Below are 56,444 nucleotides of genomic sequence, written 5' to 3'. Positions count from 1 at the left end.
ATCGAGGCCGTCCTGGACCTCGACAAGATGAGGGCCGATGTCGCCGTGCTTGAGGAGCAGGCCGCGGCGCCGTCCCTGTGGGACGACCCGGCGAACGCGCAGAAGATCACCAGCAAGCTGTCCTTTCTCCAGGGCCAGCTGCGCCGGGCCGAGGAACTGCGCGGCCGCGTCGACGACCTCGAGGTGCTCTTCGAGCTCGCCGAGGCCGAGGGCGACGAGGAGACCCGCGCCGAGGCCGAGCGCGAGCTGACCGACGTCCGCAGGGCGGTGGACGAGCTGGAGGTCCGCACGCTGCTGTCCGGCGAGTACGACGCCCGTGAGGCCCTGGTGAGCATCCGCGCCGAGGCCGGCGGGGTGGACGCCGCCGACTTCGCCGAGAAGCTCCAGCGGATGTACCTGCGCTGGGCCGAGCGCCACGGCTACAAGACCGAGCTGTACGAGACCTCGTACGCCGAAGAGGCCGGCATCAAGTCGACCACCTTCGCCGTCCAGGTGCCCTACGCCTACGGCACGCTCTCGGTGGAGCAGGGCACGCACCGCCTGGTGCGCATCTCGCCGTTCGACAACCAGGGCCGCCGCCAGACCTCGTTCGCGGGCGTCGAGGTGCTGCCGGTCGTCGAGCAGACCGACCACATCGAGATCGACGAGAGCGACCTGCGGGTGGACGTCTACCGTTCCTCCGGCCCCGGCGGTCAGGGCGTCAACACCACGGACTCCGCGGTCCGCCTGACCCACCTGCCCACCGGCATCGTCGTCTCCTGCCAGAACGAGCGCTCGCAGATCCAGAACAAGGCCTCCGCCATGAACGTCCTCCAGGCGAAGCTGCTGGAGCGGCGCCGCCAGGAGGAGCAGGCCAAGATGGACGCCCTCAAGGGCGACGGCGGCAACTCCTGGGGCAACCAGATGCGTTCGTACGTCCTGCACCCGTACCAGATGGTCAAGGACCTGCGGACGGAGTTCGAGGTCGGCAACCCGCAGGGCGTGCTGGACGGCGATATCGACGGCTTCCTGGAGGCCGGCATCCGCTGGCGCAAGCAGCAGGCGAAGTAACCGCCGACGCAAGCGGACAAACACCCGCGAAACCTTCCGGCAACTGCCTCCCTCGGGGAGGCAGTTGCCTTTTGTCATGGCGGTTAGGTCACAGTCGTACGTCCATGTATCGCCCAACTCGTGGCAATTCAGGCATCGCGCCTTTATTCGGCCTTGACGATGTTCCGAGAACTGGGAAGGCTGAGCGCGGCATGCGTGTGTCATGGGGCGCGTGCAGGAACGGGGAGGCGAACGGTCCGCAGGCGCTGCGCGGCCGTGGTGTGCACAACCCCATCGGTCGTTGCCCCGTGCGGCGGTGCTCCATTGACGAGTTCAGCTACTGGGGGTAGCAGTACATGACGAAGAAGACGCGGCTGCGCGTTGCGCGCATTGCGGCCGGTGCGGTGATCGCGGCCGGTGCGTCGCTCACCGCGGCCGGCGCGGCATCGGCCACTGAGACCGAACACGGCCAGTCTGCGGGCAAGGTCTGCAATCCGTTGGACGTGCTCGAGCTGTTCTGCCACGAGACCAGCGGTGGCACCTCCACCGGTGGCGAGTCGACCGGCGGGGAGTCCACCGGTGGCGACACCACCGGCGGTGAGATCGGCAGCCAGACCGGTGGTGAGTCCACCGGCGGCGAGATCGGCAGCCAGACCGGCGGCGAGTCCACCAGTGGTCAGACCACGGGCGGCGAGACCACGGGTGGCGAGACCACCGGCGGTCAGACCACCGGCGGCCAGACCACGGGTGGCGAGACCACCGGTGGCCAGGACTCCGGTGGCCAGACCACTGGCGGCGAGACCACTGGTGGCCACAACTCCGGTGGTCAGACCACGGGTGGCGAGACCACCGGCGGCCAGGACTCCGGCGGCCAGACCGGTGGCAGCAGCACCGGCGGTCACTCGGGCGGCAGCAGCACCGGTGGTCACTCGGGCGGCAGCAGCACCGGTGGTAGCCACTCCGGCGGCGGCAGCACCGGCGGCGACAGCACCGGTACCGGCACCGACAACGAGGGCTCCAAGCCGATCGAGCAGCCCGGCCAGGGCAAGGAGCAGGTCGTCGACACTCCGGGCCAGGCCAAGCAGCAGGCCAAGGGTGGTCAGCAGCTGGCGGAGACCGGTTCGTCCGGCACCACCTTCCTGCTCATCGGTGCGGCCACGATGATCGCCGGCGGCGTGGGCTTCCGGGTCCTGCCCCGCCTGATCAACAAGAACGGCGGCGGCGCGGCGGCTGCCTGACGCTGACGCGACGCACGACGAGGGGCCCGGGACGGCATGACCGTCCCGGGCCCCTCGGGCGTACGGCTGAGGCGTGCGCGGATCCGAACACGCTGGGCGGCGGCGCCGTCACGCCATGGCGCCGCGGTCGAGCGCGGGACCGTCACACGGCCTGGTGGAGCAGCGCCGCGACCGCGATCAGGGCGATCAGCAGGGCCGCCAGCACCACGGGATTGAGCTGGCCGAAAATGCCTGCTTGCCGCTGGAGGCGTTCCCTACTGGCCCGGCACACGGGGCAGCGGCCCTCGCTCACAGGGGCCGCGCAGTTGGCGCACACCAATCGGTCGTACGTCATGCGACCTCCTTACTCACTGCACCAACGCACCGGGAAGCGCGTCGGTTCCCTCTACCACTGTGCCAGCTCCGCAGCCGGACGGCGCGCCCCACGGACGGCTACCACTCTCAGGCACCTTCCGTCCGACCGGATCCCGCCGTCCCCTCCGCGCCCGCTCGCCCGGAATTGTGCTCGTTTTGTCCCATAGGCGCCGTGAAGAAACGCACCAACCCCCCTCAGCGACTTCGCCCCCACCCGAGGTTCGCGTATGGTCACGCTCACCGACGGGAGCCGTGATCGGCAACCCGTGCCCCTACCCAGGTCGACCGTGGTGCATCTGTGATCCGATTCGACAACGTCTCCAAGACCTACCCGAAGCAGAACCGCCCCGCCCTCCGGGACGTCTCCCTGGAGATCGAGCGCGGCGAGTTCGTCTTCCTGGTGGGCTCCTCGGGCTCCGGTAAGTCCACCTTCCTGCGACTGCTCCTGCGCGAGGAGCGCGCCAGCCATGGCGCCGTCCACGTACTGGGGAAGGACCTGGCCAAGCTCTCCAACTGGAAGGTGCCGCAGATGCGGCGCCAGGTGGGCACGGTCTTCCAGGACTTCCGACTGCTCCCCAACAAGACGGTGGGACAGAACGTCGCCTTCGCCCTGGAAGTCATCGGCAAGCCGCGCGGCCAGATCCGCAAGACGGTGCCCGAAGTCCTCGAACTCGTCGGCCTCGGCGGCAAGGAGGAACGCATGCCGGGCGAGCTGTCCGGTGGTGAGCAGCAGCGCGTCGCCATCGCGCGGGCCTTCGTCAACCGCCCGTTGCTGCTCATCGCCGACGAGCCCACCGGCAACCTCGACCCGCAGACCTCCGTCGGCATCATGAAGCTGCTGGACCGGATCAACCGCACCGGGACGACGGTGGTCATGGCCACCCATGACCAGCAGATCGTCGACCAGATGCGCAAGCGGGTCATGGAACTCGAGAAGGGCCGGCTCGTACGCGACCAGTCGCGCGGCGTGTACGGCTACCAGCACTGAAAGGACGCCATGCGCGCCCAGTTCGTCCTGTCGGAGATTGGTGTCGGTCTCCGCCGAAATCTCACGATGACCTTCGCCGTCATCGTCTCCGTAGCCCTCTCGCTCGGCCTGTTCGGCGCCTCGCTGCTGATGCGCGACCAGGTGAGCACGATGAAGGGCTACTGGTACGACAAGGTCAACGTCTCCATCTTCTTCTGCAACAAGAACGACGCCGAAACGGCCGCCAACTGCGCCAAGGGCGCGGCGACCGAGCAGCAGAAGAACGACATCCTCGCCGAACTGCACCGGCTGCCGCTGGTGCAGAACGTGGAGCACGAGACCAGCGACCAGGCGTACAAGCACTACAAGGAGCAGTTCGGCGACACCCCCGTGGCCGGTCTGGTGACGCCCGACCAGCTGCCGGAGTCCTTCCGGGTCAAGCTCAAGGACCCGACGAAGTTCGACGTCATCAAGTCGGCGTTCTCCGAGCGGCCCGGCGTCGAGCAGGTGCAGGACCAACGGGACACCGTCGAGCCGCTGTTCCGTCTGCTGGACGGCATGCGGTACGCGGCCCTGGGTGTCATGGGCCTGATGCTGGTCGTGGCGCTGATGCTGATCGTCAACACCGTGCGGGTCTCGGCCTTCAGCCGCCGCCGGGAGACGGGCATCATGCGGCTGGTCGGTGCGTCCAGTTTCTACATCCAGCTGCCGTTCATCATGGAGGCCGCCATCGCCGGCCTCATCGGTGCGGTGTTCGCCTGCGTGCTGCTGGTCGGCGGCAAGTACTTCATGATCAACCAGTGGTTGGCCAAGCAGATCCAGGTGGTCAACTTCATCGGCTGGGACTCGGTCCTGGCGGTGCTGCCACTGGTCCTGCTCATCGGCCTGTTGATGCCCGCGCTCGCCGCGTTCTTCGCGCTGCGCAAGTACCTCAAGGTGTGAGCTTCGCCAAGGGCGCCGTACGGGCAACTCCCCGTACGGCGCCCTTGCGTCGCCTAGACTCACCGGCATGTCGGGCCCGTGTGCGTACGACCGGCCCCGCCGCATCCGCCGCGGGGCGGCCCTGACGTTGTTCCTCGCCGGGGTGCTCGCCGCGGGCGCGGCCACCGGCACCTGGGACGACCCCGGTGACGTCGCGGAGCCCGCCGCCCGCAGCCGGCCCGCCGGTGGCGCGGTCGCCGGCCGGGCCACCGCCGACGGGGCCGCGCGGGCCGCGGCGCGGGCCGCCGCGGACGGCAAGTCCGGTGCCGAGGCCGCCGCCGAGGTCGTCAGCCGCAGCGGCGACCGTTGGTCGACGGTCTACACCCACGGCGAATTCGAGGACTTCCAGGCCCAGTTGGGTGGCGCCTACGTCGGCGTCGGGCTGTGGGTGCGGCAGGACGACGGCGGCGCGGTCACGGTCTCCCGGGTCCAGCCCGGTGGCCCCGCCGCCCGCGCCGGCATCGCCGTCGGCGACCGCCTCGACGCCGTCGACGGCCGGCCCGCCCGTGGCCGCCCGGTCACCGAGACCGTGGCCCGGTTGCGCGGCGACGGCCCCCGGGGCTCCGGCGCCGCCGCCGGCACCCCGGTCCGGCTGGACCTGCACCGCGGCGGCCGCAGTTGGAGCGTGACCCTGCACCGCACCCGTCTGCGCACCCCCAACGTCACCGTGGACCGCCCGGCCGGCGCGGACGGGCCGACCCGCATCAAGATCAGCGCGTTCGCCAAGGGCACCGGCGCCGCGGTCCGCCGCGCGGTGCGCGCCGCCGATCCGCGCGACGGGCTGCTGCTGGACCTGCGCGGCAACACCGGTGGCCTGGTCACCGAGGCGGTCGCCACCGCCTCCGTCTTCCTGGACGGGGGGCTGGTCGCCACCTACGACGTGCACGGCAGCCAGCGCGCCCTGTACGCCGAGGGCGCCGGTGACACCCGGATCCCCCTGGTCGTGCTGGTGGACGGGGGCACGATGAGCGCCGCCGAGCTGCTGTCCGGCGCCCTCCAGGACCGTGGCCGGGCGGTCGTGGTGGGGTCCCCGACGTTCGGCAAGGGCTCCATCCAGATGCCCAGCGAGCTGCCGGACGGCTCGGTCGCCGAGCTGACCGTCGGGCACTACCGGACCCCGGCCGGCCGGGCCGTGGACGGTGCCGGGATCACCCCGGACCTGATCGTCGAGGACCATGCGGAAAAACGGGCCCGCACAGTATTGAGTGGCCTCGGCACCGGTGCGTAGTGCGAAAATGGCCGCACTATGGCTACCAAGGGCAAGGGCAAAGAGAAGAACGACGGGCGCAAGCTCGTCGCGCAGCACAAGAAGGCGCGGCACGACTACCACATTTTGGACACCTACGAGTGTGGTCTGGTGTTGACCGGCACCGAGGTGAAGTCGCTGCGTCAGGGCCGGGCGTCGCTGGTGGACGGATTCGTCCAGATCGACCGCGGCGAGGCGTGGCTGCACAACGTGCACATTCCGGAATACGCGCAGGGCACCTGGACGAATCACAGTGCCCGGCGGAAGCGGAAGCTGCTGCTGCACCGCGTCGAGATCGACAAGCTGGAGGCCAAGTCCCAGGACTCGGGTCACACGATCGTGCCGCTGTCGCTGTACTTCAAGGACGGTCGGGCCAAGGTCGAGATCGCGCTGGCCAAGGGCAAGAAGGAGTGGGACAAGCGGCAGACGCTGCGCGAGCAGCAGGACCGCCGCGAGGCGGAGCGGACGATGTCGGCGATCCGGCGCCGGCAGCGGGCCTGAGGTACCGGCGGCCGGAGGGGCGTCCGCGACGGCCGCCGGGAATGTGCTGGCACCCGCGCGTGTTGGTCACGTACGATGGGGGCACACCCCGCGAGGGTGTGGCACCACCTTGAAAAGAAAACATGGGGATGATCGGTTTCGACAGCGGATGTCGAAGCAGGGGAAGCGAGTCGAGGAAGCGGCAATGATCTCGTTAACCATATGCCGAAACCAATAATCGCCAACACCAAGCGCGATTCCTTCGCCCTCGCTGCCTAAGTAGCGACCTGCGAAGTGTCAGCCCGGGGCCGTTCCCGTCCCGGATCCTGGCATCAGCTAGGGGACTTCACTTCTGAGCCCGGTCACGGGGTCCAGAAGGACATTTAACAGTGACTGAGCCCGTCGGAGACTTGTCCGCGTGATCTCCGGGGCTGAGAAAATCGAAGCGGACTGCACTCGGAGAAGCCCTGATTCTGCACCGTTGGACGCGGGTTCGATTCCCGCCATCTCCACAATTCCCATGTGAATGACAGCCTCGCTGTTCCGGAAACGGAGCGGCGGGGCTTTCGTTTTGCCCGCACGGCGCAGGCCACGGCCCGGCCCTCAGGACCGCCGGGCCGTGATCGCGGTGGCCGTCGCGGTGATCGTCAGGGCCAGCGCCGCGGCGACGGCCGGTACCCCGTACCCGGCGGTCGGCGACGGCAGGTGTTCGGCGGCCCAGCCGCCGGCCGCCGAGCCGGTGGCGATCCCGGTCAGCAGCGCGGTCACGGCCAGCGCCATCCCCTCGTTCAGCCGGCCCGCCGGGATGCGGGACTGGACCAGGCCCATGCCGGTGACCATCGCCGGAGCGGTGGCGGTGCCGGCCGTCAGCAGGGCGGCGGCGAGCAGCAGTGGTGCGCCGCTCGCGGCGGCCGCCAGCGGCAGGGTGAGCAGCGCGGCCATCGCGGCGACGCAGCCCAGGAACCGCCGCCCGGGCCGGGTCGCCGGGGGCAGTAGCCCGAGCAGCAGTCCGGTCGCGCCGGAGCCGGCCGCCTGGAGGGCGAGCAGGCCGCCGGCCGCCGGACGGAAGCCGTGCGCGTCCGCGTAGGCGACGGTGACGACTTCGAGGGAGCCGAACACCGCGCCGGTGGCCAGGAAGGTGAGCAGGAGCGGGGGCAGGCCGCGGGAGCGCAGCGGGGCGGGCGTCCTCCCGGCCGTGGGCCGGGCGGGGGTGCGGTCGGGGGCGACGGGGGGTTCGGTGCGGCGCTGGGCCGCGAAGAGCAGGACGCCGGTGAGCAGCAGGGTGGCCGCGACGGCGGTGCCGGCCTCCGGGGCGACGCCGGTGCACAGCAGCGTGGCGAGGACCGGGCCCAGCAGGAAGCACAGTTCGTCGGCGGCCTGCTCGAAGGAGTTGGCGGTGTGCTGGGCGGCCGGGTCGTCGCGGAAGAGGTGCGCCCAGCGGGCGCGGGACATGCCGCCGGTGTTGGGGGTGGTGGCGGTGGCCGCGTAGGAGGCGAACAGGGTCCAGTCCGGGGCGCCGGCGCGGACGCACAGCAGCAGCGAGAACGAGCCGAGGACGGCGAGGGCGGTGGCCGGGACGGCGATCCGGGCCTGGCCGTGGCGGTCGACGAGCCGGGCGGTCAAGGGGCCGACGAGGGCGGTGGCGGCGAGCCCGGTGCCGGTGACCGCGCCGGCCAGCGCGTACGAGCCGCGGTTGCCGGCGATCATCAACAGGGCGCTGACGCCGAGCATCCCCATCGGGAGCCGGGCCAGGAGGCCGGCGGCGGCGAAGGCGCGGGTGCCGGGGACGGCGAAGAGCCGGGCGTAGGGCGAGCGGCGACGGCGGGTCGGGTGGACGGGCGGGGCGGTGACCGGGCGGGCGGCGAGGAAGAGGATCACGCCTGCCACGATCGGGGTGCGGGTAGGGGACCGTCCAACACCTGGTCGGAGCGATTCACGCAGTGCAGTTGTGAGTCCCGGGCGGGGCGTCCGTGGGGCGGGGAGCGGTGTGAGGATGGGGCGGTGCCGTACGACATCGACCCCCGGCTGCTGCGGGCCTTCGCCGCGGTCGCCGAAGAGCTGCACTTCACCCGGGCCGCCGCCCGGCTCTACGTCGCCCAGCAGGCGCTCAGCCGTGATGTCCGGCGGCTGGAGGGGGAGTTGGGGGCCCAGCTGTTCGTGCGGAGCACCCGGCAGGTGGCGCTGACCGCGGAGGGCGAGCGGCTGCTGCCGTACGCGCGGCGGGTGTTGGCGGCCCACGAGGAGTTGGCCGCGGCCTTCCGGGCGGAGCCCGCGCGGCCGTTGGTGGTGGATGTGGGGGCTCCGGTCGGGACCGCGCACCGGGTGCTGGCGGAGGCCCGGCGGCGGGTGCCGGAGAGCTGCGAACTGGTGGCGCGCTTCCACAGCGGGCTGACCGGGGCCGCCGCGGCGTTGGCGGCCGGGCGGCTGGACGTCTCCTTCGGGCGGTTCGCGGGGTTGCCGGCGCCGGCCCGGGCCGGGCTCGACCACCAGCCGGTGCGGTTGGAGCGGATGGCGGTGCTGTTGCGCGCGGACCATCCGCTGGCCGGCGCCGCCGTCGTACCGCTGGGCGGGCTGGCCGGCGAGACCCTCTACGCGGCGGCCGGGAACCCGCGCACCGCGGAGTGGACGGACCTGGCGGCGCGGCTCTTCGACGGACGGGGGATCGCGATGGCGGAGCCGTTCCCGGAGATCGAGGGGGCGGAGGAGTTCGTCCGGGTGGTGCGCAAGCACGGCTGGTCGGTGCTGGCGAGTACGGAGTTCATCGAGGTGCCGGGGATGGTCCTGCGGCCGTTGGTGGATCCGGTGCCGCTGTCGCCGGTGGGGATGGTGTGGCGCAGGGGGCTGCGGCATCCCGGGCTGGACGCCCTGCGCGCCGCCGCCCGGGAAGTGGGCACCCGGGAGGGCTGGCGCGCGCTCCCCGACGTCGACTGGTGGCTGCCGGCGGCGGACGGCGCGGCGATGGGCGTGGCGACGGGCGTGGCGACGAGGCCGGCGGCGCAGGATGCCGCGGCGGACGGAGCCGCGCCGGGCGTCTGAGGGCGGCAACTCCCGCCGGGCGTCGGTCGGGCGAGGGGGCGCGCACCACCGCGACGTGACCGACGTCTCCTTACCCGGCGCATATCCGTTCCCGGTGCAGGCAACCAACGGCACCGGAATTCCTTCCTTACGGAAGGACATCGTGTGCGAACGATGTGTGCGAACAAGACAAACGGATGGAACAGGGGGGGAGTCGTGCAGCGACGCTCCGTGCTCGCGACGACGGTGGCCGCACTCGCCTTGACCGTCACCGCCGGACTGGCTCTGACCGGTTGCGGATCGGGGCGGATGGCGGCCCTGCACGCCAACTGCAAGACCAGGGGCCTGAGCTGGAAGATCACCGTTCTCCAGGCGGCGCCGCACAGCACCCACCGGGAGGCCCGCCTGTCGGGTGTGAACAAGGGCTCGCAGCCGTGCGTCTTCGACGGCTTCCCCTCGTTCGCGGTGCACGTCGGCAAGGGACCGGAGTCGGACGGCAAGGGGCAGGGCCGCACCATGCCGATAGACCTCGCGCGCGGGGGCATGGTGACCACCAGCCTGCGCTACAAGGACCACGGGCCCGGCATGACGCCCGCGGACTGCCTGGTGAGCAACGACGAGGCGATGGTGGGCGCGCCCCGCGACCGGCACCAGAAGGCCATAAAGGTCCGGGACGAGAAGGGCAAGAAGACCCGGATGAACGTCTGCGAGTCGACGATCTGGATGGCGCCGCCGGCCGAACGGACCGGCTGACGCCGAACGCACCGGCCCGGTCGGCCCGCGCCGCGTCGTCGGCCGCGTCGTCCGCCGGGCGCGGGTCAGTCGCCCTCGCCGGCCGGTGCGGACGTCCGGGCGGCGGGCGCCGGGACGGCGTCGTGCGCGGGGCGGGTCGGCAGCGCCCGTAACCAGAACTCGGCGGCCAGCGTCGGGTCCAGCGGCCGCAGCGCACCGGTGTCCGGTTGCAGGGACGTCAGGACCGGACGCAGCACGTCCGGGCGGATCAGCCCCAGGGCGGCCAGCCGGGAGTCCTCGCACAGTGCCGCCAGCGCCCGGCGGTTGCGGCGCAGCCCGGCGTGCAGCTCCGCGCTGTGGGCGCGCCGGCCGCCGCGGCCCAGCACGGGGCCGGGCACGGTGCCGCGCATCGCCGCGGCCAGCACCGGCTTTCCGCCGCCGCCCGGCACCCGGTCGGCGAGCCGGACCGCCAACGCCGCTTCGATCACCGCGTCGTCCAGGAACGGCGCCTCGTAGGCCACCCCGTGCACCGAGGTCAGCGCGTCGATGCCGCGGACCCGCTCGCCGGCTCGGACCGCGGCGGCGGCCAGTTCGTGCTGGGCGCGCAACGGGTCGAGGGGCGCGGGCGCCGCGGCGGCGGCCTCCCGCAGCAGCCGGCGGACCGTGGCGAGGGCGTCCGGGTGCGCCCAGGGCGGCATCGCCGCCAGCTCCTCCCAGTCCGCCCGGCCGGGCCGGCGGCGCGCGCCGGGGACGATCCGGTCGGCGCCGGCGGCCAGCCACCGGGGGTAGCTGCGGCCGCCGAGCAGGATGCGCACGGTGGCCGGCAGCGTCCAGGGGGCGAGCCGGCGGGCCCGGCGGGCCAGTCGTGCGGCGGCGCGGAGGTCGCCGCGGGCCAGCGAGTTCAACGCCATCGGCCGGAGCGCGAACAACTCGTCGCCGCCGACGCCGGCCAGGTGCATCCGGGACCCGAACTTCGCGACCAGCCGCGCCTGGTGGACCAGCCGGGCCGCTTCCCGGACGGCGACCAGCGGCCCGGCGGGGTCGGTGTGGTCGGGCTCGGCGGGCGGGGTGTACCAGGTGGGGGCGTCGGTGTAGGGGAGGGCGAGGTGGCGGCCGCCGTGGCGGACCCGGCTGAGGCGGTAGGCGCTGTGCGCGCTCCACAGGGGGTCGTCGTCGGCCGGGTCGCGGCCCTCCCAGGCGGTGGTGACCAGTTCGGTCGTGTCGCGGGCGGCCAGGAAGCACACGCTGGTGGAGTCCAGGCCGCCGGAGAGGTCGGCGCTGAGGGTGGCCCGGCGCGTCCGGGCGTGCACGGCCGCGCCGAGGGCCTCCCGCACGCCCTCGGCGGCGTCCGGCAGCGGCACCTCCGGTTGCGGCGGGTGCCACCAGCGGACCTCGCGGTACTGGCCGGCCGGGTCGTGGGCGGCGCAGTGGCCGGGGGGTACGGCGTGCACCGCGTGCCAGGGGGTGCGCAGCGCGAGCGGCAGCGGGGCGCCGGGCGCGAGCAACCGGGTGGCCAGCGCCTCCTCGTCGAGCGCTCCGGTCCGCGGGGCGCAGGACAGTCCGGCGTCGGCCGCGGCGCGGGCCAGCGCGGCCAGGTCCTGCGGGCGGTTGCCCAGCACCGTGCGGCCGCCGAGGTCGGTGCGGTGCAGCCGGCGGACCGCGGAGAGGCTGCCCCGGGCGCGGAGCTCGCCGCCCGTGCAGGTCAACAGGAAGAAGCTGCCGGGCAGTTCGTGGCGCAGCCCGGTGAGGTCGTCGAGGTCGCGCAGGCGGCGCAGCAGCCGGGTCAGGGCGTCCGTGGTGGCCGAGGTGGTGCCGAGCAGCACCGCGCAGCGCGGGCCGACGCGCGCGGTGACCAGCTCCTCGCGCCGCCAGTGCCCGACGATCCAGGGGCGGCCGGAGAGGTGGGGGACGGTGCGGGTGGCCCGGGTCCGGGGCAGGCGGGCGGCGAGCCGGTCGGTGACGGGGTGGTCGGGGAACACCAGGAAGTCCACGGGGGGTTACCGCTCCTTGGCCTCGGGCGTGCGGGCCGGTGCCGCCGCGTGACGGTGCCGGTGCGGGGTGGTGGGGTGGCGGGTGGACGAGCACGGGGCCGGTCGGTCGGGGGCGACCGACCGGACCGGCCCTCGGCGCGTGCCGGGGCGGGGAGGCGCCCGGCAGGGGGATCGCGCGGCGGGTGGGGGACGCGTCAGGAGCCGTACGGTCCGCCGGTGATCCGCTGTGGTGTGATCCGCTGTGGTGTTCGGTGCATCGCATCCCTTCCTTCCGGTGTCCGGGGTGCCCGGCATCCCTGCGGGGGTGGGTGTGGCGCCCTGGCAGGGGCGAACGGCCGCCGCCGGACGGGAGGCACCTCCGCGTCGGCGACGGAGCGTGTCGGGCTGGTCACTCCGTGCGTCGGATAAAAAGGCTGGCAGTGTCCGCGGCACGTGCCATTACCCCGTTCGGGTGAACGCGGGGGCGCGTGGTGCATCGCGGCGCACCGCCTGTGCCGCGTACGCCGCGCGTGTGCCGCGGTGGCTCACCGCGTGCATCCGCGGTGCGTGAGCGCAAGGTTTCGCGCTGGTCACGTGCGGCCACAGGGCGGTAATCCGTCGTCCCTAGCGTCGGGTCGGACCCGGTCCGGGGGACCGGAGCGACCCTTGGGAGGCGCGATGACCGAGACCGCGACGGAGGCCACCGGCACCGGGACGGCGGGTGGCCGGGTGCGGAAGGGGCGGCGCTGGATCGAGCGCTGGGACCCGGAGGACGAGGTGTTCTGGCGGGAGTCCGGGGCGCGGATCGCCCGGCGCAATCTGGTCTTCTCCGTGATGACCGAGCACATCGGCTTCTCGGTGTGGAGCCTGTGGTCGGTGCTGGTGCTGTTCATGGGCCCGGAGTACGGGATCGACCCGGCCGGGAAGTTCTTCCTCGTCGCCGTGCCGACGCTGGTGGGGGCGGTGCTGCGGGTGCCGTACACGTTCGCCGTGGCACGGTTCGGCGGGCGCAACTGGACGGTGTTCAGTGCCCTGTTGCTGGTGGTGCCGGCGGTCGCGGCGGCGCTGGTGATGCGGCCGGGGACGTCGTATGGGACGTTCTTGGCGGTGGCCGCGCTGGCCGGGGTCGGCGGCGGCAACTTCGCCTCGTCCATGACCAACATCAACTCGTTCTACCCGCTGCGGAAGAAGGGCTGGGCGCTGGGGCTGAACGCCGGCGGCGGCAACCTGGGGGTGCCGGTGGTCCAGTTGCTGGGGCTGCTGGTCATCGGGACGGCCGGGGCCGCGCACCCGCGGCTGCTGCTCGCCGGCTACCTGCCGCTGATCGTGCTCGCGGCGCTGCTGGCCGCGCTGCGCATGGACAACCTCGCGCCGGTCGCCAACGACACCGGGGCGGCCGTGGCGGCGGCCCGGGAGCGGCACACCTGGCTGATGGCGCTGCTCTACGTCGGGACCTTCGGGTCGTTCATCGGCTACAGCTTCGCCTTCGGGCTCGTCCTCCAGGGCCAGTTCGCGCGCACGCCCCTCCAGGCGGCGTCGTTGACCTTCGTCGGGCCGCTGCTGGGCTCGCTGGCCCGGCCGGTCGGCGGCCGGCTGGCGGACCGGTGCGGCGGGGCGCGGATCACCCTGGCGAACTTCGCGGCGATGGGCCTGGCCACCTCGGTGGTGCTGGTCGCCTCGGTGGTGCGCTCGCTGCCGCTGTTCCTCGTCGGCTTCACCGCGCTGTTCCTGCTGACCGGCCTCGGCAACGGCGCCACCTACAAGATGATCCCGGGCATCTTCCTGGCCCGTGCGCGGCGCCGCGGACTGACCGGCGAGGCGGCCGCGGCGGCCGGGCGCCGGCTCTCGGGGGCCGCGATGGGGCTGATCGGCGCGGTGGGGGCGCTCGGCGGCCTGGGCATCAACCTGGCCTTCCGGGAGGCGTTCGCGGCCACCGGCTCCGGGGCGCCGGCGTTCGCCGCGTTCCTGGCGTTCTACGGGGTGTGCGGGGCGGTGACCTGGGCGGCGTACCTGCGCCGTCCGGAACCCGGGCCGACCACCGCGGATCCCGCCGGGACGACGGTCCGTCCGGCGTACGCCGACGTCTGAAAACCGTGCCCCAGAAGGCGCGTCCGTAACAGGCGGGAAATACTGGCGCACCGGGTCTGTCATGTGCCGTTGGCAGGCTCGACACCTTGGCCGCGCCTTCGGTGCCGCCGGATCCGCGGCGGTACCAGGGCGTACGACGGACGGGAGCGCCGGCGGCACCGGCACGGCACGGCGCAGCAGACCACTCGGGCGGAGCGGGACGGACCCATGCACGATCAGCAGGAGGCGGCCGGGCGGGAACGGCCCGCGGAGCCGGAGCGGGCCGTGCGCCCGTTGGACGGCTTCACGGTCGGGGTCACCGCGGCCCGCCGGGCGGACGAACTGGGCGCGCTGCTGGAGCGCCGCGGCGCCCAGGTGGTGCACGCCCCGGCGCTGCGCATCGTGCCGCTGCCGGACGACACCGAACTGCTCGCCGCCACCCGCGCGCTGACCGACGACCCGCCGGACGTGGTGGTGGCCACCACCGCCATCGGGTTCCGCGGCTGGATCGAGGCGGCGGAGGGCTGGGGGCTGGGCGAGGCGCTGCTGGACCGGCTGGCCGGGGTGGAACTGCTGGCCCGCGGCCCGAAGGTGCGCGGCGCCATCCGGGCCGCCGGGCTGACCGAGAAGTGGTCGCCGGCTTCGGAGTCGATGGCCGAGGTGCTGGACCGGCTGCTGGCCGGGGACGTCGCCGGGCGGCGGATCGCGGTCCAACTGCACGGGGAGCCGCTGCCGGGGTTCGTCGAGGCGCTGCGGGCCGGCGGCGCCGAGGTGGTCGGGGTGCCGGTGTACCGGTGGATGCCGCCGGCCGACCTCGGGCCGGTGGACCGGCTTCTGGACGCGGTGCTGGCCCGAGGGGTGGACGCGGTGACCTTCACCAGCGCCCCGGCCGCCGCCTCGTTGCTGCGTCGGGCCGCCGAGCGCGGCCTCCAACCGGAGGTGCTGGCCGCGCTGCGGCAGGACGTGCTGGTGGCGTGCGTGGGGCCGGTGACGGCGCTGCCGCTGGAGGCGCTGGAGGTGCCCACCCGGCAGCCGGAGCGGTTCCGGCTGGGGCCGCTGGTGCAGCTGCTGTGCCGGGAACTCCCGGGCCGCGTGCCGCCGTTGCCGGTCGCCGGGCGGCGCCTGGAGATCCGCGGCCGGGCCGCCGTGCTGGACGGTGCGCTGCGCCCGGTGCCGCCCGCCGGGATGGCGCTGCTGCGCGCCCTGGCCCGCCGCCCCGGGTGGGTGGTGGGCCGCGCCGAACTGCTGCGGGCGCTACCGGGCACGGGCCGCGACGAGCACGCGGTGGAGACCGCGATGGCCCGGCTGCGCACCGCCCTGGGGGAGCCCCGGCTGATCCAGACGGTGGTCAAGCGCGGCTACCGGCTGGCGCTGGACACCCCCGTGGACACCGACAAGTACGGCGGCCACTAGGAGCCGTCCGGAGGGCCCCGGGGCCCGCGTGCACGCCCCCTGCCGCCCGGGGCCTCGGTCCGGGCGGCGGTCCGGGCCTCAGGCCGGGTTGTTCACCCGGATCTTGGACTGGCCGTGCGGCCGGGTCTCCCAGTCCTCCATGAACCGGGCTTCGAGCCCGTGCTTGCCGGCCAGTCGCAGCAGGGTCTCGGTCCGGTAGTAGAAGTCCTCCCGCAGCACCTGGTGTTCGGCGCCCTCGGTGCGGTCGAAGGTGAAGTCGAAGAACCCGCCGGGGGCCAGGATCCGGCCGACGTGCGCCAGGCACTCGTCGATGACGTGGATCGGCGAGTGCGAGAAGACGCTGTGCGCGTGGACGACGTCGAAGTGCCCGGACGGCAGGAACTCCAGCGTCAGGTCCTGAGTGATCGTCAGGTGCGGCAGCTTGGGCTGGAGTTCGTAGGTCGTCAGGGTCCGCTTGGCGGCTATCAGGATGTCCGGCGAGATGTCGATCCCGTAGTAGTTGCCGGCGTCCAGGTGGGCGATGAAGCGCCAGCCGGCGCGCAGGTTGCCGCACCCGATGTCGAGCATCCGGTGCCGGGGCTCCAGCCCGTGCTCCACCAGGTAGTCGAACTGCATCTCGCCCAGCGCCAGCCAGCGCTCGTGGCTGCGGCTGCCGACCGCGGCCTCCGGGTTGCGGCCGGTGTCCGAGGCCATCACCGCGCGGTAGTACGCGACGTGGTCGGGGTGCTTCAGGCGCAGCCAGGTGTCCCGGGCGGTGCGCTTGACGTAGGGGGCGATCCGGGCCGGATTGCGGACCGCGTAACCGAGCTTGTGGGTCAGGCTGGCGCGGTTCTTGAGCAGCGGAGTGGACATGCCGCCGGACTATACAACACATGTATACGCGACGTATCTACACGGGTGGTCTACATGCATGCTCTACATGCGTGCTCTACATGCGTGCTCTACATGCATGGTGTACGTCCGTGCCCGTGCCGGCGCGCGGTCGGCGGGGTGACTTTCCCGGAGCCGCCGCCGCCCCTCCGCGCCGTGAAGTCGCCCGCCCCGCGCCCAGGTCCGCCGCCCCGACCGCGCACGGTGCGGCCGACCGCGGGGTTCCGGCGGGCGGCGCGGCCGGGCACCCTGGGAACGCTCCCGTACGCCCCCTCCGCCCCCTTCCCCGCACGCCCCCGATCCCTTCGCCCCCTTCCTCCCGTTCCTCCCCTTCACTCCCTTCACTCCCTTCACTCCCTTTACTTCCCTTCACTCCCTTCAACCCCTCTGCCCCCTGCTTCTCCCCGTTCCCCGCGTGCGTCCCCGAGGAGTGACAGCCCGATGGCAGCCCCCTACGGCCTCCGGTTCGACTGCGGGCGGACCAGCCTGGATCTGGCGGCCACCGCCGGCGGCGCCGCGTTCGCCGTCGAACGGCTCACCGACCCCGGGGCGTTGGCCGCCTGGCTGGTCGGCGCCGGCGTGGTGCCGCCCGGCACCCCGCTCGACGCCGTCGACGCCCACTGGGTCGCCCGCTTCCGGGCCCTGCGCGACCTGCTGGCCCGGACCGTCCGCGCCGAACTGCTCGGCCGGGCCGCCGCGTCCGACCTGACGCTGCTGAACGCCGCGGCCGGGGCCGCCCCGCCGCCCGCCGTCCAGGTCGTCCGCGGCCCCGACGGCGCGCTCGCCGGCACCCTGGCCGGCCCGCCCGACTGCGCCGCGCTGCTGGCGGCGGTGGCCCGGGACGCCGTCGCGCTGCTCACCGACCCGGCGGTGCGCGGGCAACTGCGCCAATGCGCCGGCGAGGGCTGCGCGCTGGTCTACCTGGACACCTCGCGCGGCCGGCGCCGCCGCTGGTGCTCCAGCGAGGTGTGCGGCAACCGCGCCCGAGTGGCCCGGCACCGGCGACGGGCCGGCCGGACCCCGTGATGACGCCCGCGACCGCAGCCGGACGCGGTGCGTGACCGGACCTGTCGGACCGAACCGCGTCCTGAGTCAACATCCGACCGACAACGTCCGGCTTTGTCCGTACCTCCAGGTGCGCGCGGTGCCGGCTTCGCGTACGGTTGACGGCTGCCTACGCACAGCAGAAGGGGGCCTGGGTGGCCGCGCACAACGCCACGCACGCACCGGACCACACACCGGATTCCGTTCGGGACCGTGAGATCGAGTCCGAGCAGGCGCATCTCGACCGTGTCTACCAGCGCCTGGAGGAGAAGATCCACGAGGCGGAGTTCCTGATGGACGACGCCGCCAAGCGCGGCCAGGTCGGCACGCCCGGCGCGCTCGCCGAACGCGACGCCCAGGTCTTCCAGGCCGGCGTCCACCTCCACCGCCTCAACTCCGAGTACGAGGACTTCCTCTTCGGCCGGATCGACCTGCTCCTGGGCAAGGACGGCAAGAAGGGCCCGGACGGCGCGTACACCTCCGTCGAGCCCGCCGACGGCGTCATCCAGGACGGCCGCGCCGCCATCGCCGAGACGCTCCACATCGGGCGCCTCGGCGTCCTGGACGCGGACTACTCGCCGCTGGTCATCGACTGGCGGGCGCCGGCCGCCGCGCCCTTCTACCGCGCCACCCCGGTCGCCCCCGGCCGGGTCGTCCGGCGCCGGGTGATCCGCTCCAAGGGCCGCAAGGTGCTGGGCGTCGAGGACGACCTGATGCGCCCCGAGGTCACCGCGACGCTGGACGGCGTCGAGCTGCCGGCGGTCGGCGACGGCGCCCTGATGGCCGCCCTGGGCCGGGCCCGCAGCCACACCATGCGGGACATCGTCGCCTCCATCCAGGCCGAGCAGGACCTGGTGATCCGGGCGCCCGCCGCCTCCGTCACCGAGGTCGAGGGCGGCCCCGGCACCGGCAAGACCGCGGTCGCCCTGCACCGCGCCGCCTACCTGCTCTACCAGGACCGCCGCCGCTACGCCGGCGGCATCCTGATCGTCTCCCCGACCCCGCTGCTGGTCGCCTACACCGAGGGCGTGCTGCCGTCGCTCGGCGAGGAGGGCCAGGTCGCCATCCGGGCGCTCGGCTCGCTCGTCGAGGGCGCCGAGGCGACCGCCTACGACCCGCCTGCGGTCTCCCGCATCAAGGGCTCGGCGCGGATGGTCAAACTGCTGCGCAGGGCCGCCCGCGGGGCGCTGGAGGCCCCTGCCGCCCCGCCGCGCGCCCGCCCCGCCGAGGACGCCCAGCTGTCCCTGGAGGACCTCGCCGCGGGGGCGGACGCCCCGACCGACGAGGCGGCGCCGCCGACCCGCCTGCGGGTCGTCGCGTTCGGCACCCGGCTCGAACTCGACGAGGCCGAGCTGCGCGCCATCCGCCACTCCGCCCTGGGCGGCACCGCCCCGGTAAACCTGCTGCGCCCGCGCGCCCGCCGGCTGATCCTGGACGCCCTGTGGACCAAGTCCGGCGCGGCCCGCCGCTTCCCGGACCCGGAGCTGGCCGCCGAGGCCCGCCAGGGCTTCGACGAGGACCTCGTCACCGAACCCGACTTCCAGGACTTCCTGGAGGGCTGGTGGCCCGAACTCACCCCGCGCGGGGTGCTCGCCACGATGGCCGACGACCGCCGCCTCGGCCGCTGGGCGCGCCGCCTGCTCAACCCGCGCGAGGTCCGGCAACTCGCCCGCTCGCTGCGCCGGTTGGGCGACGACGGCCGGGGCCCGCTGTCGGTGCACGACATCGCGCTGCTGGACGAGCTCCAGCTGGTCCTGGGCGCTCCGGCCCGGCCGGCCCGCCCCCGCGAGGCCGACCCGCTGGACCAGCTCACCGGCCTGGAGGAGCTGACCACCTACGCGGACCGGTTCTCGTCCGGCCGCGGCCGGCGCGAGCGGCTGGAGGAGGAGCGCACCGACTACGCCCACGTCATCGTCGACGAGGCCCAGGACCTGACGCCCATGCAGTGGCGGCTGGTCGGCCGCCGCGGCCGGCACGCCACCTGGACCGTGGTCGGCGACCCGGCGCAGTCCTCCTGGTCGGACCCGGACGAGGCCGCCGAGGCCCGCGACGAGGCACTGGGCACCCGCCCCCGCCGCCGCTTCACGCTCACCGTGAACTACCGCAACCCGGCCGAGATCGCGGAGCTGGCGTCCAAGGTGCTGGCCCTGGCCATGCCCGGTGCCCCGGCACCGCGGGCGGTCCGCTCGACCGGCCTGGAGCCGCGCTTCGCCGTCGTGGACGGCGCGGACGCCAGCGGCTCGGCCGGCTCGGGCGGCGCGGCCGACGGGGCGCTGGAACGGGCCACCGTCGCCGAGGCCGCGCGGTTGCTGGGCGAGGTCGAGGGCACGGTCGGCGTCGTGGTGGCGATGCACCGCCGCACGCAGGCCCGCACCTGGCTGGCCGGGCTCGGCGACCGCGTCGTGGCGCTGGGCTCCCTGGAGGCCAAGGGCCTGGAGTACGACGCCACCCTGGTGGTCTCGCCCGCCGAGATCGCCGACGAGTCGCCGGCCGGGCTGCGGGTGCTCTACGTCGCCCTGACCCGTGCCACCCAGCAGCTGACCGTGCTCTCCGCCGCCCCGGACGACCCGGACGCGGACGGGGTGCCGGACCTGCTGCGCGACTAGGGCGGGTCCGGGGCGCGGCGGGCGCGGCCGTGCTGCCATCCGAGGGGTTGTGAAATCCGTCGCGCGGGACGGGATTCGCTTGCCGGGATGGTTTGTTAGCCTTGGTGGCGGCACCGGCTCGATCCAAGCCCCCGGGCCCAACCATCGTCGCTACGAGCGACCACTTGCCGCGAGGCGAGCATGGCGGGTCGGTGTCATAAGCCAGCGAGGCGCGGGCGCCCCTCCTTCGGGAGGGGCGCCCGCGGTCGTTTCCCGGCCGGTGCGGGCGCGGAGCACGCTGTGGCTGATTCGCGCCGCCCGAGGGGGTTCCGCTCGACGGGGCAACTCTCGTATGGTGGAAGAGTCTTTCCGAAATTCGTAGCTGGTTACCGTATACCGGCTGGTAGGTGGGACGATCGAACGACGCGCTCCGGCTCGGGCACCCCTGAGTCCCGGAGCCGCTTAGAGCCAAACCAGGGAAAGCAGAGGAAGTCGGCCATGGCAACGGCGCCTAGCGTCTCGTATTCGATGACGGTGCGACTGGAAGTTCCCGCAAGCGGCACCGCCGTCAGCCAGCTCACCACGGCCGTGGAGTCCTCCGGCGGGTCGGTCACCGGCCTCGACGTGACCGCATCCGGCCACGAGAAGCTCCGGATCGACGTCACGATCGCCGCGACCTCCACCGCGCACGCCCAGGAGATCGTCTCCAAGCTGCGCACCATCGAAGGCGTCTCGCTCGGCAAGGTCTCGGACCGGACCTTCCTGATGCACCTCGGTGGCAAGATCGAGATGTCGTCCAAGCACCCCATCCGCAACCGTGACGACCTGTCCATGGTCTACACCCCGGGCGTCGCGCGGGTCTGCCAGGCGATCGCCGACAACCCCGAGGACGCGCGCCGCCTCACCATCAAGCGCAACAGCGTCGCGGTGGTCACCGACGGTTCCGCGGTCCTCGGCCTGGGCAACATCGGCCCCAAGGCCGCACTGCCCGTCATGGAGGGCAAGGCGGCCCTCTTCAAGCGCTTCGCCGGCATCGACGCCTGGCCGATCTGCCTGGACACCCAGGACAGCGACGCGATCGTCGAGATCGTCAAGGCCATCGCCCCCGGCTTCGCGGGCATCAACCTGGAAGACATCTCCGCGCCCCGCTGCTTCGAGATCGAGGCCCGCCTGCGCGAGGCCCTGGACATCCCGGTCTTCCACGACGACCAGCACGGCACCGCCATCGTGGTGCTCGCGGCGCTCACCAACGCGCTGCGGGTGGTCGGCAAGAAGATCGAGGACGTCCGGGTCGTGATGTCCGGCGCCGGTGCGGCCGGCACCGCCATCCTCAAGCTGCTGCTGGCCGCCGGCGTGCACCACGCGGTGGTCGCCGACATCCACGGCGTGGTCCACGCCGGCCGCCCCGACCTCGTCGACGCCGACCCCGACTCGGCGCTGCGCTGGATCGCCGACAACACCAACCCCGAGGGCGTCACGGGCACCCTCAAGGAGGCCGTGGTCGGCGCCGACGTCTTCATCGGCGTCTCGGCCCCCAACGTCCTCGACGGCGACGACGTGGCCCGGATGGCCGAGGGTGCGATCGTGTTCGCGCTGGCCAACCCGGACCCGGAGGTCGACCCGGCGATCGCCCGCCAGACCGCCGCCGTGGTCGCCACCGGCCGCTCCGACTTCCCCAACCAGATCAACAACGTCCTGGTGTTCCCCGGCGTCTTCCGCGGGCTGCTCGACGCCGCCTCGCGTACGGTGAACACCGAAATGATGCTGGCAGCGGCCGGCGCCCTCGCCGACGTAGTGCTGGACGACGAGCTCAACGCGAACTACATCATCCCCAGCGTCTTCAACGAGAAGGTCGCGGGTGCGGTCGCCGGCGCGGTGCGTGACGCGGCGAAGGCCGCGGGCGACGCTGTGACGGCCGCCACGGGCGTCTGAGACGGCGCGTCGCGGGACCTGCCCCCAGCGAGCCACCCATAGGGTGGCGGGTGACCCTCCAGGGTGCCGGATTGGCTTTACCGCCGCAGGTGGGGGCAGGATGCTCTCCCAAGGACAATGTCCAGGGGGACCTCAGGCGCGAGGGAGCTGAAGGACGGACCCGGTTCGGTGGGCCGTCCGAGGGCCCTGGCAGCATCGGCTTCGATCTCACGCCGCATTGGCAAGAAGAACACGGGAGTACATACATGAACCGCAGTGAGCTGGTGGCCGCTCTGGCCGATCGCGCCGAGGTGACCCGCAAGGACGCCGACGCCGTTCTGGCCGCGCTCGCCGAGACCGTCGGCGAGGTCGTCGCCAAGGGCGACGAGAAGGTCACCATCCCCGGCTTCCTGACCTTCGAGCGCACCCACCGTGCCGCTCGCACCGCCCGGAACCCGCAGACCGGTGAGCCGATCCAGATCGCGGCCGGCTACAGCGTGAAGGTCTCCGCGGGCTCCAAGCTCAAGGAAGCCGCCAAGGGCAAGTAAGGCCCTTCCGACGGCACCGAAGGCGGCCACCCCTCCCGGGGGTGGCCGCCTTCGCGCGTGCCCGCGTACGGCCGTCCCAGGGCCCTTGCCGGGCCCCGGGCGGGCAGGTGGGCGGAAGGGCGCACGGCGAAGGCGCCGCACAATCCTCCTGCGAGGACCGTGCGGCGCCTTCGGAATCCAGCGCGGCCGGGGGCCGGTGGGCGTCAGCCCCGCGGGTTGCCGTTCGGCAGCTCCACCTTCGCGCCCAGCTCCACGAGCTTCTCCATGAAGTTCTCGTAGCCGCGGTTGATCAGGTCGATGCCGTGCACCCGGGACGTGCCCTGCGCCGCGAGCGCCGCGATCAGGTACGAGAAGCCGCCGCGCAGGTCGGGGATGACCAGGTCGGCGCCCTGCAGCCGGGTGGGGCCGGAGACGACCGCGGAGTGCAGGAAGTTGCGCTGGCCGAAGCGGCAGGCGGAGCCGCCCAGGCACTCGCGGTAGAGCTGGATGTGGGCGCCCATCTGGTTGAGCGCCTCGGTGAAGCCCAGCCGGGACTCGTAGACCGTCTCGTGGACGATCGACAGGCCCGACGCCTGGGTCAGGGCGACCACCAGGGGCTGCTGCCAGTCGGTCTGGAAGCCGGGGTGGACGTCGGTCTCCAGGGCGATGGCCTTGAGCGAGCCGCCCGGGTGCCAGAAGCGGATGCCCTCGTCGTCGATCTCGAAGGCGCCGCCGACCCTGCGGAAGGTGTTCAGGAACGTCATCATCGAGCGCTGGTGGGCGCCGCGGACGTAGATGTTGCCCTCGGTGGCCAGCGCCGCGGACGCCCAGGAGGCGGCCTCCAGGCGGTCCGGGAGGGCGCGGTGGGTGTAGCCGTCGAGCTTGTCGACACCGGTGATCCGAATCGTCCGGTCGGTGTCCATGGAGATGATCGCGCCCATTTTCTGCAGGACGCAGATCAGGTCCTCGATCTCCGGCTCCACCGCGGCGTTCGACAGCTCGGTGACGCCCTCGGCCAGCACCGCGGTCAGCAGCACCTGCTCGGTCGAGCCGACCGAGGGGTACGGCAGCCGGATCTTGGTGCCGCGGAGCCGCTGCGGGGCCTCCAGGTACTGCCCGTCGGCGCGCTTCTCGATCTTGGCGCCGAACTGGCGCAGCACGTCGAAGTGGAAGTCGACCGGCCGGCCGCCGATGTCGCAGCCGCCCAGGCCCGGGATGAAGGCGTGGCCCAGTCGGTGCAGCAGCGGGCCGCAGAACAGGATCGGGATCCGCGAGGAGCCGGCGTGCGCGTCGATGTCGGCGACGTTGGCGCTCTCCACGTGCGACGGGTCGAGGATCAGCTCGCCCGGCTCGTCGCCCGGACGCACGGTCACGCCGTGCAGCTGGAGCAGCCCGCGCACCACACGGACGTCCCGGATGTCCGGAACGTTGCGCAGTCGGCTCGGACCGCTGCCCAGCAGGGCGGCGACCATGGCCTTGGGCACAAGGTTCTTCGCGCCGCGAACCCGGATCTCGCCCTCGAGCGGGGTGCCGCCGTGGACAAGCAGTACGTCGTCAGTAGAGACGGTCATGGATCTCGCGTTCCTGGAGTCGGTCAGGGCCAGGAGAAATGGTAAGGGCGGCCGAGGGGGTGTCCGTTGCGGTGGCCCTGGTCCGGCCATGTAATGGCTTTGTCACAACACGCTCCGCTACGGCCGATCTTTGATTCGTAATCACCTTTTGCCTGGAAAGCGTCCAATGTCGCTAATGGGACATCCGGGTACGTAGCGTGTGCGCCGGGGCCTGCCGCCGTACGCCGGCCCTGCTCTCCCAGCGGGTCCGGGCGTTGACTCCCCCTTCGGGCCGGAAGTGCGGGATCATGTGGCCATGACCGAGGTGTCCTCGCTCACAGGCCGGCTGCTCGTCGCCACGCCCGCGCTCGCCGACCCGAACTTCGACCGCGCGGTGGTGCTCCTCCTCGACCACGACGAGGAGGGCTCCCTCGGCGTGATCCTGAACCGTCCCACACCGGTCGGCGTCGCCGACATCCTCGCCCCCTGGGCCGAGCTGGCCGGTGAGCCCGGGGTGGTCTTCCAGGGCGGCCCCGTGTCGTTGGACTCGGCGCTCGGCGTGGCCGTGGTGCCCGGTGGACCGTCCGGCGAGGGCGCCCCGTCGGGCAGCGGCACCCGCACCGGCGGCGCGGTCGGTGGGGCGGCCGGTGCGCCCCCGGGCTCCACGCGCCGGGGTGACCCGCAGGCCACCGGCACGCCCGGCGGCGCCGGGCCGGGCGACGAGCCGCTGGGCTGGCGCCGGGTGCACGGCGCGATCGGCCTGGTGGACCTGGAGGCCCCGCCGGAGCTGCTCGCCGCGGTCCTCGGCAGCCTGCGGATCTTCGCCGGGTACGCCGGCTGGGGGCCCGGCCAGCTGGAGGACGAGCTGGTGGAGGGGGCCTGGTATGTCGTCGAGTCCGAGCCGGGGGACGTCTCCTCGCCCGATCCGGAGCAGCTGTGGCGGGCCGTGCTGCGCCGGCAGCGCAACGAGCTGGCGATGGTGGCGACGTACCCCGACGACCCGTCGTTGAACTGACCCGCAGGTCGGTTGCTGGGCCGGTTGCCGGGGCATCTGCCGGGGCACCTGCGGGCCGGTTGCCGGGCGGCGTCGGGCGCCGCCGTGCAGCGCGTTTCGTACGCCGCGCGCCGGGTGGTGCACCCGGGCGATCGCCGGGGCATTTTGTGACGGCTTCGTCATGGGGAATTGTCAGACCCCGTCGCTATCGTTCGGGGTGGCAAGAACGTTGCGCGGACGCGTCCCCGAACCCTGAGCCTCGCGCGGACAGGGGAGCTCGCGACCGCGACCGAAACTGACGGGGGAGAGCACCATGCACAGGCCGAGCCTGCCCGAGGACCTGGACCATCCGGAGCAGGTGTGGGCGCGCGCCGCGACGCTGGCGGTGGTGGCCGCGGCCATGAACGACGGGGACGAGTACTCCTGGGGCCAGGACGGTCTGCACTGCTGGAACTGCGGCGGCTCGTACTGGTGGCGGCTGAAGCTGTACGACGACGGCCGCGCGCTGCTGTGCGGCCAGGACTCCGACGGGAGCTACACGCACAACGGCGACAAGCAGATCGACTTCCTGGCCGGTGGTCCCGCGTGGCTGCCCTGGGAGCAGTTGCGGGACGACGCCCAGGGCAACCTCCTCGGCTTCGCCTACTGGTACGAGGACGGCGCCTGGTCCCGCGCCCCCTACCCCGCGGCGCTGCCGGACGACGGCCTGGAGATGGCGATGAGCTGGGCGGCGCCCGGTGACGCGGCGGTCCAGGAGATCACCGAGCACCTGGTGGCGCTTCTGGAGACCGACGTCCGCCCCGCGGCGACGGTCCGCGCGTTCATCGCCTCCGCCGCGGCCCGTACGGTCGGCGCGGCGGACGTCTCGGCGCTGCTGGACGCGGTCTGCGGCCCGGACTGCTGGTACGAGGTCCGCCCGGAGGCGGCGTGGGCGTTCGCCGTCGAGCTGGGGCTGACGGCCGGCGACCGCGGCGGGGTGCCGGCGGCGGCGTCGTAGCCCCCCGCGGGGCGCGGCGGCGGAGCCCCGAAGGGCGAGCGGGGCCGTCAGCTGCGGTGCCGCCCGCCCAGGGTGAAGAAGCGCTCGGCGAGCGGATCGGCGTCGCGGGCGGGTAGGGCGAGGTGCACGGGCACCGGCGGGGCGTTCTTCAGCCGGACGTAGCGGATCTGGGGGTGCGGGTGGCGCTCGGCCACCCCCTCCGGGGCCACGCCGACCCCGTGGCCGGCCGCGACCGCCTCCAGCCACTCGTCGAAGTTGCCCGCGGTGCAGGCGAGTCGGGGGCGTCGGCCGGCGGGCCACAGTTCGGGCCGGGTGGTGCCGGTGACGGTGTTGACGACCAGCGGCAGCTCCGCGAGTTCGGCCCAGTCCAGCACCCGCCGGCGGGCCAGGCCCCCCGGGGCGGCGGCGCGCGGCACGGCGGCGACCCGCGGCTCCTGGAAGAGCAGCGCGGTGCGCAGTCCGGCGTCCGGCGGCACGTCGCCCCGGAGCACCGCCACGTCCGACTCCCCGGTCTCCAGCCCGGCCAGTGGGGTGTCCCGGCGGACGAGCCGGACCTTGGCGCCGGTCGCGGCCTTGAACTCCGCGATCAGCGTGCCGCCGGCGGCCGGCAGCAGCGAGGTGAAGCCCAGCCGCAGCGTCCCCGGCCCGGCGGGCGAGCGCAGCGCGGCGGCGAGCCGGGGGAGCAGGGGGGCGAGGTCGGCGTAGAGGCGGCGGCCGGCGTCGGTGAGGGCGACCCGGCGGGTGGTCCGGTCCAGCAGCCGTACGCCGAGCGCGGCCTCCAGGGCCCGTACGGCGCGGGTCAGCGCCGGCTGGCCGGTGCGCAGCCGGTCCGCGGCGTGGGTGAAGCTGCGCTCCTCCGCGACGGCCAGGAAGCCCCGCAGGTGGCGCAGTTCGATCCCGTCGAGCACCGGGTCGGCGAGCTGGTCGGGGGCGCGGGTGTCGGCGTCGTGAGGGTCGGGGCCGTCTGCGGCCGGGGCGTCGGCGTCGTTCGGGATGCCGCGGTCACCATTCATGCCGCCCCAGCATAAGTGCTCCGTCCGGGCATTTCCCCGGCCATCCGGAGACTGCCTACGTTTCCCCGCGGCGGTCCGCTCCGGGCCCGGGGACGGTCCCCGGACCCCCGGACCACCAGGGGAGTTGAGCGCGGTGCGCAAGGTCTGGCTACTGACGCTGGGGGCCTTCACCCTCGGCCTGGACGCGTACGTGATGGCGGGGCTGCTGCCGGTCCTCGCCGCGGACGTCGGCACCCGGGTGTCCCTCGCGGGCCAACTGGTGACCGCCTTCACGCTGGCCTACGCGCTCTCCGCGCCGCTGGTCGCCGGGCTGTTCTCCGGGTCGCGGCCCCGGCTGCTGATCCTGGCCGCGCTCGCCGTCTTCACCGTCGGCAACGCGTTGACCGCGCTGGCGCCGTCGCTGGGCCCGCTGCTCGGCGCCCGGATCGTCGCGGGCGCGGGCGCGGGCGTCTACTCGGCGCTGTCCACCGCGGCCGCCGCCGCACTCGTCCCCCAGGAGAAGCGCGGACGGGCGCTGGCCCTGGTGATGGGCGGGATGAGCGCGGGCACCGTGCTGGGCGTGCCGATCGGGGTGCTGCTGGCCGAGCACGCCGGCTGGCGGGCCACGCTCTGGCTGGTCACGGCACTGGGCGCGGTCGCGCTGGGCGGACTGGCGGCGCTGCTGCCGCAGGTGCCCGCGGGGCCCGCCGTCCCGGTACGGGCCCGGCTCACGGCCCTCGCCGACCGCGCGGTGGCGCCGGTGGTCGCGGTGTCCTTCCTCGCCGCGGTGGCCAGCCTCGGCCTCTACACCTACCTGGCACCGGTGCTGGCCGCGGCCGGCGGCGTCCAGGAGGTCGCCCCGTACCTGTGGGCCTGGGGCGCCGGCGGCGTTCTGGGCAGCGCGCTGTCCGGGCCGCTGGTCGACCGGACCGGGCGGGTGCGGATGCTGGCCGGCGGGATCCTGCTGGTGGTCGTCGTGGCCCAGGCCCTGCTGCCGACCCTGGCGGCGGTGGCGCTGCCCGGTGCGGTGGTCGCCCTGTTGGCCTGGGGCGCGGCCGGCTGGGCGTTCCAGGTGCCGCAGCAGCACCGGCTGCTCCGGGCCGGCGCGCAGCGCGGCACCGTCGTCCTCGCGCTGAACAACTCGGCGCTCTACCTGGGCAGTGCCGTCGGCTCGGCGCTCGGCGGGTTGGCCCTGGCCGCGGGGGTGGCGCCGGACGCGCTGCCCTGGGCGGCGGCCGGCGTGGCGGCCCTGGCACTGGTGGTGCACCTGGCGACGGGCCGACGCTCCCGACCCGCGCCGCGCGTGAGTACCCTTGGCAGTTATGAGCACTCTTGAGCCCGAGCGCGGGGCAGGTACGGGGACCCTCGTAGAGCCGACACCGCAGGTGTCGCACGGCGACGGCGACCACGAGCGCTTCGCCCACTACGTCCAGAAGGACAAGATCATGGCGAGCGCGCTCGACGGCACGCCCGTCGTGGCGCTCTGCGGCAAGGTCTGGGTCCCGGGTCGCGACCCGAAGAAGTACCCGGTCTGCCCGCTGTGCAAGGAGATCTTCGAGTCCATGGGCGCCGGTGGCGACAAGGACAAGGACGGCGGCGGCAAGAAGTGACCGCCCGCCGCGGCGCCCGCCCGCTGGGCACGGCGCCGCGGCGCACCGCTCCGCGCCCGGGGTCCGCACGGGCCCGGGTCCCTGACGGGCCCGGGCCCGTCGCCGTACCCGCACCGCCCGAACCCCCGGGCACAGCGGCCTCCTGAGGGGCCGGCGATCAAGGGTTTCCCTCCGCGGCGGCACGGTGAAGACTGACGTCGTGACAGATCTGGAGACCGCAGCCCACACGGGTCTGATCCCGGCGCCGCTGAGCCACGACCTGGCCGACGCCGAGTCCCGCCCCCGGACCGTACGGCTCGGCGCGCACACCGCGTTGGCCGCCGCACCCGGCACCGAGGCCACCGCCCGCTGGCTGCGCGCCACCCTCGGCGCCGCCTTCGCGCTGCCGCTGCCGCCCGGCTCCCCCGAGGCCCCCGACACCCTGGCGCTCGCCCTCGACCCGGCCCTCCCGAAGGAGGGCTACCGGCTGGAAGCCGACGCCCGCTGGGGCGTCCGCCTCACCGGCGGCGGCCCGGCCGGCGTCTTCTGGGGCGCACAGACGCTCCGTCAGCTCCTGGGGCCCGCCGCCTTCCGCCGCGCCCCGCTCGCCCCGGGGCGCGCCGTCGGCCTGCCGGAACAGACCATCGAGGACGCCCCCCGCTTCGGCTGGCGCGGCCTGATGCTGGACGTCTGCCGGCACTTCCTGCCCAAGGAGGGGGTGCTGCGCTACCTCGACCTGATGGCCGCGCACAAGCTGAACGTCCTGCACTTCCACCTCACCGACGACCAGGGGTGGCGGATCGAGATCCTCCGCTACCCGGAGCTGACCGCCACCGGCGCCTGGCGCGAGCGCAGCAGACTCGGCCACCGCGACTCGCCGCTGTGGGACCCGCGCCCGCACGGCGGCTACTACACCCAGGACGACATCCGCGAGATCGTCGCCTACGCCGCCGAGCGGCAGATCACCGTCGTGCCCGAGATCGACGTCCCCGGGCACTCGCAGGCCGCGATCGCGGCGTACCCGGAGCTGGGCAACGCCGACGTCGTCGACACCGCCGCCCTGAAGGTCTGGGACACCTGGGGCGTCAACCCCAACGTCCTGGCCCCCACCGACACCACCCTGCGCTTCTACGAGAACGTGCTTCAGGAGGTGCTCGGCCTCTTCCCGTCGCGGTTCGTGCACCTCGGCGGCGACGAGTGCCCCAAGGACCAGTGGCGGGCGTCGCCCACGGCCCAGGCCCGGATCGCCGAGTTGTCCCTGGACGGCGAGGACGGCCTGCAGAGCTGGTTCATCCGCCACTTCGACCGCTGGCTCACCGAGCGCGGCCGACGGCTCGTCGGCTGGGACGAGATCCTTGAGGGCGGACTGGCCGAGGGGGCGACGGTCTCCTCCTGGCGCGGGTACGCGGGCGGCATCGCCGCGGCCAAGGCCGGCCACGACGTCGTCATGTGCCCCGAGCAGCAGGTGTACCTGGACCACCGTCAGGACGCCTCCCCGGACGAGCCGGTGCCGATCGGCTACGTGCGGACCCTGGAGGACGTCTACCGCTTCGAACCGGTGCCGCCGGACCTGACGGACGAACAGGCCGCCCGGGTCCTCGGCACCCAGGCCAACGCCTGGTCCGAGGGGATGGACAGTCAGCAGCGCCTCGACTACCAGGTCTTCCCGCGGCTGACCGCGCTCGCCGAGGTCGCCTGGTCCCGGCTGCCCGGCCCCGAGCTCCGCGACTACCAGGACTTCACCCGCCGGATGACCCACCACTACGCCCGCCTCGACGCCCTCGGCGTCGGCTACCGCCCGCCCGGCGGCCCCCACCCCTGGCAGAAACGCCCCGGCATCCTCGGACGGCCCTTCGAGGGGGCGCCCCCAAACGTGTGAGCCGCCGTGCAAGGAGGGCGCTCGTCCGGCCGGACCCTGGAACGGTGGTGCCCGGTGACCGGAACCGCCGGACGAAACCGGACCAGCGCCCTCTTCGAGGACGGAACACCGCTTCGCGGACCCTCGCGCGTACCGGGCCCGCGAAGATGTGCCAGAGTTGCCACGTCCGGGCCGTGAGCACGTACCGTACGGCGGAGCGGAACTGCCGGGACACCGGGGAAGGGGCAGCTGGGTTGACCACGCACGCACCGCACGCGTCGCCATCGGTGACGTTGCCGGCCTCGCTCGACGAGGCGGTGGCGGCACTGACCGCCATGCCCGCCGCCGTGCCGGTGGCGGGCGGCACGGACCTCATGGCGGCGGTCAACGCCGGACTCCTCAGACCAGCGGGCCTGGTGGGCCTCGGCCGGATCAGCGAGATCCGCGGCTGGCAGTACCTGGACGGTCATGCGCTGCTCGGTGCCGGTCTCACCCTCGCCCGCATGGGGCGCCCCGACTTCGCCGCGCTGATCCCGGGCCTGGCCGCGGCGGCCCGCGCCGCCGGCCCGCCGCAGATCCGCAACGCCGGGACCCTGGGCGGCAACATCGTCAGTTGCGCCCCGACCGGCGACACCCTCCCGGTGCTGGCCGCCCTGGAAGCCACGGTGATCATCGCCGGTCCCGGGGGAGCCCGCCGCGAGATCCCGGTCAGTCACCTGCTCACCGGTCGCGAGATGCTGAGCCCCGGCGAACTCGTCGGCTTCGTGCGGGTGCCGCTGCTGCACGCCCCGCAGACGTTCCTCAAGGCCACCGGGCGCACCGGCCCCGGCCGCGCCACCGCCTCCGTCGCGCTCGTCCTGGACCCGGCCCGGCGCGCGGTGCGCTGCGCGGTCGGCGCGGTCGCCGCCATGCCGCTGCGCCCCCTGGAGGCCGAGCAGTGGGTGGCCTCGCTCATCGACTGGGACGGCGAACGCGGCCTGGTACCCGAGGCGCTGGCCGCCTTCGGCGACTACGTGGCCGCCGCCTGCATCCCCGACCCGGTGCCGCCGCAGGACGGCTCCGAACCGTCGGCCCTGCCGCCGGCCGCGCTGCACCTGCGCCGTACGGTGGCGGCCCTGGCCCGCCGCGCACTTGGGAGGGCGCTCTCGTGAGCAACGAAGACCACCGTCACCCGCAGCAGCCGCACCCCGAGCAGGGGTGGCAGCCGCTGCCGCCGGGCGGCGAGTACGAGTCGGAGGCCACCGCCTTCGTCCAACTCCCCGAAGGCTTCACCACCGGCGCGTACGGCGCCGATTACCGCACTCCCGGCGCGGACCCGCTGGCCGCCCCCGGGCACGGCTACACCCCGCCCGCCTCGTTCCCCGCGCACTCCGCCACGCCCCCGGTACCGGGCGCGGGCACCGACCCGGCGGCGACCGGGCAGTGGACGATGCCGTTCGCCGACCCGTCGGCCGGCTACGTCGACCCCGCCGCGGGCTACGGCGCCACGGGACAGCACGCGACCGCACCGCACCAGGACCCGTCCGCGGGCTACCACGCCAACCCGCCCGAGAGCGCCCAGGCGTGGCCCGGCGAGCAGGTGCACTGGCCGGTCGCCGGCAGCCCGGAGGCGGCCGGCGGCGCCTGGACCGTCCCGGCGGCCGACGACACCCTGGAGGAGTCCGGCGAATACCTGGTCGGCGACGACCGACTGCCCGGACACGCAACCGCCGCGCCCTACCAGGACGGTGGCTACCCCGGCGGCTACGAGGGCGCCGGCGCGACCGGCCCCGCGGAGACCGGCGCCACCGGCCACTGGAACTTCACCGCCGGGCTCAACGCCACCAACGGGCACACCGGGACCGTCGATCAGGGCGGTGCCGTCGACCCGGGTGCGGGCGAGCCGTTCCCGGCGCCCGCCGCCGACCCGTACGCGCAGGACCCCGCGGCGACCGCCCCGGGCGGGGCGAGCGGCCACTGGTCGCTGCCCGCCGACGCGCTGGCCCAGTGGCCGCCGGCCGAGCACCCGACCCACCACGAGCACCCGACCCACCACGAGGACGTGACCGCCGGCCAGGACGCCGCCGCGGAGGTGCCCGCCCCGGGCGGCGCCGAAGCGTGGTCGGTCCCGGTGGTGGAGGGCGAACAGTCCGACACCACGGGCGAGTTCGTCCTCGACGCCCGTCACGGGATCGCCGACGCCGGCGCCGCACCCGCCGCCCCGGTCGAGGAGCACGCCCCCGCCGAGCACGGGGTGCCCGTGGCCCCCGAGGCCCCCGCCGCGGCCCCGGACCCCGGCCCGCTGCCGGTGGCGGAGCCGCCCGCCGCCGCCCAGGAGCCCGTCGCGGCCGCCGCGCACGGTGGGGAGGCCGCGGACGCCGGCCACCCGGTGGAGCCCGCCGCGGACGCCGCCGCGCCCGCCGAGCCGGTGCCCGCCGAGACCGCCGCGCCGACCGGCCCGGACGCCCACCCGGCCGAGGAGGCCGCGGCGACGGTCGCCCCCGCACCGGCCCCCGTCCCCGCCGACGTCGAGGCCGCGCCGGACGCCCCCGCCGTCCTCGACCACCACGACGAACACCCCTCCGCCTCCTACGTGCTGCGCGTCAACGGCGCCGACCGGCCGGTCACCGACGCCTGGATCGGCGAGTCGCTGCTGTACGTGCTGCGCGAACGGCTCGGCCTGGCCGGCGCCAAGGACGGCTGCTCCCAGGGGGAGTGCGGGGCCTGCTCGGTCCAGGTGGACGGACGGCTGGTCGCCTCCTGCCTGGTGCCCGCCGCCACCGCGGCCGGCAGCGAGGTCCGCACCGTCGAGGGCCTGGCGCAGCACGGCGTGCCGTCCGACGTCCAACAGGCGCTCGCCGCCTCGGGGGCCGTGCAGTGCGGCTTCTGCGTACCGGGCATGGCGATGACCGTGCACGACCTCCTGGAGGGCAACCACGCCCCCACGGAGTTGGAGACCCGCAAGGCGCTCTGCGGCAACCTGTGTCGCTGCTCGGGGTACCGCGGTGTCCTGGACGCCGTCGCCGAGGTCGTGAAGTCCCGCACCGAGGCCAACGACCCGTCCGCGGGGGCGGCGGCGCCGGCCGCGACCGCCCGCATCCCCCACCAGGCGGGGCCCGCCGACCCGATGGACGAGGCACCGCACCACCAGGATCCGCAGCCGGGAGGCGCTGGATGAGCGAGCGCAGCACGGGGGTCCGGGTCCCCTGGGCCGCAGGCCGGGGGAGTGTCGTCAACAGGTGCGCGTCTCGCGCGTGCGCGGGTGAGCGGAGCGAGGTCTCGGCATGAGCGGTACGACCGACGGCACCGCCGTCACCGCGACGCCCCCCGAGGGCGTCCAGATCCCCGACGAACCGCCGCCGCACGGGCTGGGCGTCTCCCTGACGCCGGCCGAGGCGCCGGCCAAGACCGAGGGCACCTTCCCGTACGCCGCCGACCTGTGGGCCGAGGGCCTGTTGTGGGCTGCGGTGCTGCGCTCCCCGCACCCCCGGGCCAGGATCCGCTCCGTGGACGTCCGGCACGCCACCGAGATGCCGGGCGTGCGCGCCGTCGTCACGCACGAGGACGTGCCCGGTGACAAGGGGCACGGCCGGGGCGTCGCCGACCGCCCGGTGTTCGCCAGGGACGAGGTCCGCCACCACGGCGAGCCGATCGCCGCGGTGGCCGCCGACCACCCCGACACGGCCCGCCTCGCCGCCGCCGCCATCGTGGTCGAGTACGAGGTCCTGGAGGCCGTCACCGACCCGCAACTCGCCTTCGAGGCCGAGCCGCTGCACCCCGACGGCAACCTCATCCGGCACATCCCGCTCCGCTTCGGCGACGCGGAGGCGGTCGGCGAGGTGATGGTCGAGGGCTTCTACCGGATCGGCCGCCAGGACCCGGCGCCCATCGGGGCCGAGGCCGGCCTGGCGGTGCCGCGTCCGGACGGCGGGGTGGAGATCTACACCGCCTCCACCGACCCGCACGGCGACCGTGATCTGGCCGCGGCCTCCTTCGGCCTGGATCCGGCGCAGGTCAAGGTCGTGGTGACCGGCGTGCCCGGTGCCACCGGCGACCGCGAGGACCCCAGCATCCAGCTGTCCCTGGGCCTGTTGGCGCTCCGCACCGGGTGCCCGGTGAAGCTGGCCGCCACCCGTGAGGAGTCCTTCCTCACCCACGCCCACCGGCACCCGACGCTGCTGCGCTACCGCCACCACGCGGACGGCGAGGGCAAGTTGGTGAAGGTGGAGGCGCAGATCCTGATGGACGCCGGGGCCTACGCCGACACCTCCGCCGAGGCGCTGGCCGCCGCGGTGTCGTTCGCCTGCGGCCCGTACGTCGTCCCGCACGCCGTCGTCGAGGGCTGGGCGGTGCGCACCAACAACCCGCCGTCCGGCCACATGCGCGGCGAGGGCGCGCTCCAGGTCTGCGCCGCCTACGAGGGGCAGATGGACCGGCTCGCCGCCCACCTGGGCCTGGAGCCCGACGAGATCCGCCGGCGCAACGTCATGGCCACCGGAGACCTGCTGCCCACCGGGCAGACCGTCACCTGCCCCGCCCCGGTCGCCGAGCTCCTGCGGGCCGTCACCGAGGCTCCGCTGCCCGAGCTGCCCAAGGACACCCCGGAGGCCGAGTGGCTGCTGCCGGGCGGCCCCGAGGGCGCGGGGGAGCCGGGCGCGGTCCGACGCGGCGTCGGCTACGCGCTGGGCATGGTGCACATGCTGGGCGCGGAGGGCACCGACGAGGTGTCCACCGCGACCGTGAAGGTCAGCGGTTCGGTGGCCACCGTCATCTGCGCGGCGGTGGAGACCGGTTCCGGGTTCGCCACGCTTGCGCGGCAGATCGTCCAGGAGACCCTGGGCATCGAGGAGGTGCACGTCGCGGGCGTGGACACCGACCAGCCGCCGGCCGGTCGGGCCTGCCACGGCCGCCACACCTGGGTCTCCGGCGGCGCCGTCGAGCGGGCCGCGAAGATGGTCCGCACCCAGCTCCTGCAGCCGCTGGCCCACAAGTTCGGGATGTCCACCGAGCTGCTGCAGATCACCGACGGCAAGATCACCTCGTACGACGGGGTGCTCAGCACGACCGTCGCCGAGGCGCTGGACGGCAAGGAACTGTGGGCCACGGCCCAGTGCCGGCCGCATCCCACCGAGCCGCTGGACGAGACCGGCCAGGGCGACGCGTTCGTCGGCCTCGCCTTCTGCGCCATCCGCTGCGTCGCCGACGTGGACATCGAGCTGGGCACCGTCCGGGTGGTCGAGATGTCGGTGGCGCAGGACGTCGGCCGGGTGCTCAACCCGCGTCAGCTGCGGGCCCGCATCGAGGCCGGGGTCACCCAGGGCCTGGGCGCCGCGCTGATGGAGAACCTCCGCACCACCCGCGGTCAGGTCCGCCACCCCGACCTGACCGGCTACGCGCTGCCGACCGCGTTGGACGCGCCGGACATCCGGATCGTCAAGCTCGTCGAGGAGCGCGACGTGGTCGCGCCGTTCGGGGCCAAGGCGGTCAGCGCGGTGCCGGTGGTGACGTCGCCGGCCGCGGTGGCGTCGGCGGTCCGGGCGGCCACCGGACGGCCGATCGGCCGCCTGCCGATCCGTCCGCAGGCGGCGGTGGCGCAGCCGGCGCAGTGACGCCGTCGTGGCGATGCGGTGGCGTCGGCGGGTCCGTGCCGATGCCGCCGCCCGGCCCGCCCGCCGGCAGGCTCCTCCGGACGGTACCCCCTCCGGAACAACGAGGGGACCACCCATCCGGCCGGGGTGGTCTCTTCGTTCCGGGGCCTGGCCGACGGGTCGCGTCACCGAGCCGCACCCGCCAGCACGGTCACCCGAATGGCGCAAGGTGCCATCAACAGGGCTGAGGATTAAGCTGACTAGTGACCAGCCGAGGCAATCCGCGAAAGGGGAACCACATGCGCATTCGACGAATCCTCGCAGCCGTCATCGCCACGGCAGCCTTCGCCGGACTCGGCCTCACAGGCGCCGCCACCGCCACCGCCGCACAGGGTGCCCCGTCCTACGTCACCCCTCATCAGTGCGCGCAGGGCGGCGGAACGGCCGATCTGACGCACAACGTCTGCAACGGCGGTACGCACAACGGGCAGAAGGTCGACTGAAGCCCACTAGGCGCCCCGCAGCCACGCACCGCGGGGCGCTCCCGCGCGAGCGTGGCCGGAAGAGTCGCAGGGACTGTGCCGACCCGTCGGGCACGCGCTCCGGTTACGGCCGCCGCGGCGACGCGTTCGCGGTTGCGCGGCAGCGTGTCGAGGCAGGCCCGCAGCGCCGGCACGTAACGACGGGTCGGTGCGGAAGTGAGCGCAGCCAACGCAGCGGAACCGGAGCGGGCAGCCGTGTCCGCCGGCCTTGACGTTGCTGGGCTGGACGCAGGTGCCGTAGGGCACGGGGACCTGACCGATCCGCAGGTTTGTCCGACTCGGTCGGGGCGCGATCCGCGGTCGTTCGGACTCGTTCAACCCCTTCGTGCGGCCGGTGTCCTCGTCCCGGCCAACGGGGACGGGAATCGAGAAGGACGCGCGTAAGGGTGGCGCCCTTGGAGGGCGCCACCCTTACGACTTGCCTGGTCAAGGCGTTGGAGGCCGTGGCGGGAATCGAACCCACGTAACTCGCTTTGCAGGCGAGTCCCTAAACCACTCGGGCACACGGCCGGGGTGCGGTGCTGTCCCGACTGTAGGCCGCCCGGTGGGGGGTGGGGCAAGAGTGGCGGGGCGACTGCCACGAGGCTGCAACACGCGGTTCACGAACGGGCGGCGGGTGCCGGTCCGTCGGCGTCAGGAGGCCCGGAGGAACTCCTCGACCAGCGGGCGGAAGAGGTCCGGCTCGTCCACCCAGGGGTAGTGCCCCACGAGGTGCAGCGGGCGCACCTCGGCGTGCGGGAAGGCGGCGGCCACCAGTTCGCCGGCGCGCATCCCGACCACCGCGTCGCGGTCGCCGGTGACCACCAGGACCGGGCAGTCGACCTGCCGCAGGCCCGCCAGGAGTGCCTCCCGGGTCGACTCGTCCACGCCCTGCCAGAAGCCGGCCCGTGGCACCGGCCCCAACTGCTCGCCCTCGGTGGCCGCATGGGCCCGCTGCGGCTCGTCCCACCGGCCGTAGGCCAGTGGCGCCGCCGCGTACAGCAGGTCGCGCACCCGCGCCAGGTCGGACGCCTCGGCCAGTTCCTGCACCGCCACCGAGGCCCGCGGCCACCACTCCTCGTGCATCCGGGAGGTGAAGATCTCCTGGGCGTCGTCGGGGAGTTCGCCCTGGAGGCGGGAGCCGGGGCAGACCAGCACCAGGCGGGTCAGCCGTTCCAGGTGGGTCGCCGCGTACGCCTGCGCCACCGTGGCCCCCGCGTCGTGGCCGAGCAGGGCGCAGCGTTCCAGGCCGAGGTGGGCGCGGAGCGCCTCGACGTCCGCGGCGAGGTGCGGGAAGGCGTACCGCGCGGGGTCCGCGGCGGCCGGGGAGGAGCCGGTGCCGCGCCCGTCCGGGACGATCAGTTGCCGGTGCCCGGCCAGTCCTCCCAGGTCCCCCAGGTACGCGGCGTCCCGCCCGGGGCCGCCGGCCAGGCACACCAGGGGCGGGAGTGCGGAGTCGGCGGGGCCGAGCACGCGGTAGTGCAGCTCGGTGTCGTCGTAGGTGCGGAAGTAGGGCATGCGGACAGCTTGCCGGACGGTGCGGGACGGGAGGGTGTCCGGGCTGCCGCGGCGGGCGGCGGGCGGCGGTCGCGACCCGCGGCGTAGGACCGACGGCCGAGGTGATCCCCGCCTCCGGACAGGGGCGCACCTGCCCTACGGCCCTTACGCTGGCCCGATGACCGCTGACCCTTCGAGCCCCGCGGACGCGGCCGCCCGCGTCGCGACGGACCGCACCACCGCACCCGCCCCGGCCGGCACCACGCCCCCGGCCGGCTCCGGCGGCGTCCTCGGCCGGGAGCACCGGGCGCTGACGCTCGGCATCATCTCCGTCGTCTCCCTCATCGCCTTCGAAGCGAGCGCGGTGAACACCGCGATGCCGGTGGCGGCCCGGGCCCTCGACGGCATCGGGCTCTACGCCTTCGCCTTCTCGGCGTTCTTCACGGCCAGTCTCTTCGCGATGGCGCTCGCCGGTGTGTGGAGCGACCGGCGCGGTCCGCTGGCGCCGCTGTTCAGCGGGATCGCCGCGTTCGGCGCGGGGCTGGTGGTCGCCGGCGGGGCGCAGGGCATGGGCATGTTCGTGGCCGGGCGCGGAATCCAGGGCCTGGGCGGCGGGCTGGCGGTGGTGTCGCTGTACGTCGTCGTCGGCCGCGGCTACCCGGAGCGGTTGCGGCCGTCGGTGATGGCGTCGTTCTCGGCGGCCTGGGTGGTGCCGGTGATCGTCGGCCCGTTGGTCGCGGGGACGGTGACCGAACAGTTCGGCTGGCGCTGGGTGTTCCTCTCCATACCCGTGCTGATACTCCTGCCGCTCGGGGTGATGCTGCCGGCGCTGCGCAAGCTGCCGCGCAGCGCACCGGGGCCGGACGCCGGCCTCCGGCGGATCCTCGGCAGCCGCCGCTGCCGGCTGGCCCTGGCGGTCGCGGTGGGCGCCTCGCTGGTGCAGTACGCGGGCCAGCACCCGAGCTGGTTCGCGCTGCTGCCGGCCGCGATCGGGTTGGCGCTGCTGGTGCCGGCCATCGTGCGGCTGCTGCCCCGCGGCACGTTCCGGGCGGCCCGGGGGCTGCCGACGGTGGTGCTGATGCGCGGTCTGGCCGCCGGGGCGCTGGTGGCCGCCGAGAGCTTCATCCCGCTGCTGCTGGTCACCCAGCGGGGCCTGTCCGCCACCCTCGCCGGGCTCTCGCTCACCGGCGGCGGCCTGACCTGGGCGCTCGGCTCGTACGTCCAGAGCCGCCCGCGCATGGACCGGCACCGCGAGCGGTTGATGGGACTGGGCATGGCGCTGCTGGCGGTGGCGATCGTGCTGGTGCCGCTGGTGCTGATCGACGCGGTGCCGGTGTGGACGGTGGCCGCGGCCTGGACGATCGGCGGGTTCGGCATGGGGCTGAACATCTCCAGCGGCGGTGTGCTGCTGCTGAAGTTGTCGCGGCCGGAGGAGGCGGGCAGCAACTCCTCCTCCCTTCAGATGTCCGACGCACTGGGCAACGTGACCTTCGTCGGGGTCAGCGGGGTGCTGTTCGTGGCCTTCGGCGGCGGTTCGATCGCCGCGGCCGGCGCCGCGTCGGCGGCCCCCGCGGGCGCCGCACCGGCGGGCCACCCCGCGGCGTTCCTGGCGGTCTTCGCGGCGATGGCGGTGGTCGCGGCCGCCGGTGCGCTGGTGGCCGGCCGGCTGCGGCCGAAGGCCGAGTAGCCGAGTGGGGGCGACCGGAGCGACCAGCGGAGTCCGCCGACCGGGAGCAGCGCGGCCGTGGCGGGCGCCGAGCTCCGCCGACCGGGTCCGCCGCCCCGGAGCAGTACGACCGTAGCGGGCGCCGCGGACCGCCGACCGCCGCGCGAAAACCGGCAGTTCGAAGCCCCGGAGGCCGGTCGCCGGGCGCCGGGCCGCGCCCCCGCGGGTCGCCCGCGCGGGCCTCGCCCCGGGGCGCGCGCCGTTCGCCGGTGGGGTGTGACCTCGCTCCCACCGCGGGGCGGGAGCGGGCGTTCGGCGCCGGGCGGAAAGCGGGGCACCGGTAGGCTGACGCGGTTGCCGATCGCCGACCTCAGCCGACGGAGACCGTGACTACTACCACCAGCGCCACCAACAGCCATCACCTGTCCCCGGCCTTCCCGGGACGGGCCCCGTGGGGCACCGCGAACAAGCTGCGCGCCTGGCAGCAGGCGGCCATGGACCGCTACCTCCAGACCCAGCCGCGGGACTTCCTCGCCGTGGCCACGCCCGGCGCCGGCAAGACCACCTTCGCGCTGACCCTCGCGTCGTGGCTGCTGCATCACCACGTCGTGCAGCAGGTGACGGTCGTCGCGCCGACCGAGCACCTGAAGAAGCAGTGGGCGGAGGCCGCGGCCCGGATCGGGATCAAGCTCGACCCGGAGTACAGCGCCGGGCCGCTGGGTCGCGAGTACCACGGCATCGCGATCACCTACGCCGGCGTCGGGGTCCGCCCGATGCTGCACCGCAACCGCATCGAGCAGCGCAAGACGTTGGTCATCCTCGACGAGATCCACCACGCCGGCGACTCGAAGTCGTGGGGCGAGGCGTGCCTGGAGGCGTTCGAGCCGGCGACCCGGCGGCTGGCGCTGACCGGCACCCCGTTCCGCTCGGACACCAACCCGATCCCGTTCGTGGCGTACGAGGAGGGCGACGACGGCATCCGCCGGTCGTCCGCCGACTACACCTACGGCTACGGCAACGCGCTCGGCGACGGCGTCGTCCGGCCGGTCATCTTCCTCTCCTACAGCGGCAACATGCGCTGGCGCACCAAGGCCGGCGACGAGATCGCGGCGCGGCTGGGCGAGCCGATGACCAAGGACGCGGTCTCCCAGGCGTGGCGCACCGCGCTGGACCCGCGCGGCGAGTGGATGCCGAACGTGCTGCGGGCCGCCGACCGGCGGCTGACCGAGGTCCGCAAGGGCATCCCGGACGCCGGTGCCCTGGTGATCGCCTCCGACCAGGAGCAGGCCCGGGCCTACGCCAAGCTGATCCGGGAGATCACCGGTGAGGGCGCGACCCTGGTCCTCTCCGACGACGCGGGCGCCTCGCAGCGCATCGACGACTTCTCGCACTCCGAGGACCGCTGGATGGTCGCGGTCCGGATGGTGTCCGAAGGCGTCGACGTGCCCCGGCTCGCGGTCGGCGTGTACGCCACCACGATCTCCACCCCGCTGTTCTTCGCGCAGGCGGTCGGCCGGTTCGTGCGGTCCCGCAAGCGCGGCGAGACCGCGTCCGTCTTCCTGCCCACCGTCCCGTCGCTGCTCGGCTTCGCCAACGAGATGGAGGTCGAGCGCGACCACGTCCTCGACAAGCCGAAGAAGGACGCCGAGGAGGACCCGTACGCCGAGTCCGAGAAGGAGATGGACGAGGCGAACAAGGAGCAGGACGAGGACACCGGCGAGCAGGAGCAGTTCTCGTTCGAGGCGCTGGAGTCGGAGGCCGTCTTCGACCGGGTGCTCTACGACGGCGCCGAGTTCGGCATGCAGGCGCACGCCGGCAGCGAGGAGGAACAGGACTACCTCGGCATCCCCGGCCTGCTGGAGCCCGACCAGGTGCAGATGCTGCTCCAGAAGCGGCAGGCCCGGCAGATCGCGCACAGCCGCAAGAAGCCGGACGCCGAGGCGGACCTGCTGGAGATGCCCGCCGAGCGGCGCCCGGTGGTCACGCACAAGGAACTGCTGGAACTGCGCAAGCAGCTCAACACCCTCGTGGGCGCCTACGTCCACCAGAGCGGCAAACCGCACGGGGTGATCCACACCGAGCTGCGCCGGGTGTGCGGCGGCCCGCCGAGCGCGGAGGCGACGGCCGGGCAGTTGGGCGAGCGCATCAAGAAGGTGCGGGAGTGGGCCACCCGCATGCGCTGAGCGTGTCCCGGTCCCGGTCGGCCGTCCGGGACCGGTGAGGCCGCCGGTCCCGGCCCCGGGGGCCTGGGCGGATACGGGGCCGGGCCGGGGAGGTGCGGTGCAGGTCCGGTGCGGAAGCGGTGTGCACGGCGCGCCGCGGGCGCCCCGCCGAAGCACGGTCGTTTGGTAACGGAGCGGTCACGGTGGCGCGACTCGAACCCCGTCGGAGGAGACCACGGTACGGACGAGAGCGGATATTCCGGGCGTGAAAGCCCGGATTCTGGACGCGCTCTTCCGCTGACCGGAGTCGCTCGCTACTGTCCCGGTCACGCACACGCCCCGTGGCAGCGCCGCCGCGGAGCGCAGCCGGTGCAAAGCGGCCGGCGGCTCTTGCGCGCTGTTCCGGGACGAGCAGTGCGCCGCGCACGGACGCCGCCACTCACTCCAGGAGGGGGCGTCGTGACCGCAGAGACCTCCCAGACGCTCGACCGAGGACTGCGCGTCCTCAAACTGCTCGCCGACACCGACCACGGGCTGACCGTCACCGAGCTCTCCCACAAGCTCGGGGTCAACCGCACGGTGGTCTACCGCCTGCTGGCGACGCTGGAGCAGCACGCTCTGGTGCGCCGGGACGCCGGCGGTCGGGCCCGGGTCGGACTGGGCGTGCTGCGCCTGGGTCGCCAGGTCCACCCCCTGGTCAGGGAGGCCGCGCTGCCGGCGCTGCGTTCCCTGGCCGAGGACGTCGGCGCCACCGCCCACCTCACCCTCGTCGACGGCACCGAGGCGCTGGCGGTCGCGGTCGTCGAGCCGACCTGGACCGACTACCACGTCGCCTACCGCGCCGGATTCCGCCACCCGCTGGACCGCGGGGCCGCCGGGCGGGCCATCCTCAAGGCGCGCCAGGGCCGCCTCCAGGACGGCGGGCTCGCCCTGACGCACGGGGAGTTGGAGGCCGGTGCCAGCGGTGCCGCGGCGCCGTTGCTCGGGGTCAGCGGCATAGAGGGCAGCGTGGGCGTGGTGATGCTCACCGACTCCGTCGCGGAGCAGATAGGCCCGCGCGTGTTGGACGCGGCCCGGGAGGTCTCCGAGGCCCTGCGCTGACGCCGCCGTGGGGCCCGCCGCCGGCCGACGAGCCGGCGCCCGGCGGGCGGACGGCGCGCAGGACGACGCTCGCGTGCCCGGTGTGGGGACCCTGTGGCGCTGCCGTGTGACCAGGGCCTCGCACGGGGCGGGCGGGGCGGGGGTCATTTAGGGTGGCGGGGTGTCCTCACGCGCCCGTGCCCTGCTGGTCTGCACCGCCCTCGTCCTCGCCGTCCTCGTCACCGCCGCCCTGGCCCCGTTGCCGTACTCGGTCGCGTATCCGGGCATCACGGCCAACGTCCTCGGCGACGACAAGGGCAAGCCGGTGATCACCGTCTCCGGCGTGCCCACCCGCGAGACCAGCGGGCAACTGCGGATGACCTCCATCACGGCCACCGGACCGGCCGCCTCCGTCCACCTGCCGGACGTGCTCCGCGCGTGGTTCCGCACCGACGAGGCGGTGATGCCGCGGGACTCGGTCTACCCGGTGGGCAACAACACCGAGGAGATCGCCGAGCACAACGCGGAGCAGATGAAGCAGTCGCAGGACAGCGCGACCCGGGCCGCGCTGAACCGGCTGGGGAAGTCCCCCAAGGACGTCAAGGTCACGCTGAGCCTGGCGGACGTCGGCGGGCCGAGTGCCGGCCTGATGTTCGCGCTGGGCATCGTCGACAAGCTCGACGGGGACGGTGCCGGGCACGAGCTCACCGGCGGCCGCACCATCGCGGGGACCGGCACCATCGACGCCGACGGCGCGGTCGGCGCGGTCGGCGGGGTGGCCCTGAAGACCCAGGCGGCGCACCGCGACGGCGCGACCGTCTTCCTCGTCCCGCGCAAGGAGTGCACGGACGCCCGCGCCGAGCTCCCGCAGGGGATGCGACTGATCCCGATCACCACCTTGGCGGGGGCGGTGGACGCCCTGAAGGCCCTCGACTCCGGCGGCGCGGTGCCCAGCTGCACCGACTGAGCCGAGGGCCTTGCGGCCGCGCTCAGAGGGTCGCGGTGACCTCGCGGTCGGCGTAGCGGAAGCCGTCGTCGTCGAAGTAGAAGACGGTGACCTTCACCGTGTCGCCCTCGGTGAAGCCCTCGGCGGCCGCGCGGAGGTGCACCTGCGCGGTGTGGTCGGCGTAGTCGCAGACGAGCTTGTCGACCTTGAGGGTGCCCGCGCCGCGCGCCGCCAGCTTCGACGAGGTGAGCTGCTCGGCGTTGGCGACCAGCTGGTGGTTCATGCCTGGGTCGCAGGAGTACGTGACGTCCACCCGCAGGCCCGGCGCGTCGAGCGAGACCTTGTCGACGGCGATCAGGTTGGCCTTGGCGGCCGCCGTGGGCGCGGTGGCCAGGGCGCCGGCGCCGACCAGGGCGGCGACGGTGGCGGCGCCGGCGAGGCGGCGCCGGATGCGCGATGCCTGCATGGAGTTGTTCCCTTTCCCCCTGCGCAGTCGCGGTTGCGGCGACTGCGTCACTTGTTCGGTTTCGTGCGGCGCAAACCTTACGGGATCTTGCGGGGGATCGAGCCCGTTTTCGGCGGGATCGTGCGGTCCTAGCGGCCGCCCTCCTTGATGAAGCCCTCCTTGAGGAGCCACTCCTTGGCCACCGCGTGCGGATCCTGGCCCTCGACGTCCACCTTGGCGTTGAGCTTCTGGGCGACCTCGTTGTCCAGGGCGGCGGTGACCGGCGCGAGGACGGCGGCGATCTGCGGGTGCGCGCGCAGCGCGGCGGCGTTGATCTCCGGTGCGGCGTTGTAGTTCGGGAAGAAGTGCTTGTCGTCCGCGAGCACGGTCAGCCCCATGGCCTTGATCCGGCCGTCGGTGGTGAAGACCTCGCCGAAGGTGCAGGACGTGCCCTTCGCCGTCTCGGTGTAGACGACGCCGCCGGTCATCCGCCGGACGTTGCCGGGCGGGACGTTCATGCCGTACGCCTTCGCCATGCCGGGCAGGCCGTCGTTGCGGGTGGCGAACTCGTTCTCCACGCAGAGCGTGACCGCGCCCGGGTCCCTCTTCAGCAGCGCGGCGACGTCGGAGAGGGTGCGCACCTGGTACTTCTTCTCGTTGGCGGCGTTCAGCGCCAGGGCGTAGGTGTTGTTCAGCCGGGACTGCGGCAGCCAGACGATGCCGTTGCGCAGGTCGGCGTCCCGTACCGCCTCCCACTGCCGCTGCGGGTCCGGGATCGGCTTGACGTGGCCGAGGTGGGTGATCCAGCCGGTGCCGGTGTACTCGTACATGCCGTCCGCGGTGCCGGTGCGCACGGCCTCCCGGGCGCCGATGGTGCCCTGGACGTTGGTCTTGTCGATGACGGTGGCGCCGGCGGCCTTGAAGACCAGCCCCATGATCTGGCCGAGGATGATGTTCTCGGTGAACTCCTTCGACGTGACGGTCAGTTCGGCGCCCTTGAGAGGCAGTCCCTTACCGACCGTCCCCGGGGCGACGTCGTCGGTCATCGGGCTGCCGCTGACCAGCCCGCAGCCGCCCAGCAGCGCCGCGGCCAGCACCGCCGCGACGACCGCCCCCCGCGCGCCCCGGTGTTCCCGCCGCCCCGGGGACCCCCGCCACCCGCTCACGTGGCCACCTCCAACCCGCGCGGCCGCAAGAGCAGTTCCACCAACGAGGCGAGCCACTCGACCAGCAGCGCCAGCGCCACGGTCAGCGCCGAGCCGAGGATCAGCACCGGCATCCGCTGGGTGATGATGCCCGCCGAGATCAGGTCGCCCAGCCCGCCGCCCCCGCCGAACGTGGCCAGCGTCGCGGTCCCCACGTTCAGCACCAGCGCGGTGCGCACGCCGGCCAGGATCAGCGGGACGGCCAGCGGGAGTTCGACCCGGCCCAGCACGCCCAGCGGGGACATGCCGATCCCGCGGGCCGCCTCGGTCAGCGTCGGGTCGATCCCGCGCAGTCCGGCGATGGTGTTGGCCAGCACCGGCAGCACGGCGTAGATCACCATGCCCACGATCGCCGAACGGGCCCCGATGCCGAGCCAGATGACCAGCAGCACCAGCAGGCCGAGCGCCGGCACGGCCTGCCCGAGGTTGGCGACGACCATCGCGAACGGGGTGGCCCGGCGCAGCCGCGGCCGGGTCAGCGCGATGCCCAGCGGAATCGCGATCACCAACACGAAGAAGGTGGAGACGGCCGTCAGTTGGATGTGTTGGCGCAGCGCCAGCCACACCTTGCCGTGGTCGACGGCCTGGTGGGCGATGGAGTCCAGCTGGGCGCCGCGGAACCACAGCCAGGTCGCCAGCAGCGCGGCGGTCAGGAACGCCGGCATGAACGTCCACTTCTGCCAGCTGATCCGGCGTCCGCCGGCGGCCGCGGACCCGCTGGGCGCGGTGCCGGCCGCCAACTCCCGTTCCGTGTCCGCCGCGTCGTCCGGGAGGGTCGCCCCGTCGGGCCCGTCAGCGCGCTCCGGACGGCCCCCGCGACTCGGGGACGTGCCCGGCGTCACGCCCGGCCCCCCGGGCCGCCGTCGGCCCCACCAGCGCCGTCCAGGCCCTCCTGGGCGAGCTGGGTCCGGTGGGCGCTCAGCGTCTGGAGTTCGTGCTGGTGCTCCAGGGCCTCCAGGCGGTCCGCTTCCAGCAGTTCGTGGACGTTGTTCATCAGCGTCTCCATGTCGACCACGCCGAGGAACTCGCCGCGCCGGCCGGTGACCGCGACCCGCCCCGCGCTGTCGGTCAGCACCGCCTCCAGCGCGTCGCGCAGCGTCGCGTCCCTGGTCACCGTGTCGGTGACCAGAGTGCCGGCCCGGGCCAGTGACTGCTTGGCGCGCGAGAGGTCGCCGCGGCGCAGCCACTTGTACGGGCGGCGGTGCCGGTCCAGCAGCAGCACCTCGTTGGTGGCGCCGTCGCGCAGCAGGTCGAAGATCGACTGGAGCGGGTCGTCGACCTGCGCGGTGGGGAAGTCGACCACCGCCACGTCCCGCACCCGGGTCAGGTTCAGCCGCTTGAGCGCCGCCCCGGCGCCCACGAACCCGGAGACGAAGTCGTCCGCCGGATTGGTCAGGATGGCCTCCGGGGTGTCGAACTGGGCGATGTGCGAGCGCTCGCGGAGCACCGCGATCCGGTCGCCGAGCTTGATCGCCTCGTCGAAGTCGTGGGTGACGAAGACGATGGTCTTGTGCAGCTCGTGCTGGAGCCGGATCAGCTCGTCCTGGAGGTGGTCGCGGGTGATCGGGTCGACCGCGCCGAACGGCTCGTCCATCAGCAGCACCGGGGGGTCGGCGGCGAGCGCGCGGGCCACCCCGACCCGCTGCTGCTGACCGCCGGAGAGCTGGCGCGGGTAGCGGTCGTGGAACTCGCCCGGGTCCAGCCCGACCAGGTCGAGCATCTCCGCCACCCGCTCCCGGGTGCGCGCCTTCGACCAGCCGGTCATCTTCGGCACCAGGGCGATGTTCTCCGCCACCGACATGTGCGGGAAGAGCCCGGACGCCTGGATCGCGTAGCCGACCTTGCGCCGCAGGCCGACCGGGTCGATGGCGGTGACGTCCTCGTCGCCGATCCGGATGCGCCCGGAGGTCGGCTCGATCAGCCGGTTGATCATCTTCAGTGTGGTGGACTTCCCGCAGCCGGACGGCCCCACGAACACCACCGTCTCGCCGGCCTTGATCTCCATGCTGACGTCGTCCACCGCCGGGGCCGGGTTGCCCGGATAGACCTTCGTCAGGTGCTCCAGGTGGATGGCGGCGCCGGTCGAAGCGGCCGGCCGGGCGGCCGCCCCGGTGGCGCTCGGGTCGCTCGCGGGCGGCTCAGGCACGGATCCCCCTGGAAATGGTCAGGCGTCCGATCAGGACGTAGGCGGCGTCGAAGAGGAGGGCCAGGATGACGATCCCGAGCGTCCCGGAGAGCACCTGGTTGAGCGCGTTGGCGCTGCCCAACGAGGCGATCCCGCGGAAGATCTCGTTGCCCAGGCCGGGGCCCGAGGCGAAGGCGGCGATGGCCGCGATGCCCATCAGCATCTGGGTGGCGACCCGGATGCCGGTGAGGATCGGCGGCCAGGCCAGCGGGAGTTCGACCCGGAACAGCCGGGCGGCGCGCGACATCCCGATGCCCTTGGCGGCGTCGACCAGTGCCGGGTCCACCCCGCGCAGCCCCACGATGGCGTTGCGGACCACCGGCAGCAGTCCGTACAGCGTCAGGGCGATGACGGTCGGCGCGACGCCGAGGCCCACGATCGGGATCAGCAGGCCGATCATGGCCAGGGACGGGATGGTCAGGATGGTCGCGGTGGTCATGGTGGCGAGGGCGCCGGCCCACTCGCTGCGGTAGGTGGCGACGCCGAGCGCGACGCCCAGCACGGTGGCGATCACCATGCACTGGAAGACGGCGCTGGCGTGCTGAAACGTGTCCGTCAGCAGCTGGGCGTGCCGGCTGCCGACGTACTCCCAGAAGCTCACCCGTCGCCTCCTCGGTCCGTCACCGCTGCGGCCCGCCCACCGCGGTTCAGTCGCCCGCGGCCTGCTTCACCAACGGGATGAGCCGGAGCGGAACGGGATTTTCCATGACGATCGCCGTGGACGCCCGCACGATGCCATCAAAGCCCACGACCCGGTCGATCACCCGCTGGAGATCGGCGTTCGACCGCGCCACCAGCCTGCAGAGCATGTCCCCGTGTCCGGTCGTTGTATGCAGTTCCAGTACTTCCGGTACGCCGGCCAAGTGGGCCCGCACGTCGTTGCCTTGGCCCTGCTTGATCTCCAGCGTCGCGAACGCGGTCACCGGATAGCCCAGCGCCGCGGGGTCCACGTCCGGCCCGAAGCCCCGGATCACTCCATTCGACTGAAGCCGGTCGAGCCGTGCCTGCACCGTCCCGCGGGCCACCCCCAGCCGGCGGGACGCCTCCAGGACGCCGATCCGCGGTTCCCGGGCGAGCAGTTCCAGCAACGCCCCGTCCAAATGATCGATCGCCACCGTCGTAGCCTCCGATTCCGATGGTCATCCTGTACAGATCGCTCGGTGAGTTCCGTGAGCTGCTATGCATATTGCCCAGTGATTGCGTGAACTATTGCGCACCTTGTGGATCGGCGGGACTCTGCGGACATGGCAGACACCACGATGCACACCCAGCCCACCACCCCGGCCACGGCCCGGCAGGCGGACCCCTTCCCGGTCAAGGGGATGGACGCGGTCGTCTTCGCCGTCGGCAACGCCAAGCAGGCCGCGCACTACTACTCCACCGCCTTCGGCATGAAGCGCGTCGCCTACCAGGGCCCGGAGACCGGTAGCCGCGAGACGGCCTCCTACGTCCTGGAGTCCGGCGGCGCGCGGTTCGTCTTCACCTCCGTGGTCAAGCCGACCACCGAGTGGGGCCGCTTCCTCGCGGAGCACGTGGCCGCGCACGGCGACGGTGTCGTCGACCTGGCCATCGAGGTGCCGGACGCCCGCGCGGCGTACGCCTACGCCGTCGAGCACGGCGCCACCGGCCTCACCGAGCCCTACGAGACCAAGGACGAGCACGGCACGGTGGTCCGGGCCGCCATCGCCACCTACGGGCAGACCCGGCACACCCTGGTGGAGCGCACCGACTACGACGGCCCCTACCTGCCCGGCTTCGTCGCCATCGAGCCTCTGGTCGCCGCCCCGGCAAAACGTTTCTTCCAGGCCGTCGACCACTGCGTCGGCAACGTCGAACTCGGCAAGATGGACGAGTGGGTGGCCTTCTACAACAACGTCATGGGCTTCACCAACATGAAGGAGTTCGTCGGCGACGACATCGCCACCGAGTACTCGGCGCTGATGTCCAAGGTCGTCGCGGACGGCACCAAGAAGGTGAAGTTCCCGCTCAACGAGCCGGCCATCGCCAAGAAGAAGTCGCAGATCGACGAGTACCTGGAGTTCTACGGCGGCCCGGGCGTCCAGCACATCGCACTGGCCACCAACGACATCGTGGCGTCGGTCCGCCAGATGCGGGCCGCGGGCGTGGAGTTCCTCGACGTGCCCGGCTCGTACTACGACACCCTCGGCGAGTGGGTCGGCGAGACCCGGGTCCCGCTCGACGAACTGCGCGAACTGAAGATCCTCGCCGACCGGGACGAGGACGGCTACCTCCTGCAGATCTTCACCAAGCCCGTCCAGGACCGCCCGACGGTCTTCTTCGAGATGATCGAGCGGCACGGCTCCCTGGGCTTCGGCAAGGGCAACTTCAAGGCCCTCTTCGAGGCGATCGAGCGCGAGCAGGACCGCCGCGGCAACCTCTGAGCCCGCTCCGGCCGGCACCGTCCTGCCGCCGGAGCCCCGTTCCCGTGGGCCGTACACGATCTTCCGTGTACGGCCCACGGATGCGAGGCTGAGGGCATGGACCTCATCGCACGCCTGCGCGCCGGGCTCCCCGGGGAAGCGCTGCTCACCGACCCCGACGTCACCGGCTCCTACGCCCGGGACATGGCCAACTTCTGCGACGCCGGAACCCCCGCCGTGGTCGTCCTGCCGCGCACCGTCGAGCAGGTCCAGCACGTGATGCGGACCGCGACCGAACTGCGGGTCCCGGTCGTCCCCCAGGGCGCCCGCACCGGCGTCTCCGGCGCCGCCAACGCCACCGACGGCTGCATCGTGCTGTCGCTGGTCAAGATGGACCGCATCCTGGAGATCAACCCCGTCGACCGGATCGCGGTGGTCGAGCCCGGCGTCGTCAACGCCGTCCTGTCCCGCGCGGTCAACGAGCACGGCCTCTACTACCCGCCCGACCCCTCCAGCTGGGAGACCTGCACCATCGGCGGCAACATCGGCACCGCCGCCGGCGGCCTGTGCTGCGTGAAGTACGGCGTCACCGCCGAGTACGTGCTCGGCCTGGAGGTGGTCCTCGCCGACGGCCGACTGATCAAGACCGGCCGGCGCACCGCCAAGGGCGTGGCCGGCTACGACCTCACCCGGCTCTTCGTGGGCTCCGAGGGCAGCCTCGGCGTCGTGGTCCGCGCCACCCTGGCGCTCAAGCCCGAGCCGCCGCAACAGCTCGCCCTGGTCGCCGAGTTCGGTTCGGTGTCCGCGGCCGGCGACGCGGTCTGCCGGATCATGGCCGAGGGCCACGCCCCGTCCCTGCTGGAGCTGATGGACCGCACCAGCGTCCGCGCGGTCAACGCCATGGCGCAGATGGGCCTGCCGGAGACCACCGAGGTCCTGCTGCTGGCGGCCTTCGACACCCCCGATCCGGCGGCCGACCTGGCCGCGGTCGGCGCGCTGTGCGAGGCCGCCGGCGCCACCCAGGTCGTCCCCGCCGAGAACGCCGCCGAATCCGAACTCCTCCTCCAGGCGCGCCGGTTGACCTTCACCGCACTGGAGCGGATCAAGCCCGCGATGCTCATCGACGACGTCTGCGTGCCCCGCTCGCAACTCGCCGCGATGCTGGAAGGCGCCGCCGCCATCGCCGAGAAGTACGACCTGACCATCGGCGTCTGCGCGCACGCCGGCGACGGCAACACCCACCCGCTGGTCTGCTTCGACCCGGCCGACCCCGACGAGGAACGCCGCGCCCGCGAGTCGTTCGACGCCATCATGGCCCTCGGCCTCCAGCTGGGCGGCACCATCACCGGCGAGCACGGCGTCGGCGTCCTGAAGAAGGAGTGGCTGGCCCGCGAACTGGGCCCGGACGCGGTGGAACTGCACCGCGGCATCAAGCAGGTCTTCGACCCCCTGGGACTCCTCAACCCGGGAAAGCTGTTCTAGACGCCCCGCCATCCGCCCGACGGGCCCGCCGCCCGGCCCGCCGAGCGCCCCGCGTACGGTCGAGGTGACGCGAACCGTCACCTCGACCCCTCCCGCCGCCCCGAAGGAAACCCCACGGTGAAGGCCCTCCTCTGGCTGCTGCTCCTGGCCGCCCTCCTCTTCAACCTCCTCTCCTACGCCCTCTGGGACGGCTCGTTCCAGGCGCTGATGAGCGTTGGCTCCGGCCTGCTCTGCCTGGCCGCGGCCGGCGGACTCTGGGGCCTGCGCAGGCGGGGCGCGGTGGCGCGGTCGTAGGTCGGACCGGGAAACGATCCGCCCACCGGGCCACGGTCGGCCGACGCGACGCCACCGGTCACGCTCTTGGCCCGGCGCCCGCCGCCGGTGGCAGGGGCCAGCGGTGTACCCGTCCGTCCGGGGCGGTGTACCGCAGGCTCTGCTCGGTGGGCGTGACCTCGATGAGGAACCATTCGCGGCGGGGGCGCTGGAGTTCCCGCCACAGTCGGTGGGCGCTCTCCACCGGCCCCCACAGGTCACGTGGTCCCGTGGACGTGACCTGCGGCGGGCCTTCGGGCACGTCGTCGATGCGGGCCGCCGAGCCGTCGGCGGGGTCGTACAGGGTCGTGACGTGCAAGCCTTCGTCGTTCGTCCCGTACGTGCGGACGAGGCCGGGCGGCAGGTGGAGCTCGGCGAAGAACGAGAACGTCCAGTCGTCGAGCACCCGAGACGAGACCTCGGCATCCATGCGAGGGCCGTCCGGAACGAGGGCCGCCGGTGCGGGCTGCTCCGGCCCGCTCCTGAGCGGCATGAACGCCGCGGGCGTGTGCAGGACGTGCCCGGCCGCCGTCCCGTCGGGGAGCTTGGTCAGACGGGCGACCATCCCGCCGGCGAGCGCGCCCTTGAGCGGAACCACCATGATGCCGCCGGGGCGGAGCCGCGCCAGCCATGCGGGAGGGACGCGGCGTACGGAGGCGGTGGCGATGATCCGGTCGTAGGTGGCGTCGCCGGGGAAGTCCCGTGCCGCATCGCCGTGGACGACCCGCGGGGTGAAGCCCACGGAACCCAGCCGTGGGCGGGCCTTGTCCGTGAGGGCGCCGGTGCGGTCGACGGTCGTGACGTTTCGGTCCCCGGCGAGGAAGCACAGGATGCCGGCGTTGTAGCCCGTGCCGGTGCCGGCTTCGTAGACCTCGTCCCCTTCGTTCACGTCGAGGGCGTCGAGCATGTCCGCCATGAGGCTCGGTGCCGTCGACGACGAGGTGGGGACTCCTGGCAGTCCTTCGGGGGCGGCGTCCTCCGCGTGGATGCCGGCCACTTCGGTGATGAGGGAGTCGTCCGCGTAGACGGCGTCCAGCCACGCCTCCGCATCGCCGTCGGACCTGCGCCAGGGCAGGAACCGTTCATCGTGGCGGCGGTAGAAGACGGGCACGAAGGGGTGCCGGGGGACGTTGAGGAAGGCGCCCGCGAGACGGGAGGACAGCACCACGCTTCCGCGGTCGATCTGCTGGGTCAGGGCGACGCGGGCGGCGATCAGGCGCTGTGCGTCGTCGGCGGTGGGGGTCACTGGCTGTTTCCTTCCAAGTAGTCGCAGATCGCGGCCGTGATCGGCAGTCCGGTCGCCTGCTCGATGAACCCGTACTGTCCGCTGGGGTTCACTTCCAGGAAATGCCAGTCGCCGGCCGGGGAGACCACGAAATCGAAGGCCCCATAGGGAAGTTGTAGCTGGTCGAGCATCCGCAGCGCGCCGGACGCCACGCCGGCCGGCGGCTCGCAGACCTGGTACGTGTGGCTGTCGTAGTCGCTGCGCCAGTCGATGCGGCCCGCCTCCGAACCGGCGTGGATCTCGGCCGCGAAGATCCGGTCGCCGACGACGGTCAGCCGCACCTCGTACGCCTTGGGCACCCACTCCTGGAACAGGTGCGCGGTGGTCGCGATGTCGGGGTGGGAGAGGTCTTCAGGGGGGACGATGCTGGCGTACACGGCGGCAGTGCGCCCGTGCATGGTTCCCCGCACGTGGAAGAACGGTTTGTAGACGAGCGGGCCGCCGACCGAGTCGGCGAAATCCCGTGCCGCTGCGGGGTCATTGGTGATCAATGTCCGGGGTACGCGGAGCCCTGCTGCCGCGGCGACGCGCAGTTGCAGCGGCTTGTACTCGGCGTCGGCCGCCTTCCCCGGCGGCGGCAGCCACCGGCAGGGCAGGGCGGCCAGCAGCCCACCGAATCCCCAGCGTGCCTCGGTCTCCGCGACCCTGCGGGCCTCCGCGGTCATCTGCGCGGGGAACGTCGGACGCGTGGGACGGCGGTAGTAGACGGAGCGGACCGAGGCCAGATCGAGCGTGCGGCGGTCGTTGCGCAGCGTGCCGTGCCAGTGGTGCCCGCTGAGGCTCGCGGCGAGCGTGAGCCTCAGCGGGAATTCGGCCAGGTCGGCCCGGAAGACGGGCACGGCACGCCGGTTCAGCTCCTCGACCACCAGATCGCAGGTCGGATCGAAACGACCCGCCAGGACGAGAACCTGTCCGGCGTCCGCCATCAGTCGTCGCTCGGTCCGGGGTCGTCCGGCGCGTCCATCTGCCCGGTGGGCTGCGTCGGGCCGTACGTCTTCGGCGGGTTCTTGGTCATGTAGACGCCGGGCGGGAGGTCTTCGTAGGTCCCCGTTTGGGTGTCCTCGTCGTACACGACGTCGTCCGGCAGGATGCCGCCCGAGGCCGTCACCGGTACGAGGAAACGGAACGCGAACGGCGACGGGCCGTGGCCCGCGGTGAGTTCGGGCAGGGGGGTGGCGCCACTGGTGCTCAGTGGCAACCGCAACTCCGGTGCGTCCAGCGCCAGGCCGATGGAACGGCGCTCTGCCACGTCAGTGCTGGGCATGGGCTCTCCTGTTCTCTCAGTGGGGGGAGTGCTCGTACGTCCCCACCCGTGTGGGAGGGGAGGTCTTGGGGGGCCGGTGTGGCGGCGTCCCTCACCGCCCGGAGGCGGCACCCCGCGTTCGGGGGCGGACGGGGCGGGACGAACGGCACGTCTGCCGTCGTCACGCTGCTTCCCGTCGGGGGACGCCACGCCTGGGGCGGGCCCGCGACCCGGTCTAGGGCCGATGCCGTCCGCTGTCGGGAGCGTCGTCCGCGTCGTCGTCCGGCTCGTAGGCGGGCGCCGGCAACCGGGCGCCGCGGCTTTCCGCGACCCGGTGGGTGGTGACCAGGGAGTTCTTCAACTCGACGGTGAGCAGATGGAGTTCACCGGGCGTCCAGGACCGTGCGGCGAGGATCTGTTCCGCGTCCTCGATGAGGACGGCGGCGGAGCCGAGCTGTTCGTCCTCCCAGCGGTCGGCGAGCCGGGAGACGTACCCGGTGCCGTCACTGGGGAGCAGGAAGCACGGGTTCCCCTCCGGGGTCGTCCAGGGCAGGAGTCGAGGCGTGCGGTCGGCGTGGTCCCTCATGCGGCGACCTCCAGCCCGTGGATGCGGCGCGGCCCGACGTCGACGCCGTGCACCGCGAGCCACAGCGCCCGCCGCCGTCCCCGTCGTAGCTTCCGTTCCCGGCGCTCCGCCTCGGTGAGGACGTACGGCCGCACGAGCGGGACGTCCTCACCGCGAAGCAGGACGGGCGGCCGGGCGGGCGGCCGACGCGGCGCGATCGCCGGTTGCGGCTCCGCGCGGCGCGAGGTGGTGTGCGGGGTACTGGGCGTCCGGTGTCGACCGACGGCCGGAAGTAACAGCCGCAGCAGCGGCAGGAACAGCCTCACGGTACGGTGCATCACGTCGTCAACTCCTCGAAGTTGGTGGCCACGCCCCCGGACCGGTCGCACGGTCGCGGGGGTCTTGTGCGATTGGCGGGTCGCGCCGCCCTGGGCCCATTACGTTGGGTAGGTACAGCGTTGCTCTGCGGAGCGGCGGGATGCAATGCCGGACGCGTGCCACTCATCGACTGTCACAAAGGGGAAGGCGTGAGCCGACGCAATGCCACGGGGGGAACGGCCGCCACGAACGCCGCCGTCTTCGGGGAGGTCCTGAGGCACTTCCGCGAAGCGGCCGGGCTCACCCAGGAGGAACTGGCGAGGAAGATCCCGTGCGATCGGTCGCAGGTGGCGCGAGTCGAGCGGGGAACGCGGGTCCCACACGAAACCTCGGCCGAGAAGTGCGACGAACTGCTGAGCACCGGTGGGGTGTTGAAGAAGCTGTGGGGCCGCATCGACTGGTATCCGGAGGTCGCACACCCTGACTGGTTCAAGCGCCGGGCGGAGATGGACGCGGTGGCGGTTGCCTTGCGGGAGTATCAGACCCAGGTCATGCCGGGCTTGTTACAGACGGAGGACTATGCACATGCCCTCTTCTCCCGTGTTACGACCGGTGACGAAGTGACGGACCGTGTACGGGCGCGACTGAGTCGACAGCAGCGGTTCCTTGCGCCGGACGGACCGCTCTACGTCGTCGTACTGGACGAGAGTTGCCTGCGCAACGTCGTGGGAGGACCCGCAATCATGTACGGCCAGTGCGCTCATCTGCTGGCTGTGGGTGAACGTCCCAACATCCGGGTGCAAATTGCCCCATGCGGCCGTGCTGGGCTCGTGCGCCCCAACGCCTCGATGTCGCTGATCACGCTGCCCGACGGGCATGACTGGGTCTACTCGGAGTCGCTGGACCGTGGGCATTTCACCGACGATCCGGCTGTCTCTGCCCGCCACGGCCAGACCTATGATGTGCTCAGGGCCGATGCGCTGTCAGCCCTTGAGTCTGCCGCTCTGATCGAAGAAGCGATGGAAGGGTACGGACACCGTGGACAGGCACGAGTTCAACTCCACGACGTGGATCAAGAGCAGCTACAGCGGAGACAACGGCGGCAACTGCATCGAGGTGGCCCCCGGTTTCCCCGGCGTCGTCCCCGTTCGTGATTCGAAGGATCCGCGTGGCCC

Annotated in this window: 49 protein-coding genes, 1 tRNA gene, 1 other RNA gene and 1 pseudogene (1 of these 52 running past the window's edge); 33 read left to right on the top strand and 19 right to left on the bottom strand. The window is 73.4% G+C overall.

The window, feature by feature from the left end:
* A protein-coding gene (prfB, locus tag ACJ6WD_RS27195; RefSeq protein WP_016572295.1) for a peptide chain release factor 2 crosses the window boundary here: on the top strand, window positions 1-1,050 show its 3' portion. It extends 57 nt beyond the left edge of the window; 1,050 of the gene's 1,107 nt are visible here — the last part of the coding sequence; its start codon lies off the left edge, out of view; the stop codon is at window positions 1,048-1,050.
* Between the two features lie 335 nt (window positions 1,051-1,385).
* Window positions 1,386-2,267, top strand: a complete 882-nt coding sequence (locus ACJ6WD_RS27190) for a hypothetical protein (protein WP_407616707.1) — start codon at window positions 1,386-1,388, stop codon at window positions 2,265-2,267.
* 142 nt (window positions 2,268-2,409) lie between these two features.
* On the opposite strand, the gene ACJ6WD_RS27185 is transcribed toward ACJ6WD_RS27190, so the two are convergent.
* Window positions 2,410-2,601: a hypothetical protein gene (locus tag ACJ6WD_RS27185; RefSeq protein ID WP_016572293.1), complete on the bottom strand. Its 192-nt coding sequence runs from the start codon at window positions 2,599-2,601 to the stop codon at window positions 2,410-2,412.
* Between the two features lie 318 nt (window positions 2,602-2,919).
* Here ACJ6WD_RS27185 and ftsE point away from each other — a divergent pair, with 318 nt between their 5' ends.
* The 5 genes from ftsE to ssrA all read left to right on the top strand — a co-directional run bounded on the left by ftsE (window position 2,920) and on the right by ssrA (window position 6,810).
* Complete coding sequence (ftsE, locus tag ACJ6WD_RS27180; protein ID WP_016572292.1) at window positions 2,920-3,609, top strand: cell division ATP-binding protein FtsE; 690 nt, start codon at window positions 2,920-2,922, stop codon at window positions 3,607-3,609.
* Between the two features lie 9 nt (window positions 3,610-3,618).
* Window positions 3,619-4,530 (top strand): permease-like cell division protein FtsX, encoded by a 912-nt coding sequence (ftsX, locus tag ACJ6WD_RS27175; protein ID WP_016572291.1) that lies wholly within the window; start codon window positions 3,619-3,621, stop codon window positions 4,528-4,530.
* Between the two features lie 67 nt (window positions 4,531-4,597).
* Window positions 4,598-5,797 carry a S41 family peptidase gene (locus tag ACJ6WD_RS27170; protein ID WP_331248915.1) on the top strand — a complete coding sequence of 400 codons (1,200 nt, stop codon included), beginning with the start codon at window positions 4,598-4,600 and terminating at the stop codon, window positions 5,795-5,797.
* An 18-nt stretch (window positions 5,798-5,815) separates the two neighbouring features.
* On the top strand, window positions 5,816-6,316 hold the full coding sequence (gene smpB / locus ACJ6WD_RS27165) for an SsrA-binding protein SmpB (RefSeq protein WP_016572289.1): 501 nt from the start codon (window positions 5,816-5,818) through the stop codon (window positions 6,314-6,316).
* A 124-nt stretch (window positions 6,317-6,440) separates the two neighbouring features.
* Window positions 6,441-6,810: a transfer-messenger RNA gene (gene ssrA / locus ACJ6WD_RS27160) on the top strand.
* Between the two features lie 88 nt (window positions 6,811-6,898).
* On the opposite strand, the gene ACJ6WD_RS27155 is transcribed toward ssrA, so the two are convergent.
* The gene (locus ACJ6WD_RS27155; protein WP_407616706.1) at window positions 6,899-8,182 is read right to left on the bottom strand and encodes an MFS transporter; all 1,284 of its coding nucleotides are present in this window, start codon (window positions 8,180-8,182) and stop codon (window positions 6,899-6,901) included.
* 114 nt (window positions 8,183-8,296) lie between these two features.
* Here ACJ6WD_RS27155 and ACJ6WD_RS27150 point away from each other — a divergent pair, with 114 nt between their 5' ends.
* Window positions 8,297-9,331 carry a LysR family transcriptional regulator gene (locus ACJ6WD_RS27150; protein ID WP_407616705.1) on the top strand — a complete coding sequence of 345 codons (1,035 nt, stop codon included), beginning with the start codon at window positions 8,297-8,299 and terminating at the stop codon, window positions 9,329-9,331.
* A 195-nt stretch (window positions 9,332-9,526) separates the two neighbouring features.
* Window positions 9,527-10,063, top strand: coding sequence for a DUF4232 domain-containing protein (locus ACJ6WD_RS27145; protein ID WP_233659397.1), 537 nt, complete (start codon window positions 9,527-9,529; stop codon window positions 10,061-10,063).
* Window positions 10,064-10,128: 65 nt separating this feature from the next.
* On the opposite strand, the gene ACJ6WD_RS27140 is transcribed toward ACJ6WD_RS27145, so the two are convergent.
* A complete protein-coding gene (locus tag ACJ6WD_RS27140; RefSeq protein WP_407616704.1) occupies window positions 10,129-12,033 on the bottom strand; it encodes an asparagine synthase-related protein in 1,905 nt (634 codons plus the stop codon).
* A gap of 657 nt (window positions 12,034-12,690) precedes the next feature.
* Here ACJ6WD_RS27140 and ACJ6WD_RS27135 point away from each other — a divergent pair.
* Both ACJ6WD_RS27135 and ACJ6WD_RS27130 read left to right on the top strand, forming a co-directional pair.
* Entirely contained in the window at window positions 12,691-14,100 is a 1,410-nt protein-coding gene (locus tag ACJ6WD_RS27135) for an MFS transporter (RefSeq protein WP_407616703.1), read from the top strand.
* A gap of 207 nt (window positions 14,101-14,307) precedes the next feature.
* Entirely contained in the window at window positions 14,308-15,492 is a 1,185-nt protein-coding gene (locus tag ACJ6WD_RS27130) for a uroporphyrinogen-III synthase (protein WP_016571656.1), read from the top strand.
* A gap of 78 nt (window positions 15,493-15,570) precedes the next feature.
* On the opposite strand, the gene ACJ6WD_RS27125 is transcribed toward ACJ6WD_RS27130, so the two are convergent.
* Window positions 15,571-16,344: a class I SAM-dependent methyltransferase gene (locus tag ACJ6WD_RS27125; RefSeq protein ID WP_016571657.1), complete on the bottom strand. Its 774-nt coding sequence runs from the start codon at window positions 16,342-16,344 to the stop codon at window positions 15,571-15,573.
* A 459-nt stretch (window positions 16,345-16,803) separates the two neighbouring features.
* Here ACJ6WD_RS27125 and ACJ6WD_RS27120 point away from each other — a divergent pair, with 459 nt between their 5' ends.
* The 4 genes from ACJ6WD_RS27120 to ACJ6WD_RS27105 all read left to right on the top strand — a co-directional run bounded on the left by ACJ6WD_RS27120 (window position 16,804) and on the right by ACJ6WD_RS27105 (window position 22,450).
* Window positions 16,804-17,388 (top strand): CGNR zinc finger domain-containing protein, encoded by a 585-nt coding sequence (locus ACJ6WD_RS27120; RefSeq protein WP_407616702.1) that lies wholly within the window; start codon window positions 16,804-16,806, stop codon window positions 17,386-17,388.
* Between the two features lie 173 nt (window positions 17,389-17,561).
* The gene (locus ACJ6WD_RS27115; protein ID WP_233659399.1) at window positions 17,562-20,012 is read left to right on the top strand and encodes a UvrD-helicase domain-containing protein; all 2,451 of its coding nucleotides are present in this window, start codon (window positions 17,562-17,564) and stop codon (window positions 20,010-20,012) included.
* A 477-nt stretch (window positions 20,013-20,489) separates the two neighbouring features.
* Window positions 20,490-21,923, top strand: coding sequence for an NAD-dependent malic enzyme (locus ACJ6WD_RS27110; RefSeq protein WP_233659400.1), 1,434 nt, complete (start codon window positions 20,490-20,492; stop codon window positions 21,921-21,923).
* Window positions 21,924-22,168: 245 nt separating this feature from the next.
* Window positions 22,169-22,450 carry an HU family DNA-binding protein gene (locus ACJ6WD_RS27105; RefSeq protein ID WP_004951951.1) on the top strand — a complete coding sequence of 94 codons (282 nt, stop codon included), beginning with the start codon at window positions 22,169-22,171 and terminating at the stop codon, window positions 22,448-22,450.
* Between the two features lie 203 nt (window positions 22,451-22,653).
* On the opposite strand, the gene murA is transcribed toward ACJ6WD_RS27105, so the two are convergent.
* On the bottom strand, window positions 22,654-24,000 hold the full coding sequence (murA, locus tag ACJ6WD_RS27100; protein ID WP_275464475.1) for a UDP-N-acetylglucosamine 1-carboxyvinyltransferase: 1,347 nt from the start codon (window positions 23,998-24,000) through the stop codon (window positions 22,654-22,656).
* A gap of 295 nt (window positions 24,001-24,295) precedes the next feature.
* Here murA and ACJ6WD_RS27095 point away from each other — a divergent pair, with 295 nt between their 5' ends.
* Together ACJ6WD_RS27095 and ACJ6WD_RS27090 are read left to right on the top strand one after the other, a co-directional pair.
* Window positions 24,296-24,994: a YqgE/AlgH family protein gene (locus ACJ6WD_RS27095; protein WP_055583266.1), complete on the top strand. Its 699-nt coding sequence runs from the start codon at window positions 24,296-24,298 to the stop codon at window positions 24,992-24,994.
* 292 nt (window positions 24,995-25,286) lie between these two features.
* Window positions 25,287-25,970 (top strand): hypothetical protein, encoded by a 684-nt coding sequence (locus tag ACJ6WD_RS27090; protein WP_233659401.1) that lies wholly within the window; start codon window positions 25,287-25,289, stop codon window positions 25,968-25,970.
* 47 nt (window positions 25,971-26,017) lie between these two features.
* Here ACJ6WD_RS27090 and ACJ6WD_RS27085 read toward each other — a convergent pair whose 3' ends face one another.
* Entirely contained in the window at window positions 26,018-26,983 is a 966-nt protein-coding gene (locus ACJ6WD_RS27085) for a LysR family transcriptional regulator (RefSeq protein ID WP_376557346.1), read from the bottom strand.
* 133 nt (window positions 26,984-27,116) lie between these two features.
* On the opposite strand from ACJ6WD_RS27085, the gene ACJ6WD_RS27080 reads away from it, so the two are divergent.
* The 7 genes from ACJ6WD_RS27080 (at window position 27,117) to ACJ6WD_RS27050 (ending at window position 36,479) form a co-directional block, all read left to right on the top strand.
* Window positions 27,117-28,298: an MFS transporter gene (locus tag ACJ6WD_RS27080; protein ID WP_233659454.1), complete on the top strand. Its 1,182-nt coding sequence runs from the start codon at window positions 27,117-27,119 to the stop codon at window positions 28,296-28,298.
* Window positions 28,285-28,572 (top strand): DUF3039 domain-containing protein, encoded by a 288-nt coding sequence (locus ACJ6WD_RS27075; RefSeq protein WP_078487141.1) that lies wholly within the window; start codon window positions 28,285-28,287, stop codon window positions 28,570-28,572. The genes ACJ6WD_RS27080 and ACJ6WD_RS27075 overlap by 14 nt, the downstream gene beginning before the upstream one ends.
* Window positions 28,573-28,771: 199 nt before the next feature.
* On the top strand, window positions 28,772-30,430 hold the full coding sequence (locus tag ACJ6WD_RS27070) for a beta-N-acetylhexosaminidase (protein ID WP_407616701.1): 1,659 nt from the start codon (window positions 28,772-28,774) through the stop codon (window positions 30,428-30,430).
* 233 nt (window positions 30,431-30,663) lie between these two features.
* Window positions 30,664-31,560, top strand: coding sequence for a xanthine dehydrogenase family protein subunit M (locus ACJ6WD_RS27065; protein WP_016571717.1), 897 nt, complete (start codon window positions 30,664-30,666; stop codon window positions 31,558-31,560).
* The gene (locus tag ACJ6WD_RS27060) at window positions 31,557-33,566 is read left to right on the top strand and encodes a 2Fe-2S iron-sulfur cluster-binding protein (protein WP_407616700.1); all 2,010 of its coding nucleotides are present in this window, start codon (window positions 31,557-31,559) and stop codon (window positions 33,564-33,566) included. Before ACJ6WD_RS27065 ends, ACJ6WD_RS27060 begins: the two co-directional genes overlap by 4 nt.
* Before the next feature lie 106 nt (window positions 33,567-33,672).
* On the top strand, window positions 33,673-35,997 hold the full coding sequence (locus ACJ6WD_RS27055; RefSeq protein WP_376557342.1) for a xanthine dehydrogenase family protein molybdopterin-binding subunit: 2,325 nt from the start codon (window positions 33,673-33,675) through the stop codon (window positions 35,995-35,997).
* Between the two features lie 278 nt (window positions 35,998-36,275).
* Complete coding sequence (locus ACJ6WD_RS27050; protein WP_016571720.1) at window positions 36,276-36,479, top strand: hypothetical protein; 204 nt, start codon at window positions 36,276-36,278, stop codon at window positions 36,477-36,479.
* Between the two features lie 474 nt (window positions 36,480-36,953).
* Here ACJ6WD_RS27050 and ACJ6WD_RS27045 read toward each other — a convergent pair.
* Both ACJ6WD_RS27045 and ACJ6WD_RS27040 read right to left on the bottom strand, forming a co-directional pair.
* Window positions 36,954-37,028, bottom strand: a tRNA-Cys gene (locus ACJ6WD_RS27045).
* A gap of 123 nt (window positions 37,029-37,151) precedes the next feature.
* Window positions 37,152-38,015: an alpha/beta fold hydrolase gene (locus ACJ6WD_RS27040; protein ID WP_407616699.1), complete on the bottom strand. Its 864-nt coding sequence runs from the start codon at window positions 38,013-38,015 to the stop codon at window positions 37,152-37,154.
* A 157-nt stretch (window positions 38,016-38,172) separates the two neighbouring features.
* On the opposite strand from ACJ6WD_RS27040, the gene ACJ6WD_RS27035 reads away from it, so the two are divergent.
* The 4 genes from ACJ6WD_RS27035 to ACJ6WD_RS27020 all read left to right on the top strand — a co-directional run bounded on the left by ACJ6WD_RS27035 (window position 38,173) and on the right by ACJ6WD_RS27020 (window position 43,869).
* Entirely contained in the window at window positions 38,173-39,681 is a 1,509-nt protein-coding gene (locus ACJ6WD_RS27035; protein ID WP_407616698.1) for an MFS transporter, read from the top strand.
* A gap of 365 nt (window positions 39,682-40,046) precedes the next feature.
* Entirely contained in the window at window positions 40,047-41,843 is a 1,797-nt protein-coding gene (locus ACJ6WD_RS27030) for a DEAD/DEAH box helicase (RefSeq protein ID WP_233659408.1), read from the top strand.
* Window positions 41,844-42,281: 438 nt separating this feature from the next.
* A complete protein-coding gene (locus ACJ6WD_RS27025) occupies window positions 42,282-42,923 on the top strand; it encodes an IclR family transcriptional regulator (RefSeq protein ID WP_016575357.1) in 642 nt (213 codons plus the stop codon).
* A gap of 160 nt (window positions 42,924-43,083) precedes the next feature.
* On the top strand, window positions 43,084-43,869 hold the full coding sequence (locus ACJ6WD_RS27020; RefSeq protein ID WP_233659409.1) for a S16 family serine protease: 786 nt from the start codon (window positions 43,084-43,086) through the stop codon (window positions 43,867-43,869).
* A 22-nt stretch (window positions 43,870-43,891) separates the two neighbouring features.
* Here the strand turns inward: ACJ6WD_RS27020 and ACJ6WD_RS27015 are convergent, their stop codons facing one another.
* The 6 genes from ACJ6WD_RS27015 to ACJ6WD_RS26990 form a co-directional block, all read right to left on the bottom strand.
* On the bottom strand, window positions 43,892-44,314 hold the full coding sequence (locus tag ACJ6WD_RS27015) for a hypothetical protein (RefSeq protein ID WP_233659410.1): 423 nt from the start codon (window positions 44,312-44,314) through the stop codon (window positions 43,892-43,894).
* A gap of 128 nt (window positions 44,315-44,442) precedes the next feature.
* Entirely contained in the window at window positions 44,443-45,339 is an 897-nt protein-coding gene (locus ACJ6WD_RS27010; protein WP_407616725.1) for a glycine betaine ABC transporter substrate-binding protein, read from the bottom strand.
* A gap of 116 nt (window positions 45,340-45,455) precedes the next feature.
* On the bottom strand, window positions 45,456-46,340 hold the full coding sequence (locus ACJ6WD_RS27005) for an ABC transporter permease (RefSeq protein WP_407616697.1): 885 nt from the start codon (window positions 46,338-46,340) through the stop codon (window positions 45,456-45,458).
* Window positions 46,337-47,563, bottom strand: coding sequence for a betaine/proline/choline family ABC transporter ATP-binding protein (locus ACJ6WD_RS27000; RefSeq protein WP_376446346.1), 1,227 nt, complete (start codon window positions 47,561-47,563; stop codon window positions 46,337-46,339). The genes ACJ6WD_RS27005 and ACJ6WD_RS27000 overlap by 4 nt, the downstream gene beginning before the upstream one ends.
* A gap of 73 nt (window positions 47,564-47,636) precedes the next feature.
* Window positions 47,637-48,284: an ABC transporter permease gene (locus tag ACJ6WD_RS26995; protein ID WP_376557332.1), complete on the bottom strand. Its 648-nt coding sequence runs from the start codon at window positions 48,282-48,284 to the stop codon at window positions 47,637-47,639.
* A gap of 46 nt (window positions 48,285-48,330) precedes the next feature.
* Window positions 48,331-48,798 (bottom strand): Lrp/AsnC family transcriptional regulator, encoded by a 468-nt coding sequence (locus ACJ6WD_RS26990; RefSeq protein ID WP_016576396.1) that lies wholly within the window; start codon window positions 48,796-48,798, stop codon window positions 48,331-48,333.
* Window positions 48,799-48,927: 129 nt separating this feature from the next.
* Here ACJ6WD_RS26990 and hppD point away from each other — a divergent pair, with 129 nt between their 5' ends.
* The 3 genes from hppD (at window position 48,928) to ACJ6WD_RS26975 (ending at window position 51,840) form a co-directional block, all read left to right on the top strand.
* Window positions 48,928-50,085, top strand: coding sequence for a 4-hydroxyphenylpyruvate dioxygenase (gene hppD, locus ACJ6WD_RS26985; protein WP_233659414.1), 1,158 nt, complete (start codon window positions 48,928-48,930; stop codon window positions 50,083-50,085).
* 96 nt (window positions 50,086-50,181) lie between these two features.
* Window positions 50,182-51,546 (top strand): FAD-binding oxidoreductase, encoded by a 1,365-nt coding sequence (locus ACJ6WD_RS26980; protein ID WP_053164772.1) that lies wholly within the window; start codon window positions 50,182-50,184, stop codon window positions 51,544-51,546.
* Window positions 51,547-51,663: 117 nt separating this feature from the next.
* Window positions 51,664-51,840, top strand: coding sequence for a hypothetical protein (locus ACJ6WD_RS26975; RefSeq protein WP_233659415.1), 177 nt, complete (start codon window positions 51,664-51,666; stop codon window positions 51,838-51,840).
* Window positions 51,841-51,898: 58 nt separating this feature from the next.
* Here the strand turns inward: ACJ6WD_RS26975 and ACJ6WD_RS26970 are convergent, their stop codons facing one another.
* The 5 genes from ACJ6WD_RS26970 to ACJ6WD_RS26950 all read right to left on the bottom strand — a co-directional run bounded on the left by ACJ6WD_RS26970 (window position 51,899) and on the right by ACJ6WD_RS26950 (window position 55,289).
* Entirely contained in the window at window positions 51,899-53,104 is a 1,206-nt protein-coding gene (locus tag ACJ6WD_RS26970) for a protein-L-isoaspartate(D-aspartate) O-methyltransferase (protein WP_407616696.1), read from the bottom strand.
* Complete coding sequence (gene tgmB / locus ACJ6WD_RS26965) at window positions 53,101-54,069, bottom strand: ATP-grasp ribosomal peptide maturase (protein ID WP_407616695.1); 969 nt, start codon at window positions 54,067-54,069, stop codon at window positions 53,101-53,103. Before tgmB ends, ACJ6WD_RS26970 begins: the two co-directional genes overlap by 4 nt.
* Entirely contained in the window at window positions 54,069-54,407 is a 339-nt protein-coding gene (locus ACJ6WD_RS26960) for a hypothetical protein (protein ID WP_275464495.1), read from the bottom strand. Before ACJ6WD_RS26960 ends, tgmB begins: the two co-directional genes overlap by 1 nt.
* Before the next feature lie 214 nt (window positions 54,408-54,621).
* On the bottom strand, window positions 54,622-54,972 hold the full coding sequence (locus ACJ6WD_RS26955; protein ID WP_407616694.1) for a hypothetical protein: 351 nt from the start codon (window positions 54,970-54,972) through the stop codon (window positions 54,622-54,624).
* Window positions 54,969-55,289: a hypothetical protein gene (locus ACJ6WD_RS26950; protein ID WP_407616693.1), complete on the bottom strand. Its 321-nt coding sequence runs from the start codon at window positions 55,287-55,289 to the stop codon at window positions 54,969-54,971. The genes ACJ6WD_RS26955 and ACJ6WD_RS26950 overlap by 4 nt, the downstream gene beginning before the upstream one ends.
* Between ACJ6WD_RS26950 and ACJ6WD_RS26945 the strand changes: the two are divergent.
* Together ACJ6WD_RS26945 and ACJ6WD_RS26940 are read left to right on the top strand one after the other, a co-directional pair.
* Window positions 55,284-56,273: pseudogene (locus tag ACJ6WD_RS26945) on the top strand (Scr1 family TA system antitoxin-like transcriptional regulator); the annotation flags it as partial. The gene ACJ6WD_RS26950 and the pseudogene ACJ6WD_RS26945 sit on opposite strands and share 6 nt — an antisense overlap.
* A gap of 34 nt (window positions 56,274-56,307) precedes the next feature.
* The coding region (locus ACJ6WD_RS26940) for a DUF397 domain-containing protein (RefSeq protein ID WP_407616724.1) at window positions 56,308-56,444 on the top strand (137 nt) is incomplete at its 3' end.

The sequence above is a fragment of the Streptomyces sp. VTCC 41912 genome, assembly GCF_045799175.1.
Lineage (GTDB): Bacteria > Actinomycetota > Actinomycetes > Streptomycetales > Streptomycetaceae > Streptomyces > Streptomyces albulus_C.
This window is presented reverse-complemented; position numbering and strand designations above follow the sequence as displayed.

Bases quoted from the DNA above. Each gene is read 5' to 3' on its own strand.
- ACJ6WD_RS27120 (WP_407616702.1), top strand. From the start codon at position 16,804: ATGGCAGCCCCCTACGGCCTCCGGTTCGACTGCGGGCGGACCAGCCTG.
- ACJ6WD_RS27125 (WP_016571657.1), bottom strand. From the start codon at position 16,344: ATGTCCACTCCGCTGCTCAAGAACCGCGCCAGCCTGACCCACAAGCTC.
- ACJ6WD_RS27035 (WP_407616698.1), top strand. From the start codon at position 38,173: ATGACCGCTGACCCTTCGAGCCCCGCGGACGCGGCCGCCCGCGTCGCG.
- ACJ6WD_RS27040 (WP_407616699.1), bottom strand. From the start codon at position 38,015: ATGCCCTACTTCCGCACCTACGACGACACCGAGCTGCACTACCGCGTG.
- ACJ6WD_RS27010 (WP_407616725.1), bottom strand. From the start codon at position 45,339: ATGACCGACGACGTCGCCCCGGGGACGGTCGGTAAGGGACTGCCTCTC.
- ACJ6WD_RS27110 (WP_233659400.1), top strand. From the start codon at position 20,490: ATGGCAACGGCGCCTAGCGTCTCGTATTCGATGACGGTGCGACTGGAA.
- ACJ6WD_RS27130 (WP_016571656.1), top strand. From the start codon at position 14,308: ATGCACGATCAGCAGGAGGCGGCCGGGCGGGAACGGCCCGCGGAGCCG.
- smpB (WP_016572289.1), top strand. From the start codon at position 5,816: ATGGCTACCAAGGGCAAGGGCAAAGAGAAGAACGACGGGCGCAAGCTC.
- ACJ6WD_RS26950 (WP_407616693.1), bottom strand. From the start codon at position 55,289: ATGCACCGTACCGTGAGGCTGTTCCTGCCGCTGCTGCGGCTGTTACTT.
- ACJ6WD_RS27090 (WP_233659401.1), top strand. From the start codon at position 25,287: ATGCACAGGCCGAGCCTGCCCGAGGACCTGGACCATCCGGAGCAGGTG.
- tgmB (WP_407616695.1), bottom strand. From the start codon at position 54,069: ATGGCGGACGCCGGACAGGTTCTCGTCCTGGCGGGTCGTTTCGATCCG.
- ACJ6WD_RS27135 (WP_407616703.1), top strand. From the start codon at position 12,691: ATGACCGAGACCGCGACGGAGGCCACCGGCACCGGGACGGCGGGTGGC.
- ftsX (WP_016572291.1), top strand. From the start codon at position 3,619: ATGCGCGCCCAGTTCGTCCTGTCGGAGATTGGTGTCGGTCTCCGCCGA.
- ACJ6WD_RS27085 (WP_376557346.1), bottom strand. From the start codon at position 26,983: ATGAATGGTGACCGCGGCATCCCGAACGACGCCGACGCCCCGGCCGCA.
- ACJ6WD_RS27185 (WP_016572293.1), bottom strand. From the start codon at position 2,601: ATGACGTACGACCGATTGGTGTGCGCCAACTGCGCGGCCCCTGTGAGC.
- ACJ6WD_RS27015 (WP_233659410.1), bottom strand. From the start codon at position 44,314: ATGCAGGCATCGCGCATCCGGCGCCGCCTCGCCGGCGCCGCCACCGTC.
- ACJ6WD_RS26980 (WP_053164772.1), top strand. From the start codon at position 50,182: ATGGACCTCATCGCACGCCTGCGCGCCGGGCTCCCCGGGGAAGCGCTG.
- ACJ6WD_RS27055 (WP_376557342.1), top strand. From the start codon at position 33,673: ATGAGCGGTACGACCGACGGCACCGCCGTCACCGCGACGCCCCCCGAG.
- ACJ6WD_RS26955 (WP_407616694.1), bottom strand. From the start codon at position 54,972: ATGAGGGACCACGCCGACCGCACGCCTCGACTCCTGCCCTGGACGACC.
- ACJ6WD_RS27170 (WP_331248915.1), top strand. From the start codon at position 4,598: ATGTCGGGCCCGTGTGCGTACGACCGGCCCCGCCGCATCCGCCGCGGG.
- ACJ6WD_RS27190 (WP_407616707.1), top strand. From the start codon at position 1,386: ATGACGAAGAAGACGCGGCTGCGCGTTGCGCGCATTGCGGCCGGTGCG.
- ACJ6WD_RS27050 (WP_016571720.1), top strand. From the start codon at position 36,276: ATGCGCATTCGACGAATCCTCGCAGCCGTCATCGCCACGGCAGCCTTC.
- ACJ6WD_RS26960 (WP_275464495.1), bottom strand. From the start codon at position 54,407: ATGCCCAGCACTGACGTGGCAGAGCGCCGTTCCATCGGCCTGGCGCTG.
- hppD (WP_233659414.1), top strand. From the start codon at position 48,928: ATGGCAGACACCACGATGCACACCCAGCCCACCACCCCGGCCACGGCC.
- murA (WP_275464475.1), bottom strand. From the start codon at position 24,000: ATGACCGTCTCTACTGACGACGTACTGCTTGTCCACGGCGGCACCCCG.
- ACJ6WD_RS27095 (WP_055583266.1), top strand. From the start codon at position 24,296: ATGACCGAGGTGTCCTCGCTCACAGGCCGGCTGCTCGTCGCCACGCCC.
- ACJ6WD_RS27075 (WP_078487141.1), top strand. From the start codon at position 28,285: ATGAGCACTCTTGAGCCCGAGCGCGGGGCAGGTACGGGGACCCTCGTA.
- ACJ6WD_RS27105 (WP_004951951.1), top strand. From the start codon at position 22,169: ATGAACCGCAGTGAGCTGGTGGCCGCTCTGGCCGATCGCGCCGAGGTG.